This is a genomic window from Polaribacter sp. PL03 (assembly GCF_033875165.1).
Lineage (GTDB): Bacteria > Bacteroidota > Bacteroidia > Flavobacteriales > Flavobacteriaceae > Polaribacter.
In genome coordinates this window covers 634,385-692,055 of record NZ_JAWZSV010000001.1, presented here as the reverse complement: position 1 = coordinate 692,055, position 57,671 = coordinate 634,385, and the positions used below count along the sequence as shown (strand labels likewise).

Sequence of the window (57,671 nt, the reverse complement as noted above, 5' to 3'; positions counted from 1 at the left end):
TGTGGTTATCTATTCCGAAATTTCTAGAAGTAGATGATTTTTCAGACTGAATCTCCTTTACATCAAACGCAGTTTTTACTTCATTTAAAATCTTCTTAAAAGTCCAATTTTCTTCCATTTTACGTTGTCCTTTTCCATTAAAAGGCATTTCTTCAATAAAACGAACTGCAACATTTTTATCTTTTGTTAATCTTACAAAGTCTACAATTTCATCTGTATTAAAACCAGATTGCACCACTACATTCAGTTTTAAATTTAAGCTACTTTTTTCGAGTAATTCAAATGTTTTATAAACTTCCGGAAAAACATCTCTTCTTGTAATTTTCGCAAACTTTTCTCTGTGTAAACTATCGATACTTAAATTAATGTTTTTTACTTTCTCTAATTGTTCAATTTTAGAAATATGCTGAGAAATCATTGCACCATTCGTGGTAATATTAATTGCTTCTAGCAAATCGTTATAAGACAACATTTCTAAAAAGCCAACAAAATCTTTACGTACAAAAGGTTCGCCACCAGTTAAACGCACTTTATTAACACCCAATTCTGTTAACACTCTAATTAAACGATACATTTCTTTAAAGGTTAACAATTCTTGTCTAGGAACAATATTTATCCCTTGAGCAGGCATACAGTACTGGCAACGCAAATTACAGCGATCTGTAACTGCCAATCGAACATATTCCATTTGTCTGCCAAAATTATCTAATAGTTTGCTCATTTAATTTGGTAGTTTTTTACTTAAAAGGCCATAAATAAATGCACCTATAAGCGCACCTAGTAATAGAATTAAAGCTGGTATTAATTTAAACCCAAGAATTACAAAAATAGGTGCTGCACAAGCACCAGATATTCCCCAACCTAAACCAAAAAATGTACCTCCTAAAATTGTACTTATATAACCTTCTTTCTTTGGTTTTGGTATAATCTTATTTCCATTAATGTCTTTTATTTTCCCGCTCTTAAATAACTGCATAAATATTGCAGAAATTACAACTGCACCTCCAATAATACCAAACATATGAAATGACTGAAATTTAAACATTTCATAAAAGCGATACCAAGAAATTGCTTGCGTTTTACTTAATACGATTGCGAAAAATATTCCTAATATTAAAAATCTGATGTTTTTCATAACTAAAATAAGATTGGAATTATAAACCACGTTGCAATGATTCCTCCAATAAAGAAACCAATTACAGCTAATAAAGATGGTAATTGTAAACTACTTAAACCTGTAATTGCGTGTCCAGAAGTACAACCACCAGCATAACGTGTTCCAAAACCAATTAAGATTCCTGAAACTATTAAAATAATAAATCCTTTAACTGAAGAAAATGCTTCAATACCAAAAATCTCATCAGGAAAATACTGATTCCCAACACTTAAAAACCCTAAATCTGTTAGTTCTTTAACTGTTGTTGGGTTTAAATCGATTGCTTGATTCGGAATTAAATATAACACAGATATAAAACCTCCAATAATTAATCCGACTACAAATAGCAATGCAAAATCGCGTTCTTTCCAATCTTTCTTAAAATAATCTGACACTTTTCCTGCGCCAGCCATTGTACATAAAGTTTCGAAATTCGTAGAGGCTCCAAAGTTTTTTCCGAAGTAGAAATACAATAACAAAGAAATTGCTATCAACGGACCACCAACATACCAAGGCCAAGGTTGTAATATAAAGTCCATAATTAAATTTTATCTTTTAAATAATTCATAATTAAATTTGTTGCTCCTAAATGATCTTCAATGTATTTTTTATTAATGATTCCTGTTAAGTTTCGAAAGCTTATATCTTCTTTTAAATTGATAAAACTCTCATTAAATTCTTCTTGATTTTTAATAGAAAGACAACCACCAATTTTTACTAAATCTACAGCTTCTTTAAATTTGTTGTATTTATTTCCAATAACTACAGGAATACCAAAAGTTGCTGGCTCTAAAATATTATGTAAACCCGTTTTTAAACCTCCACCAACATAACCAACATCTGCAACAGCGTAAATTTTAGTAAGAATACCTATTGTATCAATAATAAAAACTTGCTTTTCAGATAAGTTTACACCTTGTTTTTCTGAAAACAAAACAGTTTCTTTATTTATAGATTTCTTTAAATTTAAAATTGCATCGCCTTTAATATTATGTGGTGCAATAATAAATTTCTCTTCTTGCGTTGCTTTGTTATTAATGTAATTAACCAATAGCCCTTCATCTTCTTGCCAAGTACTTCCTGCTACAATAGTATATTTATCGTCTTTAAATTTATTTATAAAATCTAACGAGTTATCTTGTTCTAAAATTCTTAAAACCCTATCGAATCTTGTATCTCCAGCAACTGTTACGTTTTTAAAATTGATAGAATTTAGTAATTCCTTAGAGTTTTTATCTTGCACAAAAAAGTGATGGAAAGCCTCTAAAGACTTCCTCATAAAACCACCATATTTTTTAAAGAATAGTTGGTCTTTTCTTAAAATACCAGAAACTAAAATTGTTTTAATTTCTTGCTTCTTTAGTTCATTTAAAAGATTTGGCCAGAATTCATATTTTATAAAAACAGCAATAGTAGGGTTTGCAGCTGCTACAAATTTTCTTGCATTCTTTTTAGAATCTAAAGGCAAGTAACAAACTACATCTGCTAAATTATAGTTTTTTCTAATTTCATAACCAGAAGGAGAAAAGAAAGTAACTAAAATTTTATATTCTTTATGCTTCTTTTTTAATTCTTCTATAATTGGTCTTGCTTGTTCAAACTCGCCCAAAGAAGCAGCGTGAAACCAAATAGTTTTTTTGTTTTTTAAAGCAGATAACTTAGAGAAAGTTTCTTTTCTACCGGTAACAAAAAGTTTAATTTTCTTATTAAAAACAGCTATAAGAGGTAACAATATTGCTGCAAAAGAAACCGTAAAATTGTACATGAATTTCATATGAGTAAAAGTACAAAACGGAATGTTCTAAAACGAAAAAAAGCTCAAACAAATAAATGTTTGAGCTTTTTAATAATTTTATTTAAAACTTAGATACTAAGCTTCAAATGGAGTTATAGAAACATAAGATCTATTGTCTTTTTTCTTTCTAAATTCCACTACTCCATCAACCTTTGCATGTAAAGTATGATCTTTACCCATGTAAACGTTTTCACCTGGATTGTGAGTTGTTCCTCTTTGACGAACAATGATGTTACCAGCAATTGCTGCTTGACCACCAAAAATCTTTACGCCTAAACGTTTTGATTCTGATTCTCTACCATTCTTCGAACTACCTACACCTTTTTTATGTGCCATTTTGTTGAGTTTTTATAGATTAAAGTAAATTATTGGATTATTTTTCAATACCTCCGTCTAATCTATCTTGTAATTCCTTTAATTCGTCCCATTTACCATCAGCAGCTAAACCAGCTTGTTTTGGCCAAGTATCAGTCACAATGTGAGATAATCTTGAACTTGCTTCAGTTAAAATTTCACTTAATTTAGAAGCATCAGTTTTTGCTACTTTTGCAAAAGTATCTAAACCTGCGTTTACTAAAGCTTCAGCAGCTTTAGGTCCAGCACCTTCTATTTTCTTTAAGTCATCTCCTTTAGAAGATTTTTTTGGAGCAGCTTTTTTAGCTTCAGCCTTTGGAGCTGCAGCTTTCTTAGTTGCTTTTTTAGCACCAGAAGCAGCAATAGATTCAATTTGAATCTCACTTAAAGCTTGTCTGTGTCCATTTTTCTTTTGGTAACCTTTTCTTCGTTTCTTTTTGAAAACGATTACTTTATCACCTTGTAAGTGACTTAAAATCTTTGCCGTTACTGCGGCTCCTTCTATAGCTGGGGCGCCAATAGATACACTTCCATTGTCATCAAGTAAAAGAACGTTATCAAAAGTAACTTCTGATCCTTCTTCTCCTTTTAAACGGTGAACGTATACTTTTTGGTCTTTTGCAACTTTAAACTGCTGCCCTGCTATCTCTACGATTGCGTACATACTATTTGTTTTGCGTTAATTAACACACCTTCTCTATAGAAAATGCGGATGCAAATATACACCTTTTTTAGAACTTTACAACATTGCTTCAAAAAAAATAAACACATTATAATCAAGCAAATAAATAGTTTTTTCACTTCATCTTTTATTAGATTCTCACTATTTTTGGTGATGCCTTCTAAAAAACGTTATTTTGTTGTAACAAAGATTAATTATCTGCGTCATACAAGGCATCAACTATTAATTAAATAAAAAATAAATGAAAAAAAGTATTTTAACTCTGGCTTCAGCTATGTTACTTGCATTTTCTGCAAATGCGCAAAAAGTTGAATTTGAAGAGTACAAATTAGACAATGGTATGCATGTAATATTGCACCAAGACAAATCTGCACCTGTTGTAATTACATCTGTAATGTATGGTGTTGGTGGTAAAGATGGTAGTAGAGAGAGAACTGGTTTCGCTCATTTCTTTGAACACTTACTATTTGAAGGTACAGAAAATATAGGTAGAGGAGAATGGATGAAAATTGTAGCTTCTAATGGAGGTAAAGTAAATGCAAACACGTCTAAAGATAGAACTTACTATTATGAAATATTTCCTTCTAATAAACTAGAGTTAGGTTTATGGTTAGAATCTGCGCGTTTGTTTCACCCAATTATAGGACAAGAAGGTGTAGACACACAAAATGAGGTTGTAAAAGAAGAAAAAAGACAACGTACAAGACCTTATTCTCAAATTGTAGATGAAATAAGCAAGAACTTATTTAAAGTTCACCCATATAAAGATCCAAACGTTGGGTATATGAAAGATTTAGATGCTGCAACATTAGCAGAATTCTTAGCTTTTAATAAAAAATACTATGTACCAAACAATGCTACTTTAGTTGTTGCTGGTGATATTGATTTTGCTGCAACCAAAAAGATGATAAAAGATTATTTTGGTCCTATTCCTAGAGGAGCAGATGTTGTTAGAGAGTTTCCTAAAGAAGCTCCTATTACAAAAGAATTTAGAGCAAAAGCTTATGATGAAAACATACAAATACCTGCAGTAATTGCTGCATATAGAACACCTTCTTTTAAAACTAGAGATTCTAAAATTTTAGATATGATATCTACTTATTTAAGTGGAGGAAAAAGTTCTATACTTTATAAGAAAATGGTTGATACCAAAAAAATGGCACTTGCTGTACAAGCTGTAAATATTAGCCAGCAAGATTATGGTATTTACGCACTATTTTCTTTGCCTTTAGGTGACGTTACTTTAGATGATTTAATTAAAGAAATGGACGAAGAGGTTTTAAAAATTCAAACGGATTTAATTTCTGAAAGAGATTTTCAAAAAATACAAAATCAGTTTGAAAACAATTATGTAAACTCTAACTCTAGTGTTGTTGGTATTGCTAACTCTTTGGCTAGATATCATGTAATGTATGGCGACACTAATTTAATTAATTCTGAGATTAATATTTATAGATCTGTTACTCGTGAAGAAATTAGAGCAGTTGCAAAGAAGTACTTAAATAAAAACCAAAGATTAATCTTAGAATATTTACCTAAGAAAAAATAATAAAAAAGATGAAGACAAAAATTTTATCAATTATAGCAGTTGTATCTATGTCTTTTGCCACAAATGCGCAAATAGACAGAAGCAAAATGCCTACTCCAGGACCAGATCCTGTAGTAAAATTAGGAAGTGCAGACAAATTTACTTTAGATAACGGTTTAACAGTAATTATGGTAGAAAACCATAAATTACCAAGAGTATCTGCAACCTTAAGAATAGACAACAAACCTTATTTAGAAGGTGATATTGCTGGTGTTTCTAACATGATGGGAAGTTTACTAGGTAGAGGAACTACAAATATTAGTAAAGATGATTTTAACGAAAAAGTAGATTTTTTAGGAGCTAATGTTGGCTTTTTTAGCTCTGGTGCTTCTGCAAGATCTTTAGAAAAATACTTTCCAGAAGTATTAGGTCTAATGGCAGATGGTGTTAAAAACTCTCAATTTTCTCAAGAAGAATTTGATAAGGAAGTAAAAGTAACTTTAGAGAACATAAAATCTTCAGAAAAAAATGTATCTGCTATTGCTGCTAGAGTTCAAAGTATTTTAGTTTATGGTAAAAATCATCCTTATGGTGAGTACACAAGTAAAACTACAATAAACAATATTACTTTAGACGCAGTAAAAAATAATTACAATACATATTACAAACCTAACAACGCGTATTTAATTATTGTTGGAGACATTAACCCAAAAGAGACTAAGAAATTAGTTAAGAAATTATTTGCAGATTGGACAAAAGGAGAAATTCCTGTTTCTAATTTTCCAACTCCAGAAAATCTACCTACAACTCAAATTAGCTTTGTAAATATGCCAAATGCTAATCAATCTGAAGTTGCAGTTGTTAATACTGTAGATTTAACTTTAGGAGATAAAGATTATTATGCAGCTTTATTAGCAAATAAAATTCTTGGTGGTGGTGGTTCTGCTAGACTTTTCAATAATTTAAGAGAAGATAAAGCATATACTTATGGTTCATATTCTGGTATTAGCCAAAATAGAGAAAAAAACACAGGTACTTTTAGAGCTACCGCTAGTGTTAGAAACATGGTTACAGATAGTTCTATTGTAGAAATACAAAAAGAAATAAACAAGATTCGTTACCAACAAGTTACAGCTAAAGAATTACAAGATGCTAAAGAAGAATATATTGGTAGTTTTGTAATGGACGTTCAAAAACCTGCTACTGCAGCAAGTTTTGCCTTAAACATTGCGCTTTACAACTTGCCAGAAAATTTTTACGCGAACTACATTAAAAACATTAACTCTGTAACTGTAGACGATGTACAAAATGCAGCAATTAAATATTTTAAAGGAGATAAGGCTAGAATAATGGTTACTGGTAAAGGAATTGAGGTTCTTAAAAACTTAGAGAAAACAGACTATGTTATTAACTACTTCGATACAGAAGGAAACCCAACTAAAAAACCAGCAATGACATTACCAATTCCTGCTGGAATGACTGCAAAAACAGTAGTTAATAAATACTTTGATGCAATTGGTGGTAAAGACAAAGTTATGGCTGTAAAAACAACGATAACAGTTGCCAATGCAACAATTCAAGGAACACCTTTAGTAATGACAATGAAAGCTTCTGGTCCTAACAAAACTTCGCAAGAAATTTCTGTAATGGGTAATACAATGCAGAAAACAGTTTTTAACGGAACTACAGGGTATTCTAGTTCAAGAGGACAAAAAATAGACATGACTGCTGCACAAATTACTGAAGCTAAAAACGGAAATGCTTTGTTTAGCGATTTAGAATATGCTTCTGGAGAATTAGTAAGAATTGAACCTTTAGAAGGAAAAAACGCTATTGTTTTAAAATATAATGATACTGAAGTTTATTACGACATGGCTTCTGGTTTAAAAGTAAAACAAGTAAAAACTACTAAAACGCCAGATGGTAAAGAAGTAAAAACACCAACAATGTTTTCTGACTATAAAGCAGTAAACGGAGTTAAATTTCCTCATTCTATTGGAATTAAATCTGGACCAATGAATTTAGATTTCGTTGTAAAAGAAATTAAAGTAAACGAAGGTGTTTCTAATGCAGATTTTGAATAATCAATTTTATAAATATTTTTAAAACAGAGAGTCAAGATTTAGTTCTTGGCTCTTTTTTTTATGTTCATTTTTATAATATCAGAAAAATTAAAATACCTCAACTTTCTTATGAAGAAGAAAATTACTTTTTCTTATTTACCAAATAAACTCCTGCTAAAATAATAATTCCGCCTAAAACCTGAACAGAACTTAATTTCTCACCATCTAAAACACCCCAAAAAATGGCAACTAAAGGAATTAAATAAGTTACAGAAGATGAAAAAACAGGATCTGAAATATGAACTAGTTTGTTGTAAATAGTTTTTGCTATTCCTGTTCCTACTATTGATAATATTGCTAAATACCCTAAAGACTGCATTAAAACCTTATTTTCAAAATCGAATGTTACAAAGAAATCTGTAAAACTTAAAACGACAATTGCTGGTATAAGTAATAATAAAAAATTACCTGTTACAATAGAAAGTGCATTTAAATCTCCTAAATACTTCTTTACCATATTTGCATTAAATGCGTACCCAACAGAAGCGATAATTATTAAAAAAGCATACCAATAATTTTGATCTGGGTTTAAAGCAGCTCCTTTTAAAATCAAAATTAAGGTTCCTACCAAACCTATTAAAATACCATATAATTGGGTTCTTTTAAAAGCAAAACCAAATACAATTGCACCAAAAATTAAGGTATTAAAAGGTGTTAATGAGTTTAAGATAGACACAATAGAACTATCTATAGTTGTTATTGCAAACGCAAATAAAAACCCGGGCACAAAAGTTCCTGCAATAGACGTGTAAACAATATACTTATAATGTTTCTTCTTTATTTTTTTTAATGATGGAAAAGCTACCGTTAATAAAAAAACAGCAGTAAAAATCATTCTTAAAGCACCTAATTGAATAGGTGTAACACCCAATAAAGCTTTCTTCATTAGAATAAAAGAACTTCCCCAAACCAAAGAAAGTAAGGTAAGATAAAGCCATTTTTGTTGTTGATTATTCATCTCATTATTTTTAACACTGCAAAAGTCTTATAATTATTGAAATATGAGCTTGATTATTAATAAATTTGTATCATAATTTAATAATTAAATATGATGACTACTAAAAAAATATTCTTTTCAATAGCTATTGCTTGTTTTGTCTTTATAGGATGTAACAAAGAAGTAAAAAAAGAAAACGTATCTCTTGCCATTTCTGGTATGACTTGTGAAATTGGTTGTGCAAAAACAATTCAATCTAAATTATCTAAAAAAGAAGGTGTAATAGACGCTAAAGTTGTTTTTACAGATAGTATTGCAAATATAGAATTCGATGCAAATACAACTTCTAAAAAAGACTTAATTGCATATGTAAATGGAATTGCTGGTGGAGATTTATACAAAGCTTCTGAAGCTTCAGAAATTTCTAATAAAACAGTAAATTCTACAAAAACACATGTTTGTTCAGATTCTTGTAAAGAAAATTGCGAATTAAAAGCAAACAAAAAAGGTTGTTGTTCTGGTGCAAATGTAGATGGTAAAATGGTTTGCGCAGATGATTGTAAAATGGCTTGTTGCGTTCAAGAAACTGAGTAAAAAGTATTCTTATAAATAAAAAAAGCAGGCTAAAAAGCCTGCTTTTTTTATTCTAAAAAGTTTTTAGATTACAAACCTGCACTTTTCCAAGTCCAAGTAGAAACATCTACTTTAGTTCCTGTTTTATAATCTGCTGTTGTTGTTGCAGCATTACCATCTATAATAACGTTTGCTAAAGGACCTCCATCTTTCATATCGATATTTTTAGCATAACCTTCTAACCAAATGTTAGTAATAGTTGCACCAGAAGTCTTTTTAAATTGTAACGCTGTACCGTCTACTGTAGAAATAGCTGTTAAGTTTACAAACTTAGGGTTTCCGTTATCTTTATCTCCTTCGAAAGCAGTAGAAAAACCAGAAACTGTATGAGAAATGTACGTATTTGTTACAGTTCCGTTCCAACCTTCTGTCCAATCTACAGAATCATCTTCATTATTTTCTAAGTAAACATTTGTTGCAGAAACTGTTCCTCCAAAAAACTCTAAACCATCATCTGCTCCATTTACTACAGAAACGTTTTCTATTGTAGTACCAGAACCAACTCCGTATAAAGAAATTCCGTTATATTGAGAATCTGCGTTAATTTGAGCTCCTGTTCCTTTTATTACTAAATACTTAATTGAACCAGAGTTATCTGTATCATTTGTTCCTCCGTAAATAAAACCACCAACCTCTGCTTCTGCATTTACACCAGCAGTTGTTGTTGCATCTCCACAAATTGTTAATCCACCCCAATCTCCTGCTACAGCAGAAGAAGAAGAAATTACAACTGGGTTTGTTGCAGTACCTTGAATATCTATTTTACCTCCTTTTAAAACAGCAATATAAACTCCTGTACCACCATCTCTCGCTTCGATCTTAGTTCCTGCAGGAATTATTAATTCTCCACCAGCTTGAACAATATAAGAAGAGTTTAAACTGTATTTTATAGCGGCATCTAAAGTAACTGTACCAGTTACAGTACCTTGTAAAATTGATGTTGGAATAGATACGCTAGAACTTACCCAAGTAAAGTCTATAGCACTAACTGTTTGTGCGTTTGTATATGATAATAAAGGATTTGCAGCAGTACCTTCTATAAGAACGTTTGTTAATGCACCACCATCTTTCATATCTATTGATGTATCATAACCAGTTAAAGATAAACCTGTTATTGTTGCACCAGATTGTTTCTTAAACTGTAAAGCTGTACCACCAACTGTAGAAACAGCAGTAATATTACTAAAATTAGGGTTTCCGTTATCTTTATCTCCTTCAAAAACTGTAGAAAAACCAGAAACTGTATGTGTAATATATGCATTTGTTACAGATCCATTCCAACCTTCTGTCCAGTCAATAGAATCGTCTTCATTATTTTCTAAAAATAAGTTTGTTGCAGAAACTGTTCCTCCAAAAAACTCTATTCCATCATCAGAACCATTAATTACAGCAACATTACTAATAGAAGTACCAGAACCAACACCATATAGAGAAACACCGTTGTATTGTGAATCTGCATTAATTTGAGCTCCTGTTCCTTTTATAACTAAGTAATTAATAGACCCAGAATTGTCTGCATCATTTGTACCACCGTAGATAAAACCACCAACTTCTGCTTCTGCATTTACACCAGCAGTTGTTGTTGCGTCTCCACAAATTGTTAATCCTCCCCAATCTCCAGGAGTTCCTGAAGCAGATGACATAAATACCGGGCTAGATTCTGTTCCTTGCACATCTATTTTACCTCCTTTTAAAACAGCAATATAAACACTTGTTCCGCCATTAAGAGCTTGAATTCTTGTTCCTGCAGGAATTGTTAAAGTTGCACCAGATTCAACAATAAAAGAAGCGTTTAAATTATATATCTGACTAGAATTTAAAGTAAAATCTTCATCAAGATTACCATTCATTATTCCAGATTTTAAGTTCTCTATTATTTCAGAGTCTGTTCCTCCAATAACAATTGCTGGTTCTTCACTACCGCAATTTGTTAGCGATAAAGTAGCAATTGAAAAAGCTACGATGTTTAAAATTTTAAAAACTGATTTTTTCATTTTAGTTTAGTATGATTATTAATTTCACACAAAGAAATCACCTTAATCTTTTGTTTTCTTTACCTAAATATTAATAGTATGTTAGGGTTTTTAATATTTAACCCCTTTTGTTAACTAATGGTTAATTGCCTAAAAAGTATACTTTACACTTACTGTTAATTGGCTTCCTTTTTTATAAGAAGACACTGTTTCGTTTGTTTCTATATTAGTAATTAAGTTCTTAACTTTTTGAGTTTGCTTAATCTCTGGGTTAATTAAATTTCTACCTACTAATTTTATTAATAGATTGTCTGTTAATTTTTTACTTACTACTAAATCTAAGGTTACAAAGCCTTTTTCTAAAATCTCATCATTATATAAAGACGCACTGTTTGCAAAATCTTCTGGAGAACCTAATGCAAATATTTTATCTGAAGAATAATTACCAGTTAATGTTGCAATAAATTCTTTTTCTTTTTTATCACTAAAACTTAACGAACCATTTGCTATAAAATCTGATGCTCCTTGTAAACTAGATGTTGTTACATCTTTGTATTGAAAGTCTTTTAACAAATCTTGCTTTAACCACATTTTGGTAACATTACCTGTTATGTTTAAAATACCTTCATTATCATCATTCTTAATTAAATCTGTTTTCGCTTCTAACTCTAAACCATAAACATTTGCTTTCTCACCAGTATTAGAATATACAAAGTACCCAGATGAACCTCTTGTTTGAGATAGGTTAATTGGATCGTTAATTTGTTTGTAAAAAGCAGTTGCAGAAAAAAGCTGTCCGCTTTGTGGAAACATTTCATATTTTAAATCGAAATTATAAATTTCAGATTTTTCTAAATTTGGATTCCCTTTTGTTACACGACCTGTTGGAGACACATATTCAAACGGAGATAATTCTTTAAATTCTGGTAATGTTTGTGTAACACTAGATGCAAAACGTAAATATTTATTCTCTGCTAATTCATACTTTAAATTTACACTTGGAAATAAACTTTCATAAGATCTATCTAAAGTACCTACTCTACCTACAAAATTTGCAACATCCCAAATTACATTTATTTCATCTCTTTCGTAACGCAACCCTAAGTTACCAGACAATTTATTGTCTAATTTAAAATCGAAATTTACATAACCTGCAATAATATTTAACTCTGCTTCATACCTATCTGCATCTCTAAGTCTTAAAGTTAAACCGTTATTAAAATTTGTTGAAGTAAATGTTGATGATAAATTATCTACAGAAGGTGCCTTAAAATCTTTAGCTCTTACACCTACAAATAAAGATTTAAAAGTTCTTTCTTTATGTCTATAGTTTAAGCCATAGTTTAAAGAATAAGGTTTATTATCATCTTCATCTTTAAAACCTAATGCCCATTTATTTTCTAATAAAGCATTGTATTCTGTATCTTGAATTTTCTGACTAGATTTTCTTTGTTGAAAATCGCCAACGTGTGCATATTGAATTTCTGGTGAAGTTGTAACATCTAAAATATTTACTTCATTTCTAATTCTATTAGGCTCTTCTGCTAAAACAAAATTGTAACCACCAGCCCAATTTAAGGTGTTGTTTTCATTCCATTTATGTTCACCTAAAAGCTGGTTGATAAACATTGTAGTTTGTCTAAAGTTTTGATCTCTAACAAAAGCGCCTTCTTCTTGCGGATCTTGATCAAAAACATACCCTAAACCATTTCTTCCTTGTTCATATAAGTTATCTACGCCTGTATTTACAAAAAGTGTATTGTACTTAATTTTGTTGTTATCGTTTAATTTTAAACTAACATTTACATATCCTGTTGTATTAGAATTAGAAGCATACTGTTCTACATCTGTAAATGCTCTATCTAAAACGTTAGATCTGTATGCTCTAAAAACTCCTTTTTGATAATTGAACGTTTTAGAATGAGAACCTGTAAAGAAAACTGCCACATCTTTACCAAATACTTCAAACTTCTTTGCTGCAGAAAAAGAACCATTAAAATTTACTGGAGTAGAAAGTTTCTCTGTATCCCAACCCTGTAAAGTAATAAGATTTTGTAAAGCAAATTGTTTTTGATGAAAACCTAAAGTAACATCTTTGTTAGTAATTGTTGTTCTAAAATCATCTGAAAGACCTAAAACATTTGTGTTTGTTCCACCAGATAATGAAATAGAATATCCTTTTTTAGAATACTCTTTAGAATTTACATCTACATTACCAGAACCTTGGTCTGCATAATTAGAGGTACTATATGTTTTACTAATACCTACATTTTTTATAATGTTTGTAGAAAATAAATTTAGATTAATGTTTTTATTTTCAACATCATCTGAAGGAATTGGCAAACCATTCATTGTTGTAGACAAATATCTATCTCCTAAACCTCTAATATAAATACTACCAGAACTTTCACTTTTTGTAACTCCAGAAATTTTAGTTGTTGCATTTGCTGCATTAGAAACTCCTATTTTTGCTAAAGTTTGTGCACCAATACTTTCTTTTATTACTGTTGCTTTCTTTTGCTCTAATAAAAGCGCACTAGCAGATTCTTTACTTGTAGAAGTCTTTATAACTATTTCATCTAAGCCAACACCTTCTTCTGCAGACATTACTTGGTTTATAGTTATTGTTTGTCCTGCGGTAATAGTAAATGTTTTTTCAACAGTTTTATATCCTAAAAAACTAAAAGATACTATATGTGTTCCTGCAGGAACTTTAAAAGAGTAATTACCATCAAAATCGGTAGTTGCCCCAACATTGGTTCCTTTTATAAATACATTTGCAAAAGGTAAAGACTCATTATTTGCTTCCTTATCAGTTAACAAACCTTTTAAAGTTCCTTTGTCCTGTGCAATTAATACTTGGCTTAATGCTATAAAAGCAATAAATAAAATTTTCTTCATTATCGTTAGTTATTTACTGTGGCAAAAGTGCGCTTGTTTTGTAAAGTATATGTTAGCTTTAAATTATGCTTCCATTACTGAAACATTACCAATATGTTAAATCGAGTAAATAGTTAACAGTTTATTAATTTTAAAAAAACATTAATTTCAAGCATCCGTTAGATATTTGTAACAATCATTCTAGATTGAATGTCATTATAAAATTATTAGTTTTTGTCAACTATTTTATATGACTTACTGCCCTTGGCCAAAGCAGTATATTTATTTTTTAATGCTATTTTAACATTAACTTAACATTGTTAGTGGTTCTTTGTTGCGACAAAAACTAATAATAATGAAATTACCAATACTACGAAATGTAGTAATATTAGCCTGTATCTGTGCTTTTTATAGCATAAATGCACAAGAAACAAACGCACCAAAGTTTGGAAAAGGCCTTTTTAATTTAGTTGGAAAGGACAGTACTTGGTCTATGAAAATTGGTTTAAGGTTTCAAACACTTGCAACTTCTAGTTGGGATGTTAGTAACGGACTTTCTAATCCTGCAACTTCTTTTTTAATTAGAAGATCTCGTTTAAAATTTGATGGTTTTGCATATTCACCTAAACTAAAATATAAAGTTGAATTAGGTTTGTCTAACAGAGATCAATCTGGCGCATCAAAATACACAAGCAACGCACCTAGGTATATTTTAGATGCTGTTTTAAAATGGAACTTTACAGGAAACTTTGTTTTATGGTTTGGACAAACAAAACTACCAGGAAACAGAGAACGTGTTATTTCATCTGCAAACTTACAACAAGTAGATAGGTCTTTATTAAATAGTAGATTTACTATAGATAGAGATATAGGAATTCAATTAAGACACCATTTTAACCTTACAGATACTTTCTTAATAAAAGAAATCTTTTCTATAGCACAGGGTGAAGGAAGAAATATTACTACAGGAAATATTGGTGGACATCAATATACAACTCGTGTAGAATTGTTTCCTTTTGGAGACTTTAAAAGTAAAGGAGACTATAAAGGAAGTGATTTAAAGTTTGAACCTAAACCAAAATTATCTCTAGGCTTTGCATATGATTTTAATAATAATGCCTCTAAAACAAGAAGTAACCAAGGTTCTTATATGTTAAATGATATTGGTTTTTATTCTACAAATATTTCTACCGTATTTATTGATGCAATGTTTAAGCATAAAGGTTTTTCTTTTATGGCAGAATATGCAAATAGAAATGCAGATGATGCTTTAGCTAAAAACTCTGATGGAACTTTAACAGGAGATGAAGTACAAATTGGTAATGGTTTAAATTTACAAACTGGTTATTTATTAACTAAAACAATAGAAGCTTCTGCTCGCTATACAAACGTAACTTTAGATAGAAATATTACAGGTAAAGGTGCAGAAAACCAATATACATTAGGTCTATCTAAGTACATTGCAGGCCATAAGTTAAAAATACAAACAGACCTAAGCTATACAGACATTGGGTTTACAACGAATAAGCTACTTTATAGATTACAAGTAGACATTCATTTTTAATGTAATTTATAATAACATAAACATAACATTAATAACTTTTTGTGTGTGTAGATTTGCAAAACTTAATTTAATCAAAGAAAATGGGAGATCCATATATTTTAATGTTAGTCGCTTTAGCTGTTTTAGCTATTGTAGATTTAGTAGTAGGAGTTAGTAACGATGCTGTTAACTTTTTAAATTCAGCAATTGGCTCAAAAGCAATATCTGTTAGAAATATTATGATTATTGCTAGTTTAGGTGTGTTCTTTGGAGCAATTACCTCTAGTGGTATGATGGAAGTTGCACGTAAGGGTATTTTTAACCCAAGCATGTTTATGTTTCAAGACATCATGTTTATATTTATGGCAGTAATGATTACCGATATTCTTTTATTAGATATCTTTAATTCTCTTGGTATGCCAACATCTACAACAGTTTCTATTGTATTTGAATTACTAGGAGCTGCAGTATGTATTTCTTTAATTAAAATATCTGCAAACGATTCTCAATCTGTATCAGATATCTGGAACTACATTAACCATCAAAAAGCATTAGAAATTATAAACGGAATACTACTCTCTGTTGTAGTTGCATTCTCTGTTGGTGCGCTTGTACAGTTTGTTTCTAGATTAATTTATTCTTTCAATTTTGAAAAAAGAGCAACTTATATAAATGCCTTATTTGGTGGTTTTGCTATTACTGCAATTACTTACTTTATTATTATTAAAGGTATGAAAGGAACTCCTTGGTATAAAGATGTTAAGTTTTTAATTGAAGGAAACACAATAGCTATTATTGCAGGAAGTTTTGTGTTCTGGAGTTTAGTATCGCAAATATTAATAAAAGCATTTAAAATAAATGTCTTAAAATTAATTATTGGTATTGGTACTTTCTCTTTAGCAATGGCGTTTTCTGGAAACGATTTGGTAAACTTTGTTGGTGTACCAATTGCAGCTTGGAATTCTTACCAAGCTTGGGAAATTTCTGGCGTTGGTGCAGATGCATTTTCTATGGGTATTTTAGCTAAAAAAGTACCATCTAACGTATATTTATTATTATTTGCTGGTGCAATTATGGTTGTTACATTATGGACTTCTAGTAAAGCACAAAACGTAATAAAAACTGGTATCGATTTATCTAGACAAGGAGAAGGTCATGAGAAATTTAAACCAAACCCATTATCTAGAATTAGTGTAAGAACTGCAATGGCAATAAATATTGGAATTAGATATGTTTTACCAAAACCTACTTTAGCCTATATAGATTCTAAATTTACTAAACCCGTTATAGAGTTACCAAAAGACAAAACGTATGAATTACCTGCTTTCGATTTAGTAAGAGCTTCGGTAAACTTAATTGTTGCTGGTATTTTAATATCTATTGCAACTTCAATGAAACTACCTTTATCTACAACTTATGTTACATTTATGGTAGCAATGGGTACATCTTTAGCAGATAGAGCTTGGGGTAGAGAAAGTGCTGTTTATAGAGTTGCTGGTGTATTAAATGTAATTGGTGGTTGGTTTTTAACTGCTTTAACTGCATTTTTAGCTGCAGCTTTAGTTGCATACTTAATTAGCTGGGATATGGTTATGATTCCTATCTTATTAGCTGTAGTTGCTTTCTTAATTGGTAGAAACTCTTTAATACATAGAAGAAAAACAAAAGAAGAAAAAAAGCAAGTATATATAGAAAGAGCAGAATTAATTACAATTAATGGTGTAATTGAAGAAAGTGCAGATCATATTTCTGGTGTTGCAGATAGAGTTAATAAACTATATACTAATGTTGTTAACGACTTAGCTAATCATGATTTAAATAAACTACGTAAAACAGACAAACACGTTGGTAAATTAAACGATGAGATAGACGGCTTAAAAGACGGTGTATTCTACTTTATTAAATCTTTAGACGAAACTTCTGTACAAGCAAGTAGGTTCTATATTATGGTATTAGGTTATTTACAAGATGTTGCACAGTCTATTAGCTATATTTCTAGAGCTAGTTACAAGCACGTTAATAACAACCATAAAAACTTAAAGAAAGGGCAATTAAAAGACTTAAAAGAAATAGACCAAGAATTATCTGCTCTACTTTTAAAAGTTGCAGATGTTTTTGAAAAAAGAACTTTCGATAATTTAAGTGATATCTTAATCGAAAAACAAGAATTACTTAAAAACGTTTCTTCTTCTATAGAGAAGCAAGTTGCAAGAATTAGAACAGACGAAACAAGTCCTAAGAACACAACACTTTATTTTAGTTTGTTATTAGAGACTAAAGATTTAATATCTGCTTTAATGAACCTTTTAAATACATATGAAGAATTCTATTTAAGTACAAAACAGAACAACTAGAATTAAGAATTAAATAAAAAAAGCCATGATAAATTTCATGGCTTTTTTTTTGTGCTTATAATTTAAAACCAGAAACCTAAGTTAAACAACCAAAAACCATCTTTATTTTCTGGCGTCCAACTATATTTTAGTTCTATTGGTCCTATAAAAGAATCGTAACTATAACCCAGAGCATACCCAGATTTTATATTATCAAATAATTCTAAGTCTTTAAAAACATTATCTTCTAATCTTGCATAGTTTGCTATAAATGAAAAGTAATGCGTATCTCCTACTCTATACCTTAAATTTAGCTCTGTTTTAATAAAAGAGTTATTAGATAAATCTGAAAACTCATAACCATACAAAGAAATAAAATTGTTAATATAATTTTGATTATAACCTCCTAAATAAAAATCGAACACATTAGAAGTAGGATTACCAATAGTAAAAGCTGCTTCATTGGTATTTTGAAGCGTAAATCTATCTCCAAAAGTAGTTGCAAAACCAATTGTACCCTTTGCTTGAGAAAACATTCTAAAATCATTATTATAATCTGTAGAAGCTGCGTACCATTTAAAATTTAAATCTGCAAAATAACCTTTAGTTGCAAAATACTTTTTATTGTATGTATCTAACTTTAAATACCCAAAAGCACTAAAATAGTTACTCCTATCTATAATTGTTTCTAAATTTGTTGTTGCAGTTGCCAACGTTTCTGTAGAAGCTTTTATCCATTTATGTTCTAACCCCAATCCTAAAGCAAACTTTCTATTAAATGTTGTTTGAAAAAATGCTTGGTTTGTTAGATCTGAATAACTTAAATTAATGCTATTTACATTCGATATATTAGAAACCTGATTAAATTTAGCATTACTTCTAAAGTGATTATATCGAGAGCGGAAACCGTAACTTATATAAAAACCATTATCTACAAAATAATTTAAATTATACCTTAAATTATCTCCTAAAACCATGTCAAAAGAAAACATGTCGTTATTTTTAAATACATGTTTTTGATTGTATGTTGCTAAAACACTAGACTTATACAGCAAATCGTAATGAACACCTAATTTTAAATTTGCATTTTCATTAGATTCTTTTAATTTAAAATCTAATAAATAACTACCATTTGTCTTTTTTATTAAATTGTATTCTATTCTATTATAATTTCTAGTTGCAGAGAGCAAGTATATTTTTTTAGTAATATCATTTCTAGACAAGCTATCTCCTTCTTTAATATTTAATTTTCCTAAAACAAAAGCTCTAGTATAATTAGATGCACCTTGTATTCCTATATGCGAAATCTCTAATTTTTCTGTACTAAATTCTAAAGTTCCCCTCTTCTTTTTAACCGTTTGTTTAGCTGCTATTTCTTCAAAAACCTTCACATATTTCTTAGCTTCTATAGTTCCTTTTTCTAGAATTTCATTCTTTTTATCAAAATCTACAACAGTATAATTAAATATTTCTGGATGAATGTAAACATCTAGTTTTTTTATTTCTTCATCTGTTTTGCTATACATCTGGTAACTCATAATCTGATTTAACAAAGCAACAACAGAGTTAATTTTTTCTTTCTGAAATAATTTACCTTCAACATCTACACCAATTACAATATCCATCCCTTTGTCTTTCATAACACTTACAGGAAAATTATTAGCAATACCGCCATCTACCAATAATTTGTTATTAATTTCAACAGGGTTTAAAAGGGAAGGAAAAGAGGCACTTGCTCTTAATGCAATAGGTAAAGAACCACTTTCTAAAATTACAGGAGCGCCATTTTCTACATCTGTAGCAATACAGAAAAAAGGAGTTGAAAGCTTAGAGAAATCTTGATTACCGTCGACAGAGTCGAATAGCTCTAATAATAAATTTAAAACATTTTGCCCTTTAGAAATAGCTCTAGGAAACCCTATTTTACCTTTATTAACAGGCAGTGTAATTACCGTTTTCTCACCATACTCTTTCTCAAAAAAAGTTTCTGAATTTCTTGGCAATCGATCTCTTATTAAGGTTAAAAAATCTGTTGTAAAAATAATTTCTTCTATTTGGTTTGCAGAATAACCAGCGGCATATAAACCACCAATAATAGCACCCATACTTGTACCACCAATATAATCTATTTGTACACCTGCTTCATCTAATGCTTTTAAAACACCTATATGAGCAAAACCCTTTGCACCACCACCACTTAAAACCACACCTACTTTTGGTTGTCTTTTTTGTGAAAAAACACTAATAGATAAAATAAAAAAAAGGAAGAATAATTTTAATTTCATAATTATTTTTTATGATAAAAGTTATGTACTTTCATTGCTCTAGAATGGCCAATTTCTGTTTTTAAATCTTCTAAAGAAGCTTCTTTAACACGTTTTGCCGACTTAAATTTACGTAATAAAGTTGTAATAGTTTGTTCACCAACATCTGGTATTTGCTCTAACTCAGACTTTATAGCACTTTTACTACGTTTGTTTCTATGAAACGTAATACCAAATCTGTGAGCCTCGTTTCTTAAATATTGTGTAATTTTTAAAGTTTCAGATTTCTTATCTAAATATAAAGGAATAGGATCTTCTGGGTAATAAATTTCTTCTAATCTTTTTGCAATACCAATAATGGCAATTTTACCACGCAAACCTAAAACATCTAAACTCTTTAAAGCAGATGATAATTGCCCTTTACCTCCATCTACAATAATTAATTGCGGCAAAGGTTGCTCTTCTTCTAATAAGCGTTTGTATCTTCTAAAAACCACCTCTTCCATAGAACCAAAATCATCTGGCCCAACAACCGTTTTTATATTATAGTGTCTGTAATCTTTTTTACTTGGTTTTCCATCTTTAAAAACCACACAAGCAGCAACTGGGTGTGTACCTTGTATATTCGAATTATCGAAACATTCTATATGACGTGGTTCTACAGAAAGGCGTAAATCTTTTTTCATTTGCGCCATTATTCTTTTTACATGTCTATCTGGATCTACAATTTGCACTTGCTTAAATTGTTCCATTCTATAATATTTCGCATTTCTTTCAGACAGCTCTACAATACGTTTTTTATCCCCTAATTTAGGTACTGTAACTTTTACGTTTTCACCTATATTCACTTTAAAAGGTGCATAAATTTCTGGCGACTGAGAATCGAATCTTTGTCTAATTTCAACAATAAAAAGCTCTAATAACTCTTTATCTGTTTCATCTAATTTTTTCTTAATTTCTGTAGTATGAGACTGTATAATAGAACCGTTAGATATCTTTAAAAAATTTGCATAACCATGAGTTTCATCAGAAATTATAGAAAAAACATCTACATTATTTATAGACGGATTTATAATGGTGCTTTTAGATTGGTAATTGCCTAGTAAGTTAAGTTTCTCCTTAATTTTTTGTGCTTCTTCAAACTCCATTTTCTCTGCAAAATCTAACATCATATCGTTAAATTTATCTAAACTTTCTTTAAAATTTCCTTTAATAATATTTCTAATTTCTTTAATAGAATTATTATAATGTGCCTCTGTTTCTAATGCTTCGCAAGCACCTTTACAATTTTTTAAATGATATTCTAAGCAGACCTTATATTTTCCTTCGTTTATGTTCTGGTGACTTAAATCGTAATTACAAGTTCTTAATGGATATAGTTCTTTTATTAAATCTAATAAAATTCGAACTGTTTTTATAGAAGTATAAGGTCCAAAATATTCAGACCCATCTTTTATAACTCTACGCGTCATAAAAATTCTAGGAAAACGTTCTTTTTTAATACAAAGCCAAGGGTAACTTTTATCGTCTTTTAATAAAATATTGTAACGCGGTTTGTATTTTTTTATTAAATTATTTTCTAATAATAAAGCGTCTGTTTCTGTATCTACAACAATATGTTTTATGTGTACAATTTTTTTAACTAGAACTCTAGTTTTTCCATTTTCATGATTTTTATTGAAGTAAGAAGAAACTCTTTTTTTTAAATTTTTAGCTTTACCAACATAAATAATCACGTCGTTTTTATCAAAATATTGATAAACACCTGGTTCATTTGGTAATGTTTTTACTTGAAGTTCTAAAGATGCAGACATAGCACGAAATTACGTATTTTTTTAAACACTTCATAAAGTAAAACGATTGAAAACAAAGATTAAAAAACAGGTAAAAACACCTGTTTTAATTTAAAAAACAAGTACAAATACCTAGTTTTAGTTTAATTTATCTAATTTTATAACCTAACCAAAATTATATTAACTTTAGACTATTAAACATGGAAAAAAAACCAAACGATGTACCAAAACCAAATAAAGAAAATACTATTAGTTTAGAAATTGCAAAAGATTGGACTAAAAGATGGAGAGATATGGAAAGCACTTATAACTCTCACCACGATTGTAGAGCTTTTAATATTCCTTTAATAGACTTACAAGAAGTAATTAAAGAACAAGGTGTTGTTAGTGTAAGAGGTTATATTGGTGTAGAAGAAACAGTGGTTGAAGGAGACACCGTTTTTATAGAAAAATTAATTATTGTTGGTGTAGATGCTAATGGTAAAGACATGATTTCTTCTAAGGATGGTTTAATTTTAGACCAAGAAAGTGATGATATTTATGATTTTTCTGATCCTTGCCCAAACTTATGTGACCCAAAAAGTCCTTTAAATGGATAAGTAAATGGGCTTTCGAGAAACAATAATCTATTTAGGCTATTTTATTTTAGCGATTAACACATTACTCTATTTTAAAAGCTATCGAAACAAATCGATGGCTTTTAAAATATTTAACTTTTACCTTTTACTTTGTCTTATTATTCAATTGAATGCAACGTACATAAGAATAAGTGGAGAACACAATTTATTTTTATCTCATTATTATTTTATTGGGCAATTTGTTTTTTTATCAGTTTTTTATCACCTTTTATTTAAAAAACAACTCTATAAATCAATTCTAAAAATATTGTTTTTAATTATATTACTAGTACTTTCTATTCAATATTATACAAACCCATTACTTTATGATACCTTTAATTTAATAGAAATTGTTATTTGCTCTATCCCATTAGTTATTTATGCCTTTTTATATTTTACAGAAAATATAGAAAATGATAAAAAAGACTTTATTTATTTAAATTCAGGTGTTTTTATATATCTATTGTCTAGTACACTTTTATTTGTTGCAGGAAAATATGTTTCTTCATCTGTTTCTTTTTGGAATCGTTTTATCTGGTCTTTAAATGCAATTCTGTATTTAGTTTATCAAATTTTTATTTTTATAGATTGGTATAAGAACTTTAGAAAACCTATAAGCAATAAATAAAGGTTTCTTTAGGTACTAGAATCAACTTAAAAAAAGAAAAATTAAATGAACATAGATGACTATATTGTAAATGCAGGATACTTTATTTTAACTTTAAACACTCTTGTTTTTGTAATTAGTTATAACGAAAAAAACAAAGCATTAAAATATTTTATTATGTATTTAATGCTTTGTTTTCTTATTCAATTTTACTCAAATATCTTACATGATTTAGGGCAAAACAACCTTTTTTTAAGTCATTATTTTTTTATTGGCCAGTTTCTCTTTTTAAGTTTTTTCTTTTCAAAGTTACTTAACTTTAAAAAGTTTAAAATCTTAAACAGGTGTTTTACTTTTTTAATTGTGTTTTCTTTTATTTTTCATCTAAATAAACAACCAAAAGCCTTCGAAAGATGGAGTGTTTTTGAAATTGCAATAACCTCTATTCCTTTAATTATCTATAGCTTTTTTTTCTTCCTAAAAAACTTAAATCATAGCACTAATAAAAAATATATTTACTTTAATTCTGGTTTCTTTATTTACACTCTTTGCAGTACGTTAATTTTCATTCTAGGAAACATAGGTTCTAGAGAAATGAAATTATTTGTTTGGGATGTTAACGCCTTTTTATATGTTTTTTTTCAAGTTTTAATATTTGTAGAATGGTATAGAAACTTTAGAAAACCATTAATCTTAACTTCTAAAAAAAGATAATAATCGAACCTTTACACTAAAGAATTTAAAACCAAGTATAAACACCCGTTTTTCTTAAAGCACTTTAAACACAGTTAATAATCTACTATATTTACAATAACTTATTTTTCATTAGTTTTGTTTCACCTAACAAAAAACCCTAATGGAAGAACTATTAACTCAAGAAAACCAAGTGATTGCTATTGTTTTAACAGGTGTTTTATTACTTCTTCTAATGGGAGTTGCTTTTCTACTATTTTTCTTTTTCTCAAGAAAAAAAATAGTAGAAAAAGAATTGGAAAAAAAGAACTTAGAAATTAATCATCAAAAAGATATTATACAATCTATTATTGTTACTCAAGAAGAAGAACGTAAGCGAATTGCCCAAGATTTACATGATGATATTAGCTCTAAACTTAACGTAATAAACCTAAATGCAAACCTTCTAAAAGATGGCAAACTAAGCCCAGAAGAATACTTGTTTGTTAATAACAGCATCTTAGAAGCAACAGATAAAACGTTAGAAAGTGCTAGAAAGATTGCACATAATCTATTACCTCCTATTTTAGAAGAATTTGGTCTTAAAGATGCTTTAGAAGAACTAGCAGACTCTTTTAATAATAGTAGAAAAATTACTATAGAATATAACTTAAAGTATCCTAAAACTTATTTAACTCCAGAAAACGAATTACACTTATTTAGAATTGTCCAAGAATTAATAAATAATTCTATAAGACATGGTAAAGCCAAAAACAGTAGTATAAATATATATTTAAAAGACAATAATCTTTTTATTAATTATACTGATGATGGTATTGGTTTTAACCTAAATAATGTAGAAAATAAAAAAGGTCTAGGAATGAAAAATATTGAAAGTAGAGTAGCTCTTTTAGAAGGAAACCACACAATTAGCTCTGAAGAAAATAAAGGTTTTAAAATATTTATAATACTATAATCCCTATAATATGAGTAAAATTAATATAGTTATTGCAGATGATGAAGAACTTTTTAGAAAAGGAATTCATTTTTTATTAAACAGAGAAGACAATTTTAAGGTTATTTATGAAGCTGAAAACGGTAAGGATTTATTAGACTTCTTAAGCAATACAGACGAATTTCCTGATGTTATTTTAATGGATTTAAAAATGCCTGAAATGAATGGTATTGAAGCAACAAAAGCTATTCATAAAACACACCCAAGTATTAAAATAATTGCATTAACTAGTTTCGATGGTAAGTCTTTTATTACAAATATGATTGATGTTGGTGCATCTTCTTATCTTCTTAAAAACACAAGCCCAAAAATGGTAATTCATACCATAAATGAGGTCTATGAAAAAGGTTTTTATTATGATGAAAAAGTATTGACTATTATTCATGAAAACATTATTTCATCTAGTGGAAAACGTATAAAAAGTGATTTAGACAAAAAGTTACTTTCTAAAAGAGAGTTTGAAGTTTTAGAGCTAATATGCGAGCAATATACAACTGCAGAAATTGCAGAAAAGCTATTTATAAGCCCAAGAACTGTAGAAGGTCATAGAAACAACCTTCTTTTAAAAACACAATCTAAAAATGTAGCTGGTTTGGTTATTTATGGAATTCAAAAAAAATTAATAGAAATTACGCCAGATTTTAATTTATAACAAACTTCATTTTTACTTTAAGGGTATAAATACTTAGCGAATAAGTGTTTATACCCTTTTTTCTTTTCAGAAAGTTGTTCTCTAAAATAAATTAAAAGTTACAAGTAAATTTGAACTGTACAAAGAGTACAAATTAAACTTTTTAACTTAAAATTATATTATTATGGAACCATTTATTGCACAAATTATGTTGTTTGGTGGGAATTTTGCCCCAAGAGGATGGGCTTTTTGCGACGGACAATTATTAGCTATTAGTTCAAACACTGCTTTATTTTCTTTATTAGGAACAATTTATGGTGGAGATGGAAGAACTTCTTTTGCTTTACCAGATTTAAGAGGTAGAGCTCCAATAGGCCCAAGACATGGTCCTGGTTTGTCTTCTTATAGTTTAGGTGAAAGAGGTGGTCTTGAGCATGTTACTTTAAATCAAACACAAATGCCAACTCATACACATCCTACAACAAACACAACTAGTGCAGACCAGCATATTCTTTTAAGTAAAGATGCTGCTGTTAATCAAGTACCTGCAGAAGGAGATGTACCTGCTGCTGCTCAATTTGGTGCTGGTTTAGGAGCTACAAAAGTAAATGCTTTTGGGCCTGCGAATAATACTGTAAATGGTCAAACAATTAGTGGTAATGCAGGTTTAACTATTTTAAATAGCGGTGGAAATTTATCTCACGAAAATAGGCAACCTTTTAATGCTATTAATTATATAATTGCTTTACAAGGTATTTTTCCTTCAAGAAGTTAAATTAATTCATAAACTATATTAAATACTCTTATAAATTCTATCAGGGTATTTTTTTTATGAAAAACACGTATAAACAGGTGTTTTTCATAAAAAAAACTCCCTTAAATTTACCATTAATTTATTCTAACCAAAATATCATGAAAAAAATTACATTTCTATTTACCATTGTATGTTTACTTTTTATAAATGGTACTTATTTGCAAGCACAAGTTACACCAACACCAAGTACAATGGAGTTTGGTGCTTCTATAGTAGTTTTAGCAAATTCCACAAATCCAAGTGCAGATCAATCTTCTAATGCTCTATTAAATGGATTTGATATGGCTGGTACAAGTAGTAATTCTATTTTTTTAGCTTTTGCGACTAGTGGCAATGGTGCTGGGTCAAGTACAATTGGAGGCGGTAGTGATGCTGTTTTAGGATGGATAGGAAATGGTGGTGCATCTATATCTTCAGGAACATTATCTACAGATAGTGGTAATGAAATTGGTTTAACTTCAGTCAATTTTGCTTATGAACAAGCTTTGGGTGGTTCAACCATCAACTTTACCTTTACCGGAAAAAAAGACGGTTTATCTGTTGGTACCATTACGTTAGCTTCACCAGTACATAATTCTGCTATCGTTATTGATTTTACATCCCCAACAACCGGATCATTTACACAAATAGATGAATTAGTTATTACTCCTGCTTCTCCTATTTTTGGTGGGTTTTCATTAGATGGTTTGGTTGTAGTAAATGCTTCAGTACCAAACACAGCTCCAGTAATAGGTGGTACTTCTGCTGGACAAAATGTAAATGACAATGTAACAATAACTCCTTTTTCTGCAATTACAACAACAGATGCAGATGGAGATAATATTTCTGCAACTATTACTTTAGACAACAATGCTAAAGGTATTTTGTCTGGTACAGGTTTAACAGGAACAGGACCTTATGCTATTGCAAGCACTACACCTGCAGACTTACAAGAAAAATTAAGAGCTTTATCTTATAACCCTACAGATAATAGAAACTCAACTACTGAAACTACAACTTTTACAGTTGTAATTAATGATAGTACAGACACAGATTCAAACAATACAACTACTGTAGTATCTAGCGCAGTAGCACCAACAGTAACTAACGTAAGTGCAACAACTGCAAACGGAACTTATAAAGCAGGTGACAATGTTATTGTAACCGTAACTTTTAATGAAAATGTTACTGTAACTGGTACGCCACAAATCACATTAGAAACTGGTACAACAGATAGAACCATAAACTATAATAGTACAGGAAGTGGTACTTCTACTTTACAATTTAATTATACTGTACAGGCAGGAGATACAAGTGCAGATTTAGATTATCTAGCTACAAACTCACTTACTGCAGGAACAAGTATTCATGATGCTGGTGGAAAAGATGCAACTTTAACATTACCAACTCCTGGAGCAGCAAATTCTTTAGGTGCAAACAAAAATATTGTTATTGATGGTAATGCACCTTCTACAACAAGCTTCACAAGAAAAACACCAACAACTCAAACTACCAATGCAGACGTCTTAACATTTTTAGTAACTTTTGATTCAGATGTTACAGGAGTTGGAGCAGCAGATTTTGCCGTTACAGGCCCATCAGGATCTGCTATTGGTGTACTTCAAGTAACAGCTTCTACTTATGATGTAACGATATCTGGTGGAAACTTGGCAGCATTAAATAGTAATGTAGGTTTAAATTTTAATGGTGGAGTTTCGATTACAGACCTTGCTGGTAATTCTTTATCTAATGCAGAACCAGCTACTGATGAAACATATACTTTAGATAACAATGGACCTACTTTAACTTCTTCTAATCCTGCAGATGATTCTACAGAGATTACTATTTCTCAAAACATAGAATTAACATTTAATGAGAATATTAGTAAAGGAACAGGTAATATACTAATCAAAAAAACGTTGGACAACAGTACTGTTGAAACAATAGACGTTACTACAGCTACTATTACTGTAAGTACAAATACTGCTACCATTAATCCTTCTGCTGATTTTGATTTAAATACAGGCTATTACATTCAAATAGATAATACCGCTTTTAAAGATGCGCTTAATAATAATTATGTAGGTATTGCTGATGCAACTTCTTTAAATTTCACATCCCAAGCAAATCAAATAAATTCATATTTGGTAGCTAGTGGAAATTGGTCTGTGCTTAGTAATTGGTCTTTAGGTAGGTTACCAATTAGGACAGATAATGTTAATGTATCATATAATAGTATTAATTTAGACATGAGCAATGTTACAGTTAACGATTTAAGTATTAGTATAGGTGGATCTTTTAATATACTTGGCTCTACATCAATTACAATTAATGGAAATCTTAATCAAAATGGAACATTAAATATATTATCAAATGCTGCTTCCAATGGTTCTTTAATTGTTAAAGGAAATCATACAGGAATTAGTAATATTGATTATCACAGATATTTATCTACAAACTGGCATTTAATATCTGCTCCAATTTCAGGCAGAAATATTAGTACTTTTACTGGAAATGTTAGTACTAATGATAATAAATATGCAATTGCTCCTTATGTAAATAACGTTGTAAGTGCTTCTCGTTGGAACTACTATACTACGGCAGCCGGAACAAATAATATTGCTAGTGCTGGTACGTTTACTGCAGGTAAAGGATATTCTATACAAAAAACCACAAATGGTACTTTAAATTTCTCTGGAACTTTAAATACTACTGATAAAATTTTTCCAATTACTGATGGAGGAGATAACCCTGCAGGAAATAGATGGAATTTAGTAGGAAATCCTTTTACAGCATCATTAAATGGTAGTAATGCCGCTGATGTAACGAATAACTTTTTGAAAGTAAATATTGATGCTGGTAACTTAGATCCTTCTAGAGCAGGTTTATATTTATGGGATGGTTCTGCTTATTTAGAAAAGTCTGTAGACGACGCTGCTTTCTATATTGCTCCCGGACAAGGATTCTTTGTTCATGCTCCAGATGCAGGCGGAACTTCAGTAAGTTTTACTGAAGCAATGGAAACTCATCAAACAGGAAACATCTTTTTGAAAAGTGGTACAAGTTATCCAGAAATAATCTTAAATCTTTCTGATGGAACTAATAACTCATTAACCAAATTAAGATATATTAAAAATAAAACCACAGGATTAGATGTGGGTTCTGATCTTGGTACATTTACTGGAACTAGCTCTAATTTTAAAGTCTACACTCATCTAGTAAGTAATAGTGAGGGTATAGATTTTGCTATACAAGCTTTACCAAACTCAGGTTATGCGGATATGGCAGTTCCTGTAGGAATTAAAGCTGATGCAGATAAAGAAATTACATTCTCTTTAAATGCGACTAACTTTGATGCTGATCTTAAAATATTTTTAGAAGATAGATTAACAAATACGTTTACACGTTTAGATGAAGCTAACAATACTTATAAAATTACTTTAACAGAAGCTTTAAACGGAATTGGTCGTTTTTACATCTATACAACCAACAGTGTACTAAGTATTGATAAAAATGCAACTCTAGACAATATTAGTATCTATAAAACAAATAATACTACTTTAAAAATTGCAGGTTTACAAAGTGATAACGCATCAATAAAACTATTTAATATTTTAGGAAAGCAAGTATTAAGAACATCTTTTAAATCTCAAGGTGTTTCAGAAATAGCGCTACCAAAATTAGCTAAAGGAGTTTATATTGTTCAGTTAGAAACTGAAAACGGAAAATTGAATAAAAAAATAATTTTAGAATAATAACGATAATTTTAAAGACAAAACATCATGAAAAACACAAAAGAAACTCAAGATATTGCTCAAGAAATTACTCGTAAGCAAGCAATTAAAAAAATAGGGAATTACGGTAAATACGCTGCTTTAACAGCATTAGGAACTTATCTTATACTAAATCCTCAGAAAGCGCAAGCAGCAAGCCCTGAAGCTCCAGGAGATGGGTTTTAGTAAATATTAGGAATACAATTATAAAAGGCTGTCAAATTAATCTTTGACGGCCTTTTATATTAATAATTAATCTTTAAAATTAGGTAAAAAACCAGAGTTAGTATTATCTACAACTTGCCAATTGTAAATTGCAGATAGTTGGTATATTTTAGAAAGCTCTTCAAAAAGTCTTGTTTTTGCTTTCTCTTTTAAATCTGTAACTTCTATTGTTTGTTTAATTTTATCGATACTTTTTTCGTTAATTTTATTCAATTCTTGTTTAGAGAAAACATTAAACTGACTTTGTTGTAAGTCGAAATATTTAACATCTGGAGAAATAGTAACTTCTTGAGTTGGTATTTTATTAATAATGATTTTCTTACCTACAGAATCTATTTGAATTTCTAATTTAGATAAATCATAACCAACCTCAACAGTTGCATTTACAGTAATTATTGCTTTTTTATCAAAAGACAAATAATCGTGAAAGTATTTTTTAGAATCTGTATAATTATAAACTTCAGAGAAAGTTCCTTTAGAAACAACCAGTTTACTCAAGTTTTTAATAGAGTTTACAACAACTTGTATCTCTTCCTTTTTATAATTTTTGTTCTTTTCTTTATACCAATATTTGGCAATTAAGAAACCTAATAAAAAAACTGCAAGGTATTTTAAGAAACGCATACTACTAAATTAAAAAAACTAAAAGTTAAATTTAAGCTTCAATTTTATTTTCTTCCTTAGGAAAAGCTTGTTTGCTAAAAATAAATAACAACGCAACACCAACAGAAATAAAAGCATCTGCAGGATTAAATATATATTGAAAGAAAGTAAAAAACTCTCCGCCCATAAAAGGAATCCATTCTGGTAATGTTCCTTGCCAAAGAGGAAAATAAAACATGTCTACCACTTTACCATGAAACAGCGTTCCGTAAGGTTTCTCTGCAAATAAAGTTGCTATTTTATGGTTCGAATTATCAAAAATAACTCCGTAAAAAACAGAATCTATAATATTACCAACTGCACCAGAAAAAATTAATGAGATAGCTATAATTACTGCATTATGTACTTTTTTCTTTATGTTTTGAGCCAACCAATAGATAATTGCAGATACTGCAACTAATCTAAATAAAGTTAGAAAAAGCTTACCGGCTTTACCACCAAATTCAAATCCCATTGCCATTCCATTATTCTCTGTAAAATGAATTTGAAACCAACTAAAAACATCTACTCCATCTCCTAAAGCATAATGAGTTTTTACATAGATTTTTATAATCTGATCTAATAAAATAGCGATAATTATAGTAAGAATTGCCAGCTTCTTTTTTGACATTTGTTTTTTAATTTTATAGTAACAAAAATAACATTATTATTATCTTTATTGGTGTGTTAAGAAAATATTCCCTTTTATTGTAGTTATATCTATTTCTTTAGCTGTTAAAGTTTCTTTTTCTTCATATTCTTTTTGATGAGAAATACCATCAATTTTAATTTTACCAGATTTAGAAACCGCCTTTAAACTTGTTTTTTTTAAAGTACCAATTATATTACCTGCATATACTTTTAACTCTAAATTTTGCTGAATAGTATCTAATTTTACAATTCCGTTTTCTATAAAAATTCTTAAATTTCCGTTATAACTTTTAGAAGCTATATTAATGTTTCTTCCAAAAATAGAAACGTTTGTATTGTTAGGAACCTTAATAGTTGCAGTTGCTCTCTTTAATCTTTTTGTTATATATTTTCTAAAAATTTCTTCTTCATTTTTAAAAACAGGAATCTTAAATTTTATTTCTGTCTCTGTACTTTTTTCTTCAACTATAATATGCTGTTTATTTGGGTTTTCTGCATACAAGAAAACTTCTACAAAATTAGTTTCTGAATTTTTTAAAACAAAATCATCTAAACCATCTGTAGAAATACTAATTTGTTTAGTAGTAACCGTAAAATTTTTTATTGCTTTTTTTTGAGAAAAAGACGCAAAAGAAATCAGTAAAAAGAAAAACAGCGTTTTCTGAAACGTTAAAACAGACATTACTTTACTTGTTTATAATAAAAAAGCTTCCAAATAATGGAAGCTTTTAAAAATTATTGTTTGCGTTTTGCTTCGATACTTAAAGTTGCATGAGGCACTAATTTTAAACGTTCTTTTTGTATTAGTTTACGTGTAACTCGACAAATACCGTATGTCTTATTTTCTATACGAATTAAAGCGTTTTTAAGATCTCTAATAAACTTTTCTTGTCTAATAGCTAATTGTACGTTCGCTTCTTTATTCATTACTTCAGAACCTTCGTCAAAAGATTTAAAAGAATGCGAAGTATCATCTGTACCATTACTCGAATCATTTCTATAAGAACTTTGTAACAAAGCCAAATCTGCCTCTGCTCTTGTTATTTTCTTTTCTATAATTCCTTTAAATTCTTGTAAATCTACATCCGAATATCTTAATTTAACGTCTGACATACTCTTATACTTTTTCGATTAATATTCTACTTTTAATGGTATCAAACTCAATTTCTGTACCACTATTTAATTCATCTACAAAAACCAATTCCTTAGTTAATGTTTCACTCATAATGTATTCTTTATTATCTGTGATAGATTTCTTTAAGTTTTCGAAGTTTAAAACCGTTAATTTTATTTTATCTGTTACTTCTAAACCAGTGTCTTTACGTGCATTCTGAATTCTGTTTACCAACTCTCTAGCAACTCCTTCTTTACGTAATTCTTCTGTAATAGTAACATCTAAAGCAACTGTTAAAGCTCCTTCGTTTGCAACTAACCAACCTTCAATATCTTTCGATGATATCTCTACATCCGAGAGTTCTAAAGTAATATTTTTTCCATTAATCTCAAGAAGAATGTTTTTATCTTTCTCTATTTTGTTAATATCTTCTTGGTTAAATTTTTGAACCTCAGCTGCAATAAAACGCATGTCTTTACCAAATTTTGGACCTAATGTTTTAAAATTAGGTTTTATTTGTTTGATTAAGATATCTGAAGCATCATCTAAAATTTGAATTTCTTTAATATTTACTTCATTCTGAATTAAGTTTGCAACTGCTAAAATTTCTTCTTTTTGTTGGGCACTATCAACAGGAATCATAATTTTTTGTAATGGTTGGCGCACTTTTATCTTTTCTTTTGCTCTAAGTGACAAAACTAAAGAAGATATTATTTGTGCATTTTCCATTTTACGCTCTAAGCTCTTATCTACAAAACTTGCATCGTACACTGGAAAATCTGATAAGTGTATACTTTCTGATGTTTCTTTACCAGTTACAGAGTTTAAATCTTGGTACAATCTGTCCATAAAAAATGGCGCAATTGGCGATGCTAATTTTGCAATCGTATTCATACACGTGTATAAAGTTTGATATGCAGAAATTTTATCTGTTTCGTATGTTCCCTTCCAAAAACGTCTTCTACTTAAACGCACGTACCAGTTACTTAAGTAATCTTGCGTAAAGTCTGATATTGCTCTTGCTGCTCTTGTTGGTTCATATTCTTCATAGAATTTATCTACTTTAGCTATTAAAGTATGTAATTCTGATAAAATCCAACGGTCTATTTCTGGTCTGTCTTCTAAAGCAACATCTGCTTCTTCATAAGAAAAACCATCAATATTTGTATATAAAGTAAAGAATGAATAGGTGTTATATAAAGTTCCAAAAAACTTACGTTTTACCTCTTCAATTCCTTCTAAATCGAATTTTAAATTATCCCAAGGGTTTGCGTTTGCAATCATGTACCAACGCGTTGCATCTGCTCCATACGTAGATAATGTTGTAAAAGGATCTGTTGCATTTCCTAAACGCTTAGACATTTTATGTCCGTTTTTATCTAAAACTAAACCGTTAGAAACAACGTTTTTATAGGCAACTGAATCGAAAACCATTGTAGAAATTGCGTGTAAAGTATAAAACCAACCACGTGTTTGATCTACTCCTTCAGCAATAAAATCTGCTGGAAAAGATTCGTTTTTATCAATTTTTTGTTTATTTTCAAACGGATAATGCCATTGTGCATAAGGCATAGAACCCGAATCGAACCAAACATCAATTAAATCGCTTTCACGTTTCATTGGTTGTCCAGAAGCTGAAACTAATACAATTTCATCTACAATATTTTTATGTAAATCTATTTTCGCATAGTTTTCTTCAGACATATTATCAACCTCGAAGCTTGCAAATATATCTTCGGTCATTATGCCTGCCTCAACGGCACGTTGCATTTCTTCTTTTAATTCTTTAACAGAACCCACACAAATTTCTTCTTTACCATCTTCTGTTCTCCAGATTGGCAATGGAATTCCCCAATAACGAGAACGAGATAAATTCCAATCGTTTGCATTTGCTAACCAATTACCAAAACGACCAGTTCCTGTAGATTCAGGTTTCCAGTTAATGGTTTTGTTTAACTCATGCATTCTGTCTTTAACATCAGTCACTTTAATAAACCAAGAATCTAATGGGTAGTATAAGATTGGTTTATCTGTACGCCAACAATTTGGGTAACTGTGTTTGTATTTTTCTACCTTAAAGGCTTTATTTTCTGTTTTTAATTTAATAGCTAACTCAACATCAATAGATCTTTCTGGCGCTTCACCATCATTATAATATTCATTCTTTACATATTTACCAGCAAACTCACCCATTTCTGGTCTAAATTTTCCTTGTAAATTTACTAAAGGAACTAAATTATCATTTTCATCTTTCACCAACATTGGTGGAATTGGCGGTACTGCTTGTTTACAAACAATAGCATCATCTGCTCCAAAAGTTGGTGCAGTGTGTACAATACCCGTACCATCTTCTGTAGTAACAAAATCTCCTGCAATTACTCTAAAAGCATCTTCAGGATTGTCGTTTGGTAAACAGTAATCTAATAACTGTTCGTATTTAATATCTACTAAATCTTTACCAACAAATTCTTTAATTACGTAATAAGGAATTTTCTTATCACCAGCATTATAAGTACTTAGTTCTTCAGATGTTTCAACCGCTACATTATTTTTACCTGCAAATTGTTTTCCAACTAATTTCTTAGCTAAAATTACTTTTGTAGGTTCAAATGTATATTGATTAAAAGTATTTACTAAAACATACTCAATTTTAGGTCCAACAGTTAATGCTGTATTACTTGGCAACGTCCAAGGAGTTGTTGTCCAAGCTATAAAATAAACCGTTCCTTCATTCTGTAAAAAGTCTGGAAGCGTATTTTCTATTGCTTTAAACTGTGCAACAACCGTTGTGTCTGTTACGTCTTGGTATGTTCCTGGTTGATTTAACTCATGAGAACTTAAACCTGTACCCGCTTTTGGCGAATAAGGCTGAATTGTATACCCTTTATAAATTAATTTTTTATTGTAAATCTCTTTTAGCAACCACCAAACAGATTCCATATATTTAGGCTCGTAGGTAATGTATGGATCTTCCATATCTACCCAATATCCCATTTTATTGGTTAAATCATGCCAAATATCTGTGTAACGCATTACTGCTTTTCTACAAGCTGCGTTATAATCTTCTACAGAAATGGTTTTACCAATATCTTCTTTGGTAATACCTAATTCTTTTTCTACACCTAATTCTATTGGTAAACCATGTGTATCCCAACCAGCTTTACGCTTTACTTGGAAACCTTTCATGGTTTTATAACGTGGAAAAATATCTTTAATAGCTCTCGCTAAAACATGATGAACTCCTGGAAGTCCGTTTGCAGAAGGAGGTCCTTCAAAGAAAACGTAAGGCTCTGCACCTTCTCTTGTCGTTACACTTTTTTCAAATATGTTATTCTCTCCCCAATAGTTTAGAATTTCTTCTGCAACCTTTGGCAAGTCAAGACCTTTATACTCAGGAAATTTCGCGCTCATTGTGTATCTTTTCTTATAAGAATGCGAAATTAATCAATTTCTTGTAATACTTCGATTTATGGCACAAAAAAAAGAGCCTTATAAAAGACTCTTTTTTTAGTATACTTAAAATGTATTATAATTTTACAATAACAAACTCTGTTCTTCTGTTTGTTTGATGCTCTTCTTCTGTACATTTAGTACGATTTGTATGTTTATCATTATCTACACAATCGTTTATTAATCTTGTTTCACCAAAACCTTTTCCTGTAATTCTATTTTCACTAATTCCTTTACTTAAAATATAAGCTACAGAAGATTTTGCTCTTCTGTCTGATAAAGCTTTATTATAGCTTTCTCTACCTCTTGCATCTGTATGTGAACTAGATCTTATAATTAACTTCGGGTATTCTTTCATGATTCTAACAATCTGATTTAACTCTATTGCAGCATCTTCTCTAATATTAGATTTATTATAATCAAAATAAATAGGAGCTATCATAATAATTAATTCTCCTCTTTCATTATACGTAAAATCTGATATAATATCTAAAGCAAAATCTAAATTAAGAGTTATTGTTTGTTTTTTTGTTGTTACAAAAGAAGCCGAATCTGCTTGGTAATATTCTTTTGTTGCATCTACAGTATACTGTTTGTTGCATGGTAAAGTAAAAGTAAATTCTGCTTTTTCATTTGCAAATGTTTCTTTAACTACTACACCATTATTATCTCTTAAAACTAACTTTGCGCCTGGTAAAGGGTTTTGAAACCTCTTGTCTTTTACAATACCAGAAACAATTTGCACACATGGTGGTTTAACAACTTCTGGTTTTTCTAATTCTACTACAGAGTATATATCATCATCACCAACACCACCATCTCTGTTAGAAGATAAATAACCTTGTTTAGTTTTTGAGTTTATAGAAAATGCAAAATCATCTAATTTAGAATTTACAGGTGCTTTTAAGTTTACAGGTTTTGTATAAAATCCATTTTCTTTTTTAGTTGCAAAAACATCTAAAGCTCCAATACCAAAATGACCATCTGAAGAGAAATACAATACATCTTGTTCTGAAATAAAAGGAAACATTTCTCTACCTTCTGTATTTACTTCTAAACCTAAATTTTGAACAGTTCCGTAAGAACCATCTTCATGAATATCTACAACATAAATGTCTGTTGCTCCAATTCCACCTGGCATATCTGAAGCAAAATAAAGCTTTTTCCCATCTTTACTTACAGATGGATGACCAACAGAATACTCGCTACTATTAAAAGGCAATTCGACTACATTATCCCATTTATTGTAAACCCATTCTGCTCTTAATATTTTAAGATTATTATACCCTTCTTTATCTACTCTATATTTACCCGAAACATAATTGTTTCTTGTAAAATACATCGTTTTTCTATCTGGTGAAAAGGTTACAGAAGACTCATGATATTTAGAATTAATTTCTTCTGTAAACATTGGTCTAACATCAGAATCAATTTCTTCTGTAGTAGAAATTTTGTCTTTAACAACTTTATAAATATCTAAAAAATTCTTATTATTTCTGGTATGATTTCTCTTAACATAAATATTTCTTTCTCTTGGAGAAGAAAATAAAATTGTATTACCGTAATCTGTAACTCCAAAGTCTGAATTTACAGTATTTATACTTCTTAAATTTGCAACAGAATAATTTGGTTTTCCATTTATTAAATCATTTAAACTGGCATTATCTTTTGTAAAATGTGTTCCTCTAGAATCTTCTTTATTTGCTGTATGAAATTTACTCATCCATAATTTAGAAGCTTCAAAATTACCATTAGCTCTTAATGTTTGAGCATATTTAAACATATACTCTGGCTCTTTGGGTGTAAATTCTGCAAATAGTCTTTTATAAGCTTCAGATGCTTTTTGCATATAAACATTCTCATAATAACTATCTCCTAATCTTTTTAGAACGTGCTCTGTAGGGTTTTCTTCTGCCAATTTCTTATACCTTTCTGCAGCAGTTGCGTAAGACAAGTTTTCGAAATAGGTATCTGCTCTTTTAGTTTCTTTAGTTTGCCCAAATATGGTTAAAGAACTAAATAAAAGTACGATTGTAATTTGTATTGTTTTTTTCATAATTGTATTATTAAAACTAGAAGAATCTTGGGGATTTGATTTTATTTCTTTCAAAGTCGAAATTAAACAGCACAAAAACCTCATGTGAACCAGAATTAAAGTTACCTAGGTTGCTTAAAGTATAATCATAAGCATAACCTACTCTTAAACTCTTAGATGCTCTTACATTAATTAATGCAGAAACAGACTCGTCTAATCTATAAGAAAGACCAAACTCTAATTTATCATATAATGAAACGTTTCCAGAAAAATCGATAGATAAAGGCGCTCCTTCAGCAGCTTTTACCATTGTAGATGGTTTTAATTTTACATCATCTGATAAATCGAAAACATAACCTGTAGTAAAGAAAAAATGTTTTCTTTCTGATGCTCTTGTTACTTGACCACCTTCTTTTTCGAAATGGAATGTTTGTAATAAGTTAGGTATTGATAAACCAGCATAAAATTTATTTGTATAATAGAAAGCACCTGCACCAAAATTTGGTAATACTTTATTTGCATTCTGATTTATAAAGGCTTGATCATTTTCATTTACGGTATTTAAACAAGGTAAACAAACGTTAAAAAATGTAAAACCAGCTTTTAAACCTAATGCTAAGTTTGCGGTTTCACTAATTTTAATTGTATAAGAAAAATCACCATAAACATTTTGCTCTTCTACTGGCCCAATTTCATCTACTATAACAGATAAACCTAAACCAACATTTCTACCAACAGGAGAATTTATACCCATTGTTAATGTTCTTGGAGCGCCATCTATACCAACCCATTGAGACCTACCTAAAAGGTTTATACTTAAGGCATCATATGACCCAGCGTAAGCTGGGTTAATGATGTTCATATTATACATGTATTGCGTGTACTGCGGGTCTTGTTGTGCTTTTGCAGAAACAGCGAATAATACAACTGCAATTATTACTATAAGTTTTTTCATTTTTATTGCCTTTACTTTTTAACTGTTATCTGTTTAAATAAATCCAACCTGTAATTGGTTTTCTTACGCCATCATTAAAATCAATAATGTAGTAATACGTTCCTGTAGGCACCGGTTTACTACTATTCAACGTTAATCTTCCTGTTGAATAACCATCCCACCAATTAGGACTTGTTTTACCGCTATTGCTATAATCATAGACTTGATTACCCCATCTGTTATAAATTTCTAACTTAAAGTTTAGATATTTAGACAACGCTGGTATTACAAATGTATCATTTATACCATCTCCGTTTGGAGAGAATGCATTTGGTACCAAATCGCAATTTGTAATATCTAAGTGATCTGGAATATTATCTGTATCACAATCTAACATAAATTCGTCTATTGTAGCAATTCCATCTCCATCATCATCAGAATCTAAATAGTTTGGTATACCATCTTTATCTTCATCATCATTCTTAGGATCACCATCTAAATTTGGATCTTCATCTTCAGTTAAAAGACTATCTCCATCATCATCTGTATCTTGAAAATCTGATTTACCATCATTATCTGTATCTGTAATATCATAATTTATAATACCACTATCTGCAAATGTTTCAAGACCGTCAAATAAACCATTGCTACCAGAACCCGCTTGAGAACCATCTACAATACCATCTCCATCTATATCTGCAGCTCCAGAACCAGATTCTTCTAAATCTGTAATACCGTCTCCATCTGAATCTAAGTCTAAATGATCTGGAGTACCATCGCCATCTGTATCTAATGTGTTATCTCCTCCATTTTCTATAAAATCTGGAATACCATCATTATCATCATCTAAATCTTCACTATCAGGAATACCATCTCCATCTGTATCTTCTGTATCTAAATAATCTGGAATGCCATCATTATCATCATCATCATTCGTAAAGTCACCATCATTATTATTGTCTTCGTCTATAGTGTTTACGCCATCTCCGTCATCATCTATATCTAAATAGTTAGGTATACCATCTTTATCTGAATCGTCATCTCTTGGATCTCCATTAATACTAACAACGTCTTCATCTTTTGTTGGAATCCCATCTCCATCATCATCTGTATCTTGGAAATCTGGTTTACCATCTTTATCGGTATCTAAAAGAGTATAATCTAATGTTCCACTTTCTGGAGAAACTTCTACTCCATCAAACAATCCGTTTGCACCAGAACCTGTATCAGAACCATCAATTCTACCATCATTATCAACATCTAATTCTCCGTTTCCAGACTCAATAACGTCATTTACGCCGTCTCCATCTGAATCTAGATCTAAATGATCTGGAATTCCGTCTTTATCGGTATCTCTTGTAGGATCTCCGTTTTGTTCTACTGTATCAGGAATACCATCATTATCATCATCTAAATCTACAATATCTAAGATACCATCTCCATCTGTATCTGTACCACCTTGAACTGTAATTGTAACTGTAGATGTTTTACATACCGCAGGATTTACTGCTGTATTACAAACTGTATAATCTACCGTTACTGTAGTTCCTTGCTCTCCTGTTGCTGGTATATAAGTAAGCTCTCCTGTTAATGGATTAAAACTTATTAAACCTTTAGCTGTTCCAGTTCCTGCATCTACAAGAGTAGTGTTAGTTCCTGGTAAATAATCATCATTAGATAATACATTTACAACTCCTGCAACTTCAACTGTTACCGTTAATGCATCTGGTGCAACTGTTGGCGTAAATTGATTTGGATCTGTAACGTCTGGATTTCCATCATTATCATCATCTAAATCTGTAACGTCTGGAACACCATCTTTATCATTGTCTTTTTGAACCGTAATTGTTACTGTTGATGTTTTACATACTGAAGGACTTACTGCGGTATTACAAACCGTGTAATCTACAGTTACTATTGTTCCTTCTTCTCCAACTCCTGGAGTATAAGTCATCTCCCCTGTTAATGGATCGAAAACCACAACACCCGTTGCTGTTCCTGTACCAGCATCTACAATTGTTGTAGTTGCGCCTGGTAAGTAATCATCATTTGTTAAAACATTTATTGTTCCTGTTAATCCTTCTGTTACCGTTAATGATTCTGGTGAAACTGTTGGTACTAATGGATTTGGATCTGTAGCATCTGGGTTACCATCGTTATCATCATCTAAATCTACACTATCTGGAACACCATCATTATCTGTATCTAAAGAGTCTAAGTAATCTGGAATACCATCTGTGTTATCATCATCGTCATTAAAGTCTCCATTATTATTATTGTCTTCATCTTTCGTTAAAACGCCATCATTATCATCATCACTATCTAAATAATTAGGAATACCATCTTTATCTGAATCATCATCTTGCGGGTCTCCGTTTACAGTAACAACATCTTCATTCTTCGTATCTATTCCATCTCCATCATCATCGATATCTTGAAAATCTGGAATACCGTCTTTATCTGTATCCATTGGAGTATCATTTGTTACTCCGCTTTCTGGTGTAGTTTCTATTCCATCAAACAGTCCGTTTGAACCAGAATTTGTTTCTGAACCATCTATGATACCATCATTGTTTAAGTCTGTTTGACCAAAACCAGATTCCGTAAGATCATTTACGCCATCTCCATCTGAATCTAAATCTAAATGATCTGGTGTACCGTCTTTATCTGTATCTCTTAATGGATCTCCGTTTTGTTCTACTGTATCTGGTATACCATCATTATCATCATCTAAATCTACGCTGTCTGCTATTCCATCACCGTCATTATCTTTAATTTCTCTGTAATCTACTTCTGTTGTAGCAGTATTATCTACATCTGGTAAATCTAATGCACCATTATCTTGATCATCGTTTACATCAAATAAAGTTCCTACAGTTTGTACATTATCAAATGCATCTAATAAACCATCTGCATCTGCATCATTGTTAGATGTTGCTGCTATAAAACCTGCTTCTTTTGTATCATTCAATCCGTCGTTATCTGAATCTGAATCTAAATAATCTGGTAAGAAATCTCCGTCTGTATCTACTGGTATTAAACCACTTATTACAGCATTATTGTCATAAGCATCTATTAACCCATCCCCATCTGCATCTGCTGTAGCACCAATTGGTTTAATGTAACCTGCTGTTGTTTGTGCTTCTACATTATCTGGTATACCATCATTATCTGAATCGATATCTTTATCATCTGATCTACCATCTCCATCACTATCAACTCCGTCATGAACTGTAAATACTGGGAATGTACCAGGACCTGAATCCTGAGAGACTCCGTTAGTTTGTGAAGGAGCATTTGAAGTTGTATTTCCTTCAAACAATCCATTAATTGCACATCCAGAGAATAAAACAGAACCTAAATTAGTATTCGAAGTTGCAGATAATAATTCTGCAGAGAAACGAATATCGAAAGAAGATGTATTATAGTAACCAAAGAATGTTGCCAACCCTGGTGATAAATCTACTCCTGAATATGTATCATCTGAACCTTGGAATGTTACTAACCCATTAGCAGGATTGTCTGTAACAGTTAATAATGATTGACTATCTACTGCATATAAACCTGGTCTAGATAAAATAACAGATTCTCTTGCGTTTGCGCCATCTATATCATAAATAACTCCACTAAATCTACTAATATTATATTGTGTATTTGTATCATCATTTACCAAAATAACTCTAAAAGCCATTTCTGCTTTGTTACCTGTTGGTGTTGGTACCGTATATTCTGGTTGCCACGCGTCTGGGTTACCCGTTGTAGAGTTATCTATACTAATTAAAGATGCGCCTCCTTGTACGTCTGTAATTTCAACGATTGCATCTAAAACACCACCTGAACCTCCAAAACCAGTTACGTCAACTACGTTTTCGAAACGGTATTTTGCTCCTATAGATCCCGAACCAGAAACTCCTGTTCCTGCAACATAAATTGGGTCTTTAAAACTTACACTTGGTAATATACATCTTGGGTCGTTTAAATTACCTGAAGGAATAAATCCTAAAGATTCAACAACATCTATAATACCATCATTATCATCATCTATATCTATGTCATCTGTAATACCGTCTCCATCTGTATCTATTAATACACCAAAAGTAACATTATCTCTAAAATCTACTTCTGCAGTTGCTGGGTCTTGATCATTAGGGAACATTGCTACATCTTGATTGTTATTCGATGGCCCATTTGGATCTGTAGATCCTCCTGAATTTAAATCGAATGCATCATCTAAACCATCATTATCAGAATCATTTCCAGAAGCTACTATTTCTGCAACATTGTCTGCATCTGTATCATAAGCTTCAACTGTATCTAAAACACCGTCTCCATCTGAATCTACATCTAAATAATCTGGTGGATCTATACCATCTGTATTAAGTGGTAAAGAAATTGGTATTCCAGAACCTGGACTCGTTTCATAATTATCAGCTAAACCATTTCCGTCTGTATCTGCTCCTGCTGTAATATGACCAGAAGTTGTTTGCCATTCAATATTATCTACAATACCATCATTATCTGAATCGATATCTAAATAGTTAGGAATTGCATCTGAATCTGAATTTAATGGATTATTAACTGGTGATCCTGTTACTGTACCACAAGGAGTACAATCTGAATCATAAGCATCATCTATACCATCTTTATCTGTATCTACGCCTGTTGGAGCTACATAACTTATTGAGTTTTGTGCTTCAATATTATCTATAATACCATCATTGTCTGAATCGATATCTAAATAATTTGCTACACCATCTCCGTCTGTATCTACAACTGGTAAAGGATTTGCTGCTGTAGAATCATCTAAACCGTTATTATTTGTGTCTGTGAAATTGTCTACTTTACCATCTCCATTTGTATCCGTTCCTCCAGCTTCAACTAAATCTGGAATACCATCATTATCTGAATCTAAGTCTAAATGATCTAGTATACCATCTTTGTCTGTATCTCTTAACGGGTCTCCGTTTTGTTCAACTGTATCTGGAATACCATCATTATCGTCATCTAAATCTACTGAGTCTATAATACCATCTCCATCATTATCTGGTTGAACAGTAATTGTAACTTTACCTACGTTAGATAGTAAACCATTATTGTCTTTTACAGTGTAATTTATTAATGCATCTCCTGTAAAATTAGGTTCTGGAGTAAATGTAACGTTTCCTGCAGCATCTACTGTATATGTTCCTATTCCTACAATTACTAATGGTGTTGTAGAATTACCTGTATTAGTTGGGTTATTAGGATCTGTTAATAGAATTGTAGCTGCATCTATTGTACCGTCTGTATCGGTATCATTTACTGTAATTGTTGCAACTGTTACTGGTGTATTCTGTACTGTAACTTCTGAATCGTTTACAGCAATTGGTGCATCATTTTCACCTATTACAGTAATATCTAACGTACTTTCTGCATTGTCTTTACCATCAGAAACAGTATAGGTAACTTGAGGTACAGCACCTGTATAGTTTAATGCTGGTGTAAATGTATAACTACCATCTGAATTTATTACTAAAGTACCTTCTGTTATCATTGCAGTTGTTCCTGCAGGATAATCTGTACCATTTATAGTAAATTCTAACATTGTTAATGGTGTTCCTTCTATATCTGTATCATTATTTAATACTCCGTTTGAAGCACTTACAATAAGTGGAACATCTTCTGTTGTTGTATTTACATCTGCAACTGCATTCGGTGCATCATTTACTGGTGTTATAGAAATACCAACTGTTGCTACATTAGAAACTAAACCTTCATCATCTTTTACTGTATAGTTTATATCTGCAGGTCCATTATAATTAGCTAATGGTGTAAATGTTACATTTCCTAAAGTATCTACAGTATAAGTTCCTACTCCTATTACTACTAATGGTGTAGTAGCATTCCCTGTGTTAGCAGGATTATTAGGATCTATTAATACTATTGTTGATGCATCTATTGCATGATCATCAGTATCATTACCTGCAATTAATGGAATATTTACTGGCGAATCTTCATTACCTATATTTCCTAAATCATTTATTGCAATCGGAGCATCATTAACTCCAGTAACTGTAATATCTAATGTACTTGTTACTGCATTTACACCATCAGAAATGGTATATATTACTTGTGGTACTGTTCCTAAATAATCCATTGTTGGATTAAAAATATAACTACCATCACCATTTATTGTTAATGAACCTTCTGTTAAAATAGCTGTTGAACCAGCTGTATAATCAGTTCCATTAATAGTAAACTTAGTTAATGTTAAAGGAGTTCCATCTGCATCTGTATCATTTGTTATTAAACCATTTGCAACAGATACACTTAATTGAACATCTTCTGGTGTTGTATTTGTGTCTGGGTTTGCAACTGGCATATCATTAACCGGTGTAATTGTAATAGTTAATGTACTACTTGCTGTTGGTGTTCCTGTTCCGTCTGAAATTGTATAATTAACAACTGGTACAGAACCACTATAATTTGGTGTAGGTACAAATACATAACTACCATCTGCATTAATTGTTAAAGTTCCTTCAGAAAGACTAGCTGTATCACCAACATTATAATCAGTTCCATTAATTTGGAATTTAGTTACAGTTATAGTTTCTCCTGGGTTAGAGTCAAAATCATTATTTAATAATCCGTTTGAAGCATTTACAGTTAAAGTTACATCTTCTAATGTAGACTTAACATCTGGGTTTGCTACTGGTGCTAAGAAAGATTTAGGTACTGTTACTGTTACCGTTGCAGTATCACATAATCCGTCAGTATCACAAACTTGGTACACAAAAACATCTGTACCTTTATTAAAGCCTGGGTTTGGAGTGTACGTTACTGTACCATCTGTATTAATTGTTACTAAACCATTTGCAGGTTGAGTTACTATACTTGATACAGTTAAGGTATCACCATCTAAATCAGTATCATTTGGTAATACTTTAATTACTACTGATATACCTGGGTCTGTAGATGAAACATCATCCTTGGCTACTGGTGCATCATTTATAGGTGTTACTGTAATGTCTAATGTTGAGTTGGCAGTATTTGTACCATCACTTGTAATATAAGTTACTTGAGGTACTGCTCCATTAAAGTTTAATGCTGGTGTAAATGTATAACTACCATCAGAATTTATTAATAAACTACCTTCTGTTAAACTTACTGTATTACCTGCAACATAAGTTGTTCCGTTAACAGTAAAACTTGCTACTGTTAATGAATTGTTCTCTAAATCTGAATCATTATTTAATAATCCGTTTGCCGCTGTTACAGATATTGCTACATCTTCTGTTGTAGAATTTGTATCTGGGTTTGCTACTGGTGCATCATTAATAGGTGTTACTGTAATATCTAATGTACTACTTGCTGTATTAACACCATCATTAACAGTGTAAGTTACTTGTGGTACAACACCATTAAAATTAGATGACGGAGTAAAGTTATAACTACCATCAGATTCTATTTGTAGAATTCCTTCTGTTAAGTTAATTGGTGCACCAACTGTTGCTGGATTTCCATTTACCATTAATGCAGTAACTGTTAATACATCATTTTCTATATCTGTATCATTAGATAAAATTCCGTTTGAAGCAGACACTATCAATGGAGTATCTTCATTTGTAGAATTTATATCTTTTACTGCTACTGGTGCATCGTTTACAGGCGTTACTGTTATATCTAATGTTCCTGGCACTGTAGAAGTACCATCTGTAACATTATAAGTTACTTGTGGTACAGCTCCGTTAAAGTTTACAGCAGGTGTAAAAGTATAACCTCCAGCAGAAGTTATTTTTAAAGTACCTTCTGGTAAAATAGCCGTGTCACCTGTATTGTAAGTTGTTCCTCCCGCTACAAATGTTGAAATACTTAAAGGATCTCCATCTGTGTCGGTATCGTTATCTAACAATCCGTTTGAAGCAATTACTACTAATTGCGTATCTTCTAATGTTGTATTTGTTTCATTTAAAACTACAGGCACATCGTTTACTGCTGTTACCGTAATTCCTATTGATGCCACATTAGATGTTAAAGGCGTTGTTGGGTCATTATCTTTTACTGTATAATTTACATTAGCAACTCCGTTAAAGTTATCTTCTGGATCGAATGTAACGTTTCCTAAAGCATCTACAGAATAAGTTCCTACTCCTATCACAACCAATGGTGTAGTTGAATTACCTGTATTTGCAGGATTATTTGGATCTATTAATGTTACAGTTGCTGCATCTATTGCATTATCATCTGTATCATTTCCTCCAATTAATGAAACCACAACATCGGTATCTTCTGGTGTTGTATTTCCTAAATCATTTACCGCAATTGGCGCATCATTTACAGGTGTTACTGTAATATCTAATGTTCCTGGTACAGTTGCTGTTCCATCTGTAACATTATAAGCTACTTGTGGTACAACTCCATTAAAATTAGATGCCGGAGTAAAAATATAACTACCATCTGAAGAAATTTCTAATGATCCTTCTGTTAGAGTAGCTGTATCACCTGCATTATAAGTTATTCCTTCTACTATAAATGTTGAAATACTTAAAGGATCTGCATCTACATCTGTATCATTATCTAACAATCCGTTTGCTGCCGATACTACTAATTGAATATCTTCTAGCGTTGTATTTGTTTCATTTAAAACTACTGGCGCATCATTTACAGATGTTACTGTAATTCCTATTAATGCTACGTTAGATGTTAAAGGCGTTGTTGGATCGTTATCTTTTATAGTATAGTTTACGTTAGCAACTCCATTAAAATTATCTTCTGGATCGAATGTTACATTTCCTAAAGCATCTACAGTGTATGTTCCAATTCCTACGACAACTAATGGTGTAGTTGAATTACCTGTATTTGCAGCATTACTTGGATCTATTAGTGTAACAGTTGCTGCATCTATTGCATTGTCATCTGTATCATTTCCTCCAATTAAAGAAACTACAACATCGGTATCTTCTGGTGTTGTATTTCCTAAATCATTTACTGCAATTGGCGCATCATTTACAGGTGTTACTGTAATATCTAATGTTCCTGGTACAGTTGCTGTTCCATCTGTAACATTATAAGTTACTTGTGGTACAACTCCATTAAAATTAGATGCCGGAGTAAAAATATAACTACCATCTGAAGAAATTTCTAATGATCCTTCTGGAATACTCGCTGTATCACCAGCATTATATGTTACTGCATTAGCTACAAATGTTGAAATACTTAAAAGATCTCCATCTATATCTGTATCATTATCTAACAGCCCTGTTGCTGCAGATACTGTTAAAGTAGTATCTTCTAATATTGTATTTGTTTCATTTAAAACTACGGGTACATCATTTACAGATGTTACTGTAATTCCTATTGATGCCACATTAGATGTTAAAGGCGTTGTTGGATCATTATCTTTTACTGTATAATTTACATTAGCAACTCCGTTAAAATTATCTTCTGGATCGAATGTTACATTTCCTAAAGCATCTACAGTATAAGTTCCAATTCCTGCCACAACTAATGGTGTTGTTGAATTACCTGTATTTGCAGGATTACTTGGGTCTATTAATATTACAGTTGCTGCATCTATTGCATTGTCATCTGTATCATTTCCTCCAATTAATGATACAACAACATCGATATCTTCTAGTGTTGTATTTCCTAAATCATTTACTGCTACTGGTGCATCATTTACAGGTGTTACTGTAATATCTAATGTACTTGTAACATCTAAAGTACCATCTGTTAATGTGTAAGTTACTTGTGGTACAACTCCATTAAAGTTTAAAGCTGGTACAAAATTATAACTACCGTCTGCATTAATTATTAATGTTCCTTCTGTTAAATTAACAGCGTTTCCAACAGGATACACTGTTGTACCTATTTGAAATTCTTTTACAGAAATTACATCACCATCTAAATCTGAATCATTATCCAATAATCCATTTGCTGCTGATACTGTTAATGTTGTATCTTCTAATGTAGTTTTTACATCTGGGTTAGCAACAGGAGAATCATTAGTAGGGTTTACTGTAATATCTAATGTACTACTTGCGTTTGCCGTTCCTGTTCCGTCTGTAATTGTATAATTTACTTGTGGTACATTACCATTAAAGTTAGTTGCTGGTACAAAAACATATCCACCGCCTGCATTAATAGTTAAATCTCCTTCTGTTAAATTTGCTGTCTGACCAGCCGTATATGTCATTCCACCAACTACAAATTGAGTTACGTTAACCGCGTCTAAATTTGCATCTGTATCATTCTTAATTAAACTTTTTGCATCTCCATCTGCTACTGTTAAAGTAACTTCTTCATCTGTTGCATTTGTATCTGGATTTGCAATTGGAGAGAAAGATGATTGTGGAACTAAAATTTTAACTACAGCTATATCTGTTCCTCCATTACCATCTGAAATCTCATAAGTAAAAGTGTCTGTACCATTATTAAATCCTGGTTGAGGTGTATATGTTACAACATCATCTGAAGTGTCACCTGGTGTTCCATTATCGAAAATAACAGCAGAACCTTTTGTAGGTGGAACTGTAATTGCACTAATAGATAAAGTGTCTCCATCTAAATCTGAATCATTTGTTAATACCGGAATATTAACCGCTACACCTGGGTCTGTAGATGATGTATCATCTACAGCAACTGGATTATCATTAGTTGGTGTAACCGTAATTATTAAAGTACTATTCGCTGTATTTATACCATCTGTTGCGGTATAAGTAACTGTTGGTACGGTTCCACTAAAATTAGTTGTTGGTACATAATCATAACTACCATCTGCATTTAATTTTATAGTTCCTGAAGCAATGGTTGCAGTTTGACCTGCTGTATAACTTGTTCCTCCTACCGTAAATTTTGTTACGGTAACAGTGTCTCCATCAATATCTGAATCATTACTTAAAACACCATTTATTGCTGTTACATTTAATGTTGTGTCCTCTAATGTAGTATCTGTGTCTGCTACTAATGTTGGTGTATCATTTGTAGGGTTTACAGTAATATCTAAAGTACTTGTTGCAACATCTGTTCCGTCTGAAACTGTATATGTAGCTGTTGGTACAACTCCATTAAAATTACTTGCTGGTACAAAAGTATAACCACCATCTGTATTTATAGTTAAAGTACCTTCTGTTATAGCTGCTGGGTTTCCTGCAACATAAGTTGTTGTTCCAATTACAAATTGAGTAACTGTAAAAGAATCTCCATCTATATCTGAATCATTTTTAAGAACTCCATCTAAACCAGTAACTGTTAATGTAACATCTTCATTTGTAGTGTTTGTATCTGGTATAGCTGTTGGTGCATCATTAATAGGATTTACTGAAAGCGTTAACGTGCTATTCGCATTATTTGTTCCATCTGAAATTGTATAATTTACAACTGGTACAGAACCATTATAGTTTGTTGCAGGAGTAAAGTTATAACTACCGTCTGCATTAACTTTAATAACTCCTTCTGTTATTGTTGCTGATAAACCTGCAGTATAAACGATTCCGTTAATAGTAAACTGAGTTACTGCTAAAGCATTTCCTTCAGGATCTGAATCATTTTTTAATAAACCATCTGCAGCATTAACACTTAATGCAATATCTTCATTTGTAGAATTTGTATCTGCAATTGCAACCGGAGAATCATTAACAGGTGTAACATTAATATCTAATGTTGTAGAAGCTGTTAAAATTCCGTCTGTAATAGTATATGTTACTTGAGATACAGCTCCATTAAAATTTAATGCAGGTACGTATGTATAACTACCGTCTGAATTTAATTTAATAGTTCCTTCTGGTGTTGTTGCTGTTTCTCCTGCTAAATAAGAAGTTGTTCCTATTACAAAACCAGAAACATTAATAACATCTGTATCTATATCTGAATCATTTTTAAGAACTCCATCTGCAGCCACAACTGTTAATGTTACATCTTCTGTTGTAGAATTTGTATCTGCAATTGCTGTTGGAGTATCATTTACAGGATTAACTGTTAATGTTAACTTACTATTTGCTGTGTTTGTTCCGTCTGAAATTGTATAATTTACAACTGGTACAGAACCATTATAATTTAATGCTGGTGTAAATGTGTAACTACCATCTGAATTTACTTTTATAATTCCTTCTGTTATAGTTGCAGAATCTCCTGCATTATAAACAACTCCTCCAATAGTAAACTTTGTAACTGTTAAAGGATCGTTTTCTGGATCTGTATCATTTTTTAATAAACCATTAGCAGCATTAACACTTAATGTAACATCTTCGTTTGTAGAATTGGTATCTAGAATTGCTACTGGCGAATCATTAATAGGTGTTACTTTAATGTCTAAAGTTGATGTAGAAATATCTGTACCATCCGTTGCTGTATATGTTACAGTTGTAACATCTCCATTAAAGTTCGTTGCTGGTGTAAATGTGTAACTACCATCTGAATTTAACTTTAAGGTTCCTTCTGCAATTGTTGCAGTATCACCAACATTATAATCTATTCCGCCAATTGTAAACTTAGTAACAGTTATAGAATTATTCTCTTTGTCTGTATCGTTTTTAAGAACTCCATCTGCAGCTAAAACTGTTAATTGTAAATCTTCTTGGGTTGTATTTGTATCTGCTACTAAATCTGGTGCATCATTAACAGGAGTAACTGTTATAATTAAAGTTGTATTTGAAGTATCTACTCCATCTGAAACAGTATATGTTACTGTTGGTACAGTTCCATTAAAATCATTAGCAGGTGTAAACACATAACTACCATCTGAATCTAACTTAATTGTTCCTTCTGTAAATGTTGCAGTATCTCCTGCGTTATAAGTTGTTAAACCTATAGTAAACTTAGTAACTGTAAGCGAATTATTATCTATATCTGAATCATTCTTAAGAACACCATTTGCACCTACAACTGTTAATGTTGTGTCTTCTGCAATTGTATTAGTATCTGGTGTTGCAGTTGGCGCATCATTACTAGGTGTTACTTTAATATCTAAAGTAGTAGTTGCTGATAATATTCCGTCTGAAACAGTATATGTTACTTGAGGAACATCTCCATTAAAATTAAGTGCTGGTAAAAAAGTATAACTACCATTTGCATTTAATTTTAAAGTTCCTTCTGTTAATACAATATCTGCACCAACAGTTCTTGGTGAACCATTAATAGATATTGCTGTAACTGTAATTGTATCTCCATCTACATCAGAATCATTTTTAAGAACTCCATCTGCAGCTGTAACTGTTAATAAAGTATCTTCTTCTGTTGTATTTGTTTCTGGATTAGCAACTGGTCTATCATTAATTGGATTCACCTTAATATCTAATGTAGAAGTTGTAGATGTAGTTCCGTCTGAAACAGTATATGTTACTTGAGGGAAGTCTCCGTTGAAATCTGTAGCTGGTGTAAATGTGTAACTACCATCTGAATTAACAACTAAATCTCCTTCTGTAATTGAAGCCGTTGCTCCTGCAAGATATGTTGTTCCGCCAATAGAAATTTGTGTTACTGTTAATGAGTTACCATCTATATCTGTATCATTTTTAAGAATACCATCTGCTGAATTTACCGTTAATGTATTTCCTTCGTCTACTGTATTTGTATCTAGTACTGCTACAGGAGCATCATTTGTTGGTGTTATTGTAATACCAATAGTTGCTTGATTTAAAGAAGTTACGCCATCATTATCTTTAATTGTATACTTAATATCTGCATTACCATTAAAGTTTGCTACTGGAGTAAATACTACATCTCCATTTGAATTTACAGTATATGTACCAACATTAGCAATTATTAATGGATTGCTAGAATCTCCAAAATTTGAAGCATTACTAGGATCAATTAATCTTACTGTTGCTGCATTTATTGTTCCATCATCTGTATCATTAGTTCCTATTGCAGAAACGGTAACTGGGTTATCTTCATTTGCAGTATTCCCTAAATTATCAACTGCCACTGGTGGATCGTTAACTGGTGTTACTGTAATATTTAATTTAGCATCTACCTCTTCGGTACCATCTGTCATTGTGTAGGTTACTTCTGGGAAGTTTCCATTAAAATCTGTTGCTGGTGTAAATGTATAACTACCATCACTTAATAAAGTTAAAGTACCTTCTGTTTCAGTTACTGTTGTTCCTGCAAGGTAAGTTGTTCCATTAATTTCAAACTCCTTAACAGAAATTGCATCTAAATCTAGATCAGAATCATTTTTAAGAACTCCGTCTGAAGCAGAAACTGTTAAAACAATATCTTCTGCAGTTGTATTAGTATCATTAACTGCAACTGGTATATCATTTACCGGTGTTACTTTAATATCTAAAGTACTTGTTGTATCTGTTGTTAAACCAGAGCTATCTGTTACAGTATATGTAACTTGAGGAATGTCTCCGTTATAATTTAATACAGGTACAAACTCATAACTACCATCTGCATTTATTTTTATTGTACCAACATTTGGTATTGTAGAAACTGCTCCTGCAAGTTTACTTCCTGGAACTCCATTTACAGTAAAACTAACTACAGTTAATGGATCTAAATTACCATCTGTATCATTTTTAAGAACTCCATCTGCTGCTGCAACTGTTAAAGTTACGTCTTCTGCAGTTGTGTTTGTATCTGGATTTGGAACTGGTGGGAATGGTGAAATTGGTACTGTTACATTAACAACGGCTGTATCTGTTCCTCCTTTTCCATCTGAAATTTGATAAGTAAAAGAATCTGAACCATTATTAAATCCTGGATTTGGAGTATATTTTATAGTTCCATCAGTATTTATAGTTGCAGTTCCATTAGTTGGTTGAACAGTAATACTACTTACTGTAATAGTATCACCATCTATATCTTTGTCATTTGTTAATACCGGAATATCTATTGCAATTCCAGGATCTGTACCTGCTGTATCATTAGTAGCTACAGGGTTATCATTTGTTGGTATTACAGTTATGTTTAATTTACTACTCGCTTCATTATTTCCATCTGTAATTGTATATGTAACTTCTGGTACATTTCCATTATAATCTGTTACTGGAACAAATTCATAACTACCATCTGCATTTATTGTTAAAGTTCCTACACTTGGTATTACACTTACTCCTGGTGTTGTTGAACTTACCGCGATTGATGAAACGATACCAGCTACCGTAAATTTGTTAACAGTTAATACATCTAAATCTACATCTGTATCATTTGCATCTATTAATCCGTTTAATTTAGATACCGTTAATGTAGTATCTTCATTAATTGAACCAGCATCTGGGTTTGCTATTGGTGCATCATTTACTGCTGTTATTGTAATTACTTCATTTGCTGTTGCTACTTCTCCATTTCCATCACTAATTATATAGGCAAAAGTAGAAGTTCCGTTAAAATTTGTATTTGGTTTAAAACTAATTGCTCCTGCAGCAGTTGTTGTTACAACTCCGTTTGGAACTGTAATTGTTTGTGGTGTTGCTGGTGTTAATGTAGTTCCATTAATACTAGTAATTGTTAAAGTATCATTATCTACATCACTATCTCCTGTTAAAGGTAATAATGTTACTGCAGTATCTTCATTTGTTGTATATGTATCATTTACTGCTAATGGTGCATCGTTAATAGGATCTACAGTAATATTTAATGTACTACTTGCAAAACTAGTTCCGTCTGTAATTGTATAAGTTACTTCTGGTACATTTCCATTATAATCATCTACAGGAACAAAACTATAACTACCATCTGTGTTTATAGTTAACGTACCAACATTTGGTATTACACTTACTCCTGGTGAACCAGCTGTTACTGTAATTGGTGCTGTTATTCCTGATACTTTAAATTCTGTTACTGTTAATGTATCATTGTCTAAATCTGTATCATTTTTATCTACTAAACCATCTGCTTTTGCAACCGTTAAAGTAGTATCCTCATTTACAGATGCTGTATCTGGGTTTGCTACTGGAAGGTCATTAACAGAATTAATTGTAATTATTTCATTTGCAGTTACTGTTTCTCCATTTCCATCACTAATTATGTAAGCAAATGTAGAGGTTCCGTTAAAGTTTGCATCTCCTTTAAAGCTAATTGCTCCTGCTACTGTTGTTGTTACAACTCCGTCTGGTACTGTAATTGTTTGTGCAGTTCCTGCTAATAATGTAGTTCCGTTAATACTTGTTATTGTTAAAGTATCGTTATCTACATCGCTATCTCCTGTTAAAGGTAATAATGTTACTGCAACATCTTCATTAGTAGTATACGTATCGTTTACTGCAACTGGTGCATCATTAATAGGATTTACTGTAATATTTAAAGTGCTATTTGCAGTTTTTAATCCATCTGTTATTGTATAAGTTACTTCTGGTACATTCCCATTATAATCATCTACTGGAACGAACGTATAACTACCATCTGCATTTACAGTTAATGTTCCTACATTTGGTATTACTCTTACTCCTGGTGTACCTGCTGTTACTGAAACCGTAGTTCCATTCACTATAAATTGAGTAACGGTTAAAGTATCTCCATCTAAATCTGTATCATTATCATCTACTAAACCATTTGCTTTAGCAACTGTTAAAGTAGTGTCTTCATTTACAGATGCTGTATCTGGGTTTGCTACTGGATTGTCATTTACTGCATTTATTGTAATTATTTCATTTGCAGTTGCTGTTTCTCCATTTCCATCACTAATTATATAAGCAAATGTAGAGGTTCCATTAAAATTTGTGTCTCCTTTAAAGCTAATTGCTCCTGCAGTAGTTGTTGTTACTACTCCGTCTGGTACTGTAATTGTTTGCGCTGTTCCTGCTATTAAAGTAGTTCCGTTAATACTTGTTATTGTTAAAGTATCGTTATCTACATCGCTATCTCCTGTTAAAGGTAATAATGTTACTGCAACATCTTCATTGGTAGTATAGGTATCATTTACTGCAATTGGTGCATCATTTACCGGAGTTACGGTAATGTTTAACGTACTATTTGCAGAACTTGTTCCATCATTAATAGTGTAAGCAACTTCTGGCACGTTTCCATTAAAATCTAATACTGGTACAAAAGTATAACTACCATCTGCACTTATAGTTAATGTACCTACGTTTGGTATTACACTTACTCCTGGTGTTGTTGCACTTACTAAAATTGGTGCTGCTATACCAGTAACTTTAAATTGCGTTACTGTTAAAACGTCATTATCTATATCTGTATCATTATCATCTATTAATCCGTCTGCTTTTGCAACGGTTAAAGTAGTATCCTCATTTATAGATGCTGTATCTGGGTTTGCTACTGGATTGTCATTTACGGCATCTATTGTAATTATTTCATTAGCAGTTGCTGTTTCTCCGTTTCCATCACTAATTATATAAGCAAATGTAGAAGTTCCGTTAAAGTTTGCATCTCCTTTAAAGCTAATTGCTCCTGCAATTGTTGTTGTTACAACTCCGTCTGGTACTGTAATTGTTTGTGCAGTTCCTGCAGATAAAGTAGTACCGTTAATACTTATTATTGTTAACGTATCGTTATCCACATCACTATCTCCTGTTAAAGGTAATAATGTTACTGCAACATCTTCATTAGTAGTATAGGTATCATTTACTGCAATTGGTGCATCATTTACCGGAGTTATTTCGATATCTAATGTACTGTTTACACTATTTGTACCATCACTTACTGTATATGTTACTTGTGGTACATCTCCATTAAAGTTTGCTACCGGTACAAATGTATAACTACCATCTTTATTAATAGTTAATGTTCCTTTGTTTGCTATAATTGTACTTCCGCCAGATGTTGGATCTACAATTACTGTTGCTCCTCCATCAACTACAAATTGTGTAATACTTAATGAATTTGCCTCTACATCAGAATCGTTCTTTAATAAACCATTTACTGCTGTAACATCTATTGTTGTTTCTTCTGGTGCAGAACTAGAATCTGGCATTGCAACTGGTGCATCATTTACAGGTGTTACTGTAATATCTAATGTAGCTTGGTTAGAAACTAAACCATCATTATCTTTAACTGTATATAAAATATCTGCCGAACCATTAAAATTTTCTAAAGGTGTAAAAACAACTGTACCTAAAGCATTTACAGTATAAGTACCAACGCCCGCTATAACTAAAGGTGTTCCATTACTTCCTGTATTTGCAGCATTATTAGGATCTATTAAAATTACTGTTGCAGTATCTATTGTACCATCTACATCAGAATCATTTGTACCAATTGTTGTTAAAGTTTGAGTAGCTCCTTCTAAACCTGTTGAAGAATTATTATTTGCTACAGGTGCATCATTAACATCATTAACTGTAATACCAATTGTTGCTTCATTTGAAACATTATTAGAGCTGTCTTTAATAGTATATAAAATATCTGCAGTACCATTATAATTTAATACTGGTGTAAATTTTACATTTCCTAAAGGATCAACTTCATAAGAACCTACATTAGCAATTACTAAAGGTGTTCCTGTTTTTCCTGTGTTTGATGAGTTACTTGGATCTATTAATATAATTGTCGAAGCATCTGGTTTTGTATCTTCTACATCTGTATCATTATCACCAACTGTTGCTACAGTAACTGCTGTATCTTCTGGTGTAGTT

At 31.1% G+C, this 57,671-nt stretch carries 31 protein-coding genes (2 of these 31 running past the window's edge); 12 read left to right on the top strand and 19 right to left on the bottom strand.

All coding sequences use genetic code 11. From position 1 onward, the window contains the following. The 6 genes from moaA to rplU all read right to left on the bottom strand — a co-directional run. On the bottom strand, nucleotides 1–721 hold the 5' portion of the coding sequence (moaA, locus tag SHK09_RS02940) for a GTP 3',8-cyclase MoaA (protein ID WP_319809277.1). It extends 272 nt beyond the left edge of the window; only the first 721 of its 993 coding nucleotides appear in the window; it begins with the start codon at nucleotides 719–721; its stop codon lies beyond the left edge, outside the window. Further along, complete coding sequence (locus tag SHK09_RS02935) at nucleotides 722–1,135, bottom strand: YeeE/YedE thiosulfate transporter family protein (RefSeq protein WP_319809276.1); 414 nt, start codon at nucleotides 1,133–1,135, stop codon at nucleotides 722–724. Nucleotides 1,136–1,137: 2 nt separating this feature from the next. Continuing rightward, nucleotides 1,138–1,695: a YeeE/YedE family protein gene (locus tag SHK09_RS02930; protein WP_319809275.1), complete on the bottom strand. Its 558-nt coding sequence runs from the start codon at nucleotides 1,693–1,695 to the stop codon at nucleotides 1,138–1,140. A gap of 2 nt (nucleotides 1,696–1,697) precedes the next feature. Continuing rightward, nucleotides 1,698–2,930 carry a 3-deoxy-D-manno-octulosonic acid transferase gene (locus tag SHK09_RS02925; protein WP_319809274.1) on the bottom strand — a complete coding sequence of 411 codons (1,233 nt, stop codon included), beginning with the start codon at nucleotides 2,928–2,930 and terminating at the stop codon, nucleotides 1,698–1,700. A gap of 96 nt (nucleotides 2,931–3,026) precedes the next feature. Further along, complete coding sequence (rpmA, locus tag SHK09_RS02920) at nucleotides 3,027–3,287, bottom strand: 50S ribosomal protein L27 (RefSeq protein WP_036782547.1); 261 nt, start codon at nucleotides 3,285–3,287, stop codon at nucleotides 3,027–3,029. A gap of 37 nt (nucleotides 3,288–3,324) precedes the next feature. Then, the gene (rplU, locus tag SHK09_RS02915) at nucleotides 3,325–3,969 is read right to left on the bottom strand and encodes a 50S ribosomal protein L21 (protein ID WP_319809273.1); all 645 of its coding nucleotides are present in this window, start codon (nucleotides 3,967–3,969) and stop codon (nucleotides 3,325–3,327) included. A 259-nt stretch (nucleotides 3,970–4,228) separates the two neighbouring features. Between rplU and SHK09_RS02910 the strand changes: the two genes are divergently transcribed. Next, on the top strand, nucleotides 4,229–5,536 hold the full coding sequence (locus SHK09_RS02910) for a pitrilysin family protein (RefSeq protein ID WP_319809272.1): 1,308 nt from the start codon (nucleotides 4,229–4,231) through the stop codon (nucleotides 5,534–5,536). 8 nt (nucleotides 5,537–5,544) lie between these two features. Further along, nucleotides 5,545–7,599, top strand: a complete 2,055-nt coding sequence (locus SHK09_RS02905; protein WP_319809271.1) for a pitrilysin family protein — start codon at nucleotides 5,545–5,547, stop codon at nucleotides 7,597–7,599. A gap of 121 nt (nucleotides 7,600–7,720) precedes the next feature. Here SHK09_RS02905 and SHK09_RS02900 read toward each other — a convergent pair whose 3' ends face one another. Beyond that, nucleotides 7,721–8,596, bottom strand: coding sequence for a DMT family transporter (locus tag SHK09_RS02900; protein WP_319809270.1), 876 nt, complete (start codon nucleotides 8,594–8,596; stop codon nucleotides 7,721–7,723). A 90-nt stretch (nucleotides 8,597–8,686) separates the two neighbouring features. On the opposite strand from SHK09_RS02900, the gene SHK09_RS02895 reads away from it, so the two are divergent. Continuing rightward, nucleotides 8,687–9,169 carry a heavy metal-associated domain-containing protein gene (locus SHK09_RS02895; RefSeq protein ID WP_319809269.1) on the top strand — a complete coding sequence of 161 codons (483 nt, stop codon included), beginning with the start codon at nucleotides 8,687–8,689 and terminating at the stop codon, nucleotides 9,167–9,169. A gap of 68 nt (nucleotides 9,170–9,237) precedes the next feature. On the opposite strand, the gene SHK09_RS02890 is transcribed toward SHK09_RS02895, so the two are convergent. Beyond that, nucleotides 9,238–11,202, bottom strand: coding sequence for a hypothetical protein (locus SHK09_RS02890; RefSeq protein WP_319809268.1), 1,965 nt, complete (start codon nucleotides 11,200–11,202; stop codon nucleotides 9,238–9,240). 129 nt (nucleotides 11,203–11,331) lie between these two features. Continuing rightward, nucleotides 11,332–14,082 (bottom strand): TonB-dependent receptor, encoded by a 2,751-nt coding sequence (locus SHK09_RS02885; protein ID WP_319809267.1) that lies wholly within the window; start codon nucleotides 14,080–14,082, stop codon nucleotides 11,332–11,334. A 334-nt stretch (nucleotides 14,083–14,416) separates the two neighbouring features. On the opposite strand from SHK09_RS02885, the gene SHK09_RS02880 reads away from it, so the two are divergent. Next, complete coding sequence (locus SHK09_RS02880; protein ID WP_319809266.1) at nucleotides 14,417–15,625, top strand: porin; 1,209 nt, start codon at nucleotides 14,417–14,419, stop codon at nucleotides 15,623–15,625. Nucleotides 15,626–15,705: 80 nt separating this feature from the next. Further along, complete coding sequence (locus SHK09_RS02875; protein ID WP_319809265.1) at nucleotides 15,706–17,958, top strand: inorganic phosphate transporter; 2,253 nt, start codon at nucleotides 15,706–15,708, stop codon at nucleotides 17,956–17,958. A gap of 62 nt (nucleotides 17,959–18,020) precedes the next feature. On the opposite strand, the gene SHK09_RS02870 is transcribed toward SHK09_RS02875, so the two are convergent. Beyond that, a complete protein-coding gene (locus SHK09_RS02870) occupies nucleotides 18,021–20,222 on the bottom strand; it encodes a patatin-like phospholipase family protein (protein ID WP_319809264.1) in 2,202 nt (733 codons plus the stop codon). A 2-nt stretch (nucleotides 20,223–20,224) separates the two neighbouring features. After that, on the bottom strand, nucleotides 20,225–22,015 hold the full coding sequence (gene uvrC, locus SHK09_RS02865; RefSeq protein WP_319809263.1) for an excinuclease ABC subunit UvrC: 1,791 nt from the start codon (nucleotides 22,013–22,015) through the stop codon (nucleotides 20,225–20,227). Nucleotides 22,016–22,194: 179 nt separating this feature from the next. Between uvrC and SHK09_RS02860 the strand changes: the two genes are divergently transcribed. From SHK09_RS02860 to SHK09_RS02830, 7 genes are all read left to right on the top strand, one after another. Further along, nucleotides 22,195–22,593 carry a hypothetical protein gene (locus SHK09_RS02860; RefSeq protein WP_319809262.1) on the top strand — a complete coding sequence of 133 codons (399 nt, stop codon included), beginning with the start codon at nucleotides 22,195–22,197 and terminating at the stop codon, nucleotides 22,591–22,593. Nucleotides 22,594–22,879: 286 nt separating this feature from the next. Further along, nucleotides 22,880–23,239: a hypothetical protein gene (locus SHK09_RS02855; RefSeq protein ID WP_319809261.1), complete on the top strand. Its 360-nt coding sequence runs from the start codon at nucleotides 22,880–22,882 to the stop codon at nucleotides 23,237–23,239. Nucleotides 23,240–24,074: 835 nt separating this feature from the next. Then, nucleotides 24,075–24,866 (top strand): sensor histidine kinase, encoded by a 792-nt coding sequence (locus SHK09_RS02850; protein ID WP_319809260.1) that lies wholly within the window; start codon nucleotides 24,075–24,077, stop codon nucleotides 24,864–24,866. Between the two features lie 10 nt (nucleotides 24,867–24,876). Beyond that, nucleotides 24,877–25,557: a response regulator transcription factor gene (locus SHK09_RS02845; protein ID WP_319809259.1), complete on the top strand. Its 681-nt coding sequence runs from the start codon at nucleotides 24,877–24,879 to the stop codon at nucleotides 25,555–25,557. A 163-nt stretch (nucleotides 25,558–25,720) separates the two neighbouring features. Next, nucleotides 25,721–26,311, top strand: coding sequence for a phage tail protein (locus SHK09_RS02840; RefSeq protein WP_319809258.1), 591 nt, complete (start codon nucleotides 25,721–25,723; stop codon nucleotides 26,309–26,311). A 137-nt stretch (nucleotides 26,312–26,448) separates the two neighbouring features. After that, nucleotides 26,449–30,084, top strand: a complete 3,636-nt coding sequence (locus SHK09_RS02835) for an Ig-like domain-containing protein (RefSeq protein ID WP_319809257.1) — start codon at nucleotides 26,449–26,451, stop codon at nucleotides 30,082–30,084. 27 nt (nucleotides 30,085–30,111) lie between these two features. Beyond that, nucleotides 30,112–30,288, top strand: coding sequence for a hypothetical protein (locus tag SHK09_RS02830; RefSeq protein ID WP_319809256.1), 177 nt, complete (start codon nucleotides 30,112–30,114; stop codon nucleotides 30,286–30,288). Nucleotides 30,289–30,354: 66 nt separating this feature from the next. On the opposite strand, the gene SHK09_RS02825 is transcribed toward SHK09_RS02830, so the two are convergent. The 8 genes from SHK09_RS02825 to SHK09_RS02790 form a co-directional block, all read right to left on the bottom strand. Beyond that, a complete protein-coding gene (locus SHK09_RS02825) occupies nucleotides 30,355–30,951 on the bottom strand; it encodes a DUF4230 domain-containing protein (protein WP_319809255.1) in 597 nt (198 codons plus the stop codon). Nucleotides 30,952–30,982: 31 nt separating this feature from the next. After that, nucleotides 30,983–31,600, bottom strand: a complete 618-nt coding sequence (locus SHK09_RS02820; RefSeq protein ID WP_319809254.1) for a lipoprotein signal peptidase — start codon at nucleotides 31,598–31,600, stop codon at nucleotides 30,983–30,985. Nucleotides 31,601–31,645: 45 nt separating this feature from the next. Beyond that, entirely contained in the window at nucleotides 31,646–32,302 is a 657-nt protein-coding gene (locus SHK09_RS02815) for a hypothetical protein (protein WP_319809253.1), read from the bottom strand. A 53-nt stretch (nucleotides 32,303–32,355) separates the two neighbouring features. Beyond that, a complete protein-coding gene (locus tag SHK09_RS02810) occupies nucleotides 32,356–32,733 on the bottom strand; it encodes a TraR/DksA family transcriptional regulator (RefSeq protein ID WP_319809252.1) in 378 nt (125 codons plus the stop codon). 4 nt (nucleotides 32,734–32,737) lie between these two features. Next, on the bottom strand, nucleotides 32,738–36,145 hold the full coding sequence (ileS, locus tag SHK09_RS02805; protein WP_319809251.1) for an isoleucine--tRNA ligase: 3,408 nt from the start codon (nucleotides 36,143–36,145) through the stop codon (nucleotides 32,738–32,740). 115 nt (nucleotides 36,146–36,260) lie between these two features. Then, nucleotides 36,261–38,240, bottom strand: coding sequence for an OmpA family protein (locus SHK09_RS02800; protein ID WP_319809250.1), 1,980 nt, complete (start codon nucleotides 38,238–38,240; stop codon nucleotides 36,261–36,263). 16 nt (nucleotides 38,241–38,256) lie between these two features. Beyond that, the gene (locus SHK09_RS02795; protein WP_319809249.1) at nucleotides 38,257–39,174 is read right to left on the bottom strand and encodes a type IX secretion system membrane protein PorP/SprF; all 918 of its coding nucleotides are present in this window, start codon (nucleotides 39,172–39,174) and stop codon (nucleotides 38,257–38,259) included. A gap of 25 nt (nucleotides 39,175–39,199) precedes the next feature. Then, on the bottom strand, nucleotides 39,200–57,671 hold the 3' portion of the coding sequence (locus SHK09_RS02790; RefSeq protein ID WP_319809248.1) for a tandem-95 repeat protein. Its footprint extends 5,582 nt past the window's final position; the window shows 18,472 of its 24,054 coding nt (coding positions 5,583–24,054); its start codon lies off the right edge, out of view — the gene reads right to left on this strand; the stop codon is at nucleotides 39,200–39,202.

Coding starts and splice junctions, on each gene's coding strand:
- SHK09_RS02835 (WP_319809257.1), top strand. CDS start 26,449: ATGAAAAAAATTACATTTCTATTTACCATTGTATGTTTACTTTTTATA.
- SHK09_RS02815 (WP_319809253.1), bottom strand. CDS start 32,302: ATGTCTGTTTTAACGTTTCAGAAAACGCTGTTTTTCTTTTTACTGATT.
- SHK09_RS02935 (WP_319809276.1), bottom strand. CDS start 1,135: ATGAAAAACATCAGATTTTTAATATTAGGAATATTTTTCGCAATCGTA.
- SHK09_RS02880 (WP_319809266.1), top strand. CDS start 14,417: ATGAAATTACCAATACTACGAAATGTAGTAATATTAGCCTGTATCTGT.
- SHK09_RS02825 (WP_319809255.1), bottom strand. CDS start 30,951: ATGCGTTTCTTAAAATACCTTGCAGTTTTTTTATTAGGTTTCTTAATT.
- SHK09_RS02800 (WP_319809250.1), bottom strand. CDS start 38,240: ATGAAAAAAACAATACAAATTACAATCGTACTTTTATTTAGTTCTTTA.
- SHK09_RS02840 (WP_319809258.1), top strand. CDS start 25,721: ATGGAACCATTTATTGCACAAATTATGTTGTTTGGTGGGAATTTTGCC.
- SHK09_RS02925 (WP_319809274.1), bottom strand. CDS start 2,930: ATGAAATTCATGTACAATTTTACGGTTTCTTTTGCAGCAATATTGTTA.
- SHK09_RS02850 (WP_319809260.1), top strand. CDS start 24,075: ATGGAAGAACTATTAACTCAAGAAAACCAAGTGATTGCTATTGTTTTA.
- SHK09_RS02885 (WP_319809267.1), bottom strand. CDS start 14,082: ATGAAGAAAATTTTATTTATTGCTTTTATAGCATTAAGCCAAGTATTA.
- SHK09_RS02875 (WP_319809265.1), top strand. CDS start 15,706: ATGGGAGATCCATATATTTTAATGTTAGTCGCTTTAGCTGTTTTAGCT.
- SHK09_RS02910 (WP_319809272.1), top strand. CDS start 4,229: ATGAAAAAAAGTATTTTAACTCTGGCTTCAGCTATGTTACTTGCATTT.
- SHK09_RS02860 (WP_319809262.1), top strand. CDS start 22,195: ATGGAAAAAAAACCAAACGATGTACCAAAACCAAATAAAGAAAATACT.
- SHK09_RS02870 (WP_319809264.1), bottom strand. CDS start 20,222: ATGAAATTAAAATTATTCTTCCTTTTTTTTATTTTATCTATTAGTGTT.
- rpmA (WP_036782547.1), bottom strand. CDS start 3,287: ATGGCACATAAAAAAGGTGTAGGTAGTTCGAAGAATGGTAGAGAATCA.
- SHK09_RS02890 (WP_319809268.1), bottom strand. CDS start 11,202: ATGAAAAAATCAGTTTTTAAAATTTTAAACATCGTAGCTTTTTCAATT.
- rplU (WP_319809273.1), bottom strand. CDS start 3,969: ATGTACGCAATCGTAGAGATAGCAGGGCAGCAGTTTAAAGTTGCAAAA.
- SHK09_RS02820 (WP_319809254.1), bottom strand. CDS start 31,600: ATGTCAAAAAAGAAGCTGGCAATTCTTACTATAATTATCGCTATTTTA.
- SHK09_RS02795 (WP_319809249.1), bottom strand. CDS start 39,174: ATGAAAAAACTTATAGTAATAATTGCAGTTGTATTATTCGCTGTTTCT.
- SHK09_RS02905 (WP_319809271.1), top strand. CDS start 5,545: ATGAAGACAAAAATTTTATCAATTATAGCAGTTGTATCTATGTCTTTT.
- ileS (WP_319809251.1), bottom strand. CDS start 36,145: ATGAGCGCGAAATTTCCTGAGTATAAAGGTCTTGACTTGCCAAAGGTT.
- SHK09_RS02895 (WP_319809269.1), top strand. CDS start 8,687: ATGATGACTACTAAAAAAATATTCTTTTCAATAGCTATTGCTTGTTTT.
- SHK09_RS02810 (WP_319809252.1), bottom strand. CDS start 32,733: ATGTCAGACGTTAAATTAAGATATTCGGATGTAGATTTACAAGAATTT.
- SHK09_RS02845 (WP_319809259.1), top strand. CDS start 24,877: ATGAGTAAAATTAATATAGTTATTGCAGATGATGAAGAACTTTTTAGA.
- SHK09_RS02830 (WP_319809256.1), top strand. CDS start 30,112: ATGAAAAACACAAAAGAAACTCAAGATATTGCTCAAGAAATTACTCGT.
- uvrC (WP_319809263.1), bottom strand. CDS start 22,015: ATGTCTGCATCTTTAGAACTTCAAGTAAAAACATTACCAAATGAACCA.
- SHK09_RS02900 (WP_319809270.1), bottom strand. CDS start 8,596: ATGAATAATCAACAACAAAAATGGCTTTATCTTACCTTACTTTCTTTG.
- SHK09_RS02930 (WP_319809275.1), bottom strand. CDS start 1,695: ATGGACTTTATATTACAACCTTGGCCTTGGTATGTTGGTGGTCCGTTG.